This is a genomic window from Burkholderia sp. MS455 (assembly GCF_016899445.1).
Lineage (GTDB): Bacteria > Pseudomonadota > Gammaproteobacteria > Burkholderiales > Burkholderiaceae > Burkholderia > Burkholderia pyrrocinia_C.
Genome location: NZ_CP041777.1, coordinates 113,594 through 171,264, shown reverse-complemented (window position 1 = coordinate 171,264; position 57,671 = coordinate 113,594). Strand labels below are relative to the sequence as shown.

The window sequence follows — 57,671 nt, the reverse complement described above, 5'->3', positions numbered from 1 at the left end:
CGACGGATACGCGTCGTCGAGCGTCCGCCCGACCATGCGCGCGACGATGTCGTCGATGCTCACGTCGGCGAAATCGTCCGTCGATATCTGGCGCCCGTCGCGCAGCACGGTCACGCGATCGACGATCTGCGCCATTTCGTCGAGCCGGTGCGAGATGTACAGGATCGCCACGCCGTCGGCACGCAATTCCTCGATGATGCGAAAGAGCTGCACCGTTTCCGACTCCGTCAGCGACGACGTGGGCTCGTCCATGATCAGCACGCGCGCGTCGTGCGACAGCGCCTTCGCGATTTCGACCATCTGTTGCTGCGCGATCGACAGCACGCCGACCTTCGTCGTCGGTGCGACGTTCAGGCCGATCCGCGCGATGCAGCGTGCCGCATCCGCATTGAGCCGTTTCGTGTCGACGAACGGCCCGCGCCGCGGCTCGCGCGCGAGGTACAGGTTCTCCGCCACGCTCAGGTGCGGCACGAGATTGAGTTCCTGGTGGATGATCGCGATGCCGGCCGCCTGCGCTTCGGAGGCCGAACGAAACCGCACCGGCGCGCCGCGATAGTGAACGACGCCCTCGTCGGGCAGGTACTGACCGCTGATGATCTTCATCAGCGTGGACTTGCCCGCGCCGTTTTCGCCGCACACCGCATGCACCTCGCCGCGGCGCAGGTCGAGGCGAATCCCGTCGAGCGCGAGGACACCCGGGAAGCGCTTGCGAATCCCTTCCAGGCGCAGGATCTCCCGGTCCGCTTCGCGCGGTGCGGCCTGACCGGGCAGATTGCGAGGCATTGCCATTGCGTCTCCTAGGGAAGGGCCGACCTCGCTTTCGTCTGGTCAGTCCAATTTCGATAAATTACATCAATCCAGCCACTTTTGGTCAAGCCAATTTATATATCCACATCCGATCTTACCAATAGTGAAAACCCGCACATCCGCACGAACGGGCTGCCGTCCGGGGCGACACGACGAGCGTGATAGACTTTGCGACGCGCGCTTGCGCAGAGAGTGCATTGACCAAGATCCATCGGATGAAATCGACAGAACCCAAGCGGCTTTACCAATCGGTCGCGGCCCAGATCGTCGCGTTGATTCGCCAGGGCGAATTCGCGGTCGGCGAACGCCTGCCGCCCGAGCGCGAGCTGGCGCTGACGCTCGGCGTATCGCGTCCGTCGCTTCGCGAGGCGCTGATCGCGCTGGAAATCGGCGGCCAGATCGAGATCCGGATGGGCTCCGGCGTTTATGTACGCGACACGGCGGCCGACGGCGTCGGCACGATGGGCACGCTCGGCGACAGCCCGTCGGAACTGATGCAGGCACGCGCGGCCATCGAAGGCAGCGTCGCCGCGCTGGCCGCGGCGCGGATGACGGCCGCGATGCTCGATCGCCTGCGCCGCACGGTGCAGCGCATGAAGCGGCTCGCGGAGGCCGGCAAGTCGCCCGTCGAAGCCGACCGGCAGTTCCATATGCTGATCGCGGAAGCCGCCGGCAATTCGGTGCTCACCCGCTTCGTCGGCGAGCTGTTCGACAGCCGCCACGACCCGATCGCCGCGGCCATGCGCGGCCACGCGGAGAATCCTCAGACCTGGACCGCCGCCGTGCGGGAGCACGAGGACGTGCTCCACGCGCTGCAGGCCGGCGACCCGATCGCGGCCCAGACGGCCATCCGCGCACATCTTCGCGCGTCCGAAGCGCGATGGATCGACGGTGGCCTGAAATCGGACCCTGATTGACCGGCACACGGGCGCCTTTCGCGCGCCCTGCGCGGGCCGGTCCCGCTGCGCGAACGGCTGACCTGCACGAACCTCGCGCCCAGCGCCGCCCAGTACGCACGATCGTCGTCGCTCAGGCACGCCTGCGGATCGCATTGCCAGCCGACGATCGAGAACCACGGGCCCAGCACGTCGTCGAGCTTGCGGCGCACGCCGTCGGCCGTTTCGACGTCGGGCTGCGCGATCATCCCGCCGACCGCATCGCCCGGCGCCCCCGGCAGCACGACGCCCCGCGTATAGCTCGGCATCGGCTTGAAACGCATCCGCAGGATGTAGTCCTTCAGGCCCGGCGCATACCGCGCGAGCCCGAGGAAACGATCGATTCGATCCTCGTTTACCCGATTCATATCCGAATTTTCCGGGAAAACTTCTTGTCTCCCGGCTCGCCACGCCTCGCGTAGGTTTTACGAAATTCCCTCAATTCGGGATTCATCGACATGGATGGCCATACGAGCGCCGACGGCCGACGCCCCGTTGCCGGCCGCTTCGCATCCCGCTCGGCAACACCACCAACTTACGATTGCAAATGCCTCTCATTTGCATTAAATTCCGGCGCGAATGTACTGTTTCGAACACAGCCGTCGGCGCGAGGCCATCCGCCATGCCCGGACGCAGACCACATCAAAGGACGGGGTATGAGCAGGAAGAACTGGGCGGCCGCACCGATGGCCATCGTCGTCGGCACGGCCGGCCTGGGCGCCGCCGATGCGCAGGAGTTGTCGCTGCCCGCCATCGAGGTCTCGGGGCAGCGCACGACCGCGCCGTTTCGCGCGCCTGAATCGACGAGCGCGACGCGCACCGAGACGGACGTGATGGAAATCCCGTTCGCGGTCAGCAGCGTCGACGCGAAACTGGCCCAGACCGTCGCCGCCACGCGCGGCGAAGACCTGTACGACTGGGTCGCGGGCGTCGCACGGCAGAACAACTTCGGCGGGCTGTGGGACAACTACGCGGTGCGCGGGTTTGCCGGCGACGGCAACACGTCCGGCACCGACTACCTCGTCAACGGCTTCTCGTGGAACCGCGGGATGAGCGTGCCGCGCGACACTGCCAACCTCGAGCGCATGGAAGTGCTCAAGGGGCCCGCGTCCGCGCTGTACGGCCGCGGCGATCCGGGCGGGCTCATCAGCTACACCACGAAGCAGCCGCAGTTCGCGCGCTCGAACACCATCGGCGTGTCGGCCGGCAGCTACGGCGCGTTGCGCGAGACGCTCGATTCGACCGGGCCCGTCACGAAATCGCTCGCGTACCGCTTCGTCGCGATGAACGAGAACAACGGCAGCTTCCGCGATACGGTATCGAGCAAACGCTACCTGTTCGCGCCGTCGTTCACGTGGGACATCGGCGCGGACACGACGCTCCACTACGAGTTCGAAAGCGTGCGCCAGCGCGCGCCGCTCGATCGCGGCGTGGTCGCGGTCAACGGGCAGCTCGGCGCGATTCCGGCATCGCGCTTCCTCGGCGAGCCGCGCGACGGCGACTACGACGTGCGCAACACGGGCCACCAGTTCACGCTCGAGCATCGCGTCGATGCGAACTGGTCGATCAATGCCGGCTTCGCGCAGCGCGACACCGACCTGTCCGGACGATCTTCCGAAGCGTTCGCGCTGCAGCCGGACGGGCGCACGCTGTGGCGCCGCTACCGGCAAGTCGCGTTTCACTCGAACGACCTGCAAGGCCGCATCGAAACGACCGGCAAGTTCCGCACCGGCGGCATCGGCCACACGCTCGTGATGGGCGTCGATGCGTATCGCTTCAACTACGACCAGTTCGTCGCGCGCTCGACGCCGAGCGCCGCCGCGCCGTATGCGATCGACATCTTCGATCCGGTCTACGGCCAGCCGGCACCCGCGCTGCGCACCGCGACCAACCTGCTCGAGCGCGACGACGGGCAAGGTGTCTACGCGCAGGACACGCTGGCGTTCGGGCCGCACTGGAAAATCCTCGCCGGGCTGCGCTGGGATCGCTTCCACCAGTCGGTCGAGAACCGCCTGAAGGGCGTGACGAGCAGCCAGCTGCAGACCGCGTTGAGTCCGCGCCTCGGCGTCGTGTACGAAATGAGCCCCGCGCTGTCGCTGTATGCGAACACCGCATATTCGTTCCGGCCGAACAACGGCGCCGACGCCAACGGCCGCGCGTTCGACCCGGAGAAGGGGCACGGCTACGAAGCCGGCGCGAAATGGGCCGGCACGCGCTGGCTCGCGACGGTCGCGGCGTTCTACGTCAACAAGCGCAACGTGCTGACCGCCGATCCGGCCAACGCCGGCTTCTCGCGCGCGGCCGGCGAGGTGCGTAGCCGCGGCGTCGAATTCGAATGGAACGGCGACCTGGGCCACGGCTTGCGCGGCATCGTCAACCTTGCGTACGTCGATGCCGAGGTCACGCGCGATGCCGTGCTGACGCCCGGTGCGCGCCTCGTCGACATTCCGAAGCTGAGCGGCAGCGCGCTGCTCATGTACGAAACCGCGCTGCCGTTCGCGGACAAGGCCGGCATCGGCACGGGCTTGATCTATGTCGGGCGCCGCGCCGGCAACACCGCGAACACGCAGGACGGCTTCGAGCTGCCGGCCTATGCGACCGTGCAGCTGAACGGCTATGTGCAGGTCGACAAGCACCTGCGCGCGTCGGTCGTGCTGAACAACCTGTTCAATCGCACCACCTACGTCAGCTCGTACAACAGCCTGTGGGTCACGCCGGGCGCGCCGCGCAGCCTGTTCGCGTCGCTCTCCTACTCGTTTTAGTCGAAGCGGTCGCCTGGCGTGCGTCGCGCGTCAGGCGCCGAGTGCAGGCATGCGCGAGCCGTGCAGCACGAGATTCGCCGGGTTCGCGATCGGCAGCACGAAGCTCGCCGCATTGGCCACGAACACGCAGATGTACAGCAGCGGCATCGGGTCGGCCTTCGCGCGGCGTGCACACGCGACGAAGGCCGGATAACCGAACTGCCGCTCGGGGACGCCGCCCAGCGCGGAACAGAGCACCACCCCGGCCCCTGCCCGTTACATTCGGGAAAGGCGGATGAAAGACCGAAACAATAGACTGCCATCGCATGCATTCGCACCGATCGCGTCAGGCCGCCGCCGCGCATTCCGCTTACGCATCGCAAAACAATCATTACCACCGAGGGCCTCATGCGCCATCTGTCGATCCGACCGCTATTTGCAGCGTTGTTCACCGTGGCCGCGCTTTTCGGCGCCACGCCACCTTCGCGCGCATGCGAGGTACCTACCCCCGTGCGGACGATCGATCCACCCGGCTACTACGACGACGCCGCCGGCTATGCGCGCGCCGTGAAGCCCATGCGCGATTTCGTGTCGAAGCTCAACACGGCCGCGAGCCACGGCGACTGGTCGTGCGCATTGACGCTTCTCGACAGCTGGGCGCGATCGGACGCGCTGATGGGCCATATCTCCGGTTATCAGGGCTATTACGAGCGCTCGTGGGCCGGCACGGATTTCGCAATGGTGATCCTGCGCGTGCCGCGCGGCTTGCGCGAAGCGAACCGCGCGCAATTCGACGCGATCGATCCGTGGCTCGAACGCATCGCGATCGCCACCCGCGATGCGGAAGCGATCAACCACCTGCACAACAATCTCGTGTACTGGGCGGGGCTCGACCTGATCGCGATCGGCACCGTCACCGGCAATGCGAGCCTGATCGATTCGGGCCTGCTGCGGGTCCGCGAAGGAATTCGCGACATCGGCCCGGACGGTTCGCTCGCGCGCGAAGTCAAGCGCGGCGACCGCGCGCTCCACTATCACACCTTTGCGCTGCTGCCGCTCGTGTTCGCGGCGGAACTCGTGCAACGGCGCAATATCGACCTCTACCGCGAAAACGACGGCGCGATCGGCCGCCTCGCAAATCTCGTGATCGACGCGGTGGACAATCCCGCGAGCTTCACGAAAATCACGCCGGTCAAGCAGGACCTGTTCCCGTGGACGTTCCGTGACGAACTGAGCTGGGTCGAGCCGTACTACGCGCGCTTCGGCGATCGCCGCCTGCCCGCAATCATCGCGCCGCGCCGCCCGTTCGACGAATGGCGGCTTGGCGGCGACGTGACGGCGGCGTGGGGCGTGCCGCTGCCGTAGGTCCCGGGCGCTCTCGCAGAGCGCGCCCCCGGCGCGACGCCGGGCGTGTCGTGCCCCTGATCGCACCTGCTCTCCCGGCATTGACCCGGCTGGTCGGGGTGCACGGTGCACGAGCGCCGTCATAACCAGACGGTAAACCGCGTTCCCGCCGCGAGACTGCTCACCGTCAACCGCCAGTTGTGCGCCGACGCAATTTCCTTGCATATCGCCAACCCAAGGCCCGCGCCGTCGTGCCTGGTATCGGGCGCGCGCCAGAATCGCTTGAACAGAAACGGAAGATGATCCTTCGGGATGCCGCGGCCTTCGTCGCGAACCTCGATCGAGGCGTCGTCGATCGTCAACGACACGATGCTGTTGGCGGGCGACGCATGGATCGCGTTTTCGACGATATTCTTGAGCAGGATGAACAGTGCGCCCTTGTCCGCCCAGATCGGCGGCGATGCGCGACGCTCCTCGATCCGCAGCGTCACCTGCTTTCCATCTGCCTGACGGGCCAGATACTCGACGACATCCTGCATGACATCGATGGTGCGGACTTCGCCGAAATCGAAATTCTGCGCCTCGCTGACTTCGGCAAGATGCAGTAGCTGCCGAACCTGTCTCGACATCAGATCGATTTCGCGAAACAGCAGGTCTTTTCCTGTGATCTCCGGCTGCAACTCGATCTGGCCGCGGATCAACGTCAGCGGCGTTCGAAGTTCATGCGCGGCAGCCGCAAGAAATTCCTGCTGGACCCTGAAACCGTTCTCCAGCCGTTCAAGCGCGTCGTTGAATGCGTTGATCAACGGCTTGATCTCGCTCGGAACGCCACTGGCCGAAAGGCGCGTCTTGAGCCGGTGCGGCGTTATCCGCGCGGCCGCCCCGGACGCATCTCGCAACGGCTTGAGCACCCGATAGATCGTAAGCGGCAGCACCAGGCCGGAAATAATGAATATAACGAAGAAAATGACCTTGACCGTGGCCGGAATCGACTTGACTTTCGAACCGACCAGCGCGTTCAGGAAACGTTCGCTGGTTGCGGTCTGCACATAGAACACGGAGCGCCCCCGCAGAACCCGCCGCGTCGCGACGAAGAACAGCTTTCCGTCGATATTCAGGTAAGCTATCTTTCCGACGGCTGCAGCCGGATCGTCTATCGGCCATTGACCGGCTGTCTTTGCTCCGATCGACGCAAGCAGGACTCGGCCTTGCCCATCCAGCACACGGTATTTGAGTTCCGCGGGCACGAGATCGAACCCGCCCCCTTCGTCACGATCGGGAAGATCGACGGAATAGGGGCGATCGGCATCGTTGAACCTGAGTCCATTGATTACCCTGTCGACGTTCTCCGTCAGCTCGTGGTAACCCAGCGTCTGCTCCGGATAGCGGTCGAATACGTAGATAACCAGACCGGCGATCGCCGTCAGGCTGATTGCAAGGGCAACGACCGTCGTCGCCCACAGTCGCGCCGACAGACTTCGAATCCAGTGATTGAGCATGACGTCCCCATATTGGAACGGGTGTGGAATGCCGTAGCCGAGCGAAGCGCCGCTCACCGAGCATCTTTGTCGGATGCGCCGCCGGGCGAAGCGATCCGGCCAATCCTTCCGCTCACACGCACGAGCCTGCCACTCGCGTCCGGGCAGAGCGCACCCTCGTGCACGTATCGTCCTCGTCACCCCTCACGCATCGCGTCTCGTCCCACCCCAAGACGCCTCCGGCGAGCGTGCTCGAGTGCGGAACGCTCCGCTACCGTTGCGGCGGCCCGGAGACTTCCTCGACGGCGAATCCCACGCCGCGAAGGTTCGTCAGGCGTGTCCTTGTGTCGATCGACGCCAGTTTTTTACGCAACCGGTGCACGGTCACTTCCAGTGCATTCGGTGTGACGGCTTCGGCAAGCCCCCAGGCGGCATGCTCGAGCGCCGCATGCCGCACCGTTCGGCCGGCCGCTTCGATCAGGCAAAGCATGATCTGCAGTTCAGCGGGCGCAAGCTGAACCGACCGCGCGCCGCAGCGCATCTCACGTTGCAGCGGATCCACTGCAATGTCCGCGAATGACGCGACAAGCGCGGTCAGCGCCGCTGGCCGACGCATCAGCGTGCGCACCCGCGCAACCAGCTCGCTCATTTCAAACGGCTTGGTCACGTAGTCGTCCGCGCCGCTTTCGAGCCCGTCGACACGATCGTGCAAAGCATCGCGCGCCGTCAGCATGAGGCATGGCGTCATCCGACCGGCCGCGCGCAACGCGCGCAGAAAGGACAGCCCGTCGCCGTCCGGAAGGCTACGATCGATGATCAACACCGCGTAGTCGAGCTGGCGCACGCCGTAGGTCGCTCCGGAGATGTTGCGAAACTGATCGGCTTCGATGCCCACTCGCATGAGGGCCTGGCTCACCATGTCGGCAAGGCGTGCATGGTCCTCGACAATCGCAACTCGCGACATGACGTTGCACTCACTTGAATTGGTACAGGTAGCCGACCCGGATCTCCGGGATGAACCGCTTGCCGACAAGAGGACTATCCGTGAGACCGCTGCCAAGATGCGACACGCCAACGTCCAACAGGAGGCGTTGATGCTTCGCGAAGTTGTAGTCGACACGCGTTCCCAACGAAGTCTTCCAGGTTGCCGTGCCGGTGTACGCCGGACGTCCGGGGCGCACCTCGGCGGGGCGCACGCCGTAATAGTAATCGACGTATTTGCCGCTCAACCAGTCCACGCCCACATGCGGAGCGATCGAGAAATCTCCGACATCAAAAGACTTGCTGTAGTCCAGGCTCGCACGCTGCCCCTTGTTTCCGCCCGCCAGATAGTCTCCCGAAAGCGTGCCGAATGCGGTATGTAAAGCAAGCGCGGGACCGTACCAGAATGCACCATGTCGGTCTTCCATGCCATTCAGGATTGGCGCATCGGACTGCTTGTAACCATCGCCGAGCGAAAACTTTCCGCGCAGCGCAACGCTTATACCACTCCAGTTCCCGATCTTCACGTCGATCGCGGTACCGAAAACATGTACCCACTTATCGTCGAAGTAGACCAGCGGGAGCGGCTCGACTTTCGAGCCGTATCCCTTGTATGGCGATTCCCCGATGCCGACGCCCGCACCAAGACCCCAGTGGGTCACGTTCGCCGCATTGTTCAGGATCGCAAGACCGGAACGCTGCGCATCGATATGGTCGGCGTCGCCTTCTTCCGCCCACGCCGGCCCGGAAATGAGCGCGAACCATGCAGCAGTCAGCAATATACGGCGAACAGGCAACGGATTTTTTATCACGATCGATCCCAGGAAGTCGGTGGACAAAGCGGAACCGACTTTATGGGAACCCGACTTACCGGTTACTTACCGTTCAAAAGTTCACTGCGTTGCAGCGCGCGCAGCGTCGATGATGCGATGGCCGCCGAGGCCAGTCGGGCCTACGATTTGTCGCCCTCCGACATCGAGCCCGACGGCACGCACCTTGCTAATCACGACGGCATCCACCGGCCCCCCCGGACATCGACGTGACGAGCAAATCAGGTGAAATTCACATCGGCATTTCAGGCTGGCGCTACGGCGGCTGGCGCGGCACCTTCTATCCGAAAGGGCTGAAGCAGGCCGCCGAGCTGCAGTACGCATCGAACCGGATGCAGACCATCGAAATCAACGGTACGCACTACAGCCTGCAATCGCTCGACAGCTGGCAGCACTGGTACGACGAAACGCCGCCGGATTTCACGTTCAGCGTGAAGGGTTCACGCTACCTGACCCACATGCTGCGCTTTCGCGGCGAAACGGCGACGGTCGCATGCGCGAACTTTTTCGCGCAGGGGCTCCTGGCGCTGAGGGACAAGCTCGGGCCGATCCTCTGGCAGTTTCCGCCGTCGCTGCGGTTCGACCCCGAGCACATGGAGCACTTCCTGGGCCTGCTGCCGACCGATACGGCAGCCGCGCTCGCTCTCGCGCAACAGCACGATCGCAAGGTCAGGACGCCGTATCTTCGGATCGACCGCAAGCGCAAGCTGCGTCACGCAGTCGAAGTGCGTCACGCGAGCTTCGTGGATCCGGCGTTCGTGAAGCTGCTGCGCCGCCACGGCGTGGCGCTCGTCGTGTCGGATTCGACCGAGCCATGGCCGCAGTTCGAAGACCTGAGCGCGGGCTTCGTCTACATGCGGCTGCACGGTACCGAAACGAAGTATTCCGGCGAATACTCCGATGCGGCACTCGAACACTGGGCGCGCAGAATCGAGTCGTGGAGCCGCGGCGAACAGCCCGCCGATGCCCGTCTCGCCGCACCGGAGCTGCCTGCGCCGTGCGCGCGAACACGCGACGTGTATTGCTACTTCGACAACGACGCAAAAACGAACGCACCGTTCGACGCCCGGCGTTTGATGGAACGCCTCGGTCTGCGTGCGCACGAAGCGGCGGCCGGATAAAACGGCATGCCGCACGGCAGCAGTCTGCACGATGTAACCGAACCGCAAGGAGAGGAACGATGACCCTGCTTATCTACCTGGTCGGATGGATCATTTTCATCGGCGGCGTGGCATGGGGACTGGTGACGCTGCACGTGTCCCAGCACATCGTCGAGATCGTCGCCGTCATTCTGTTCGGCATCGCGGTGATCACGGGCGCGACGCGCGCCCGCAACCGCGACCGGACGTAGCGCGCGCCGCGTCACCGCCGGTTCGACCGCGACACCACGTCGATCCACACCGCCAGCACCAGCACCGCGCCCTTGACGATCATCTGCCAGTACGCGTCGACGTCCAGCATCGACATGCCGTTGTCGAGGCTCGCCATCACGAGCGCGCCGATCAGCGCGCCGTAGACGGTGCCCGACCCGCCGCGCATCGACGTGCCGCCGATGAAGCATGCGGCGATCGCGTCGAGTTCGCCCATCGAGCCCGCGGACGGCGAGCCGGCCGCGAGCCGCGCGGTGTTGACGATGCCCGCGAACGCGCACATCAGCCCCATCAGCGCGAAGATCGCGAGCTTCACGCGATCGGTATCGACGCCCGACAGCCGCGTCGCCTCGAGATTCGAGCCGACCGCGTAGATGCGCCGGCCGAACACGGTCTGCGTCGCGATCCACGAGAAGATGCCGAGCAGCGCGAGCAGCAGCAGCACCGGCACCGGAATGCCGCCGTAGCGGTCGAGCGTCGCGACGAACGCGAGCAGCACCGCGCCCGCGCCCGCGATCTTCACGACGTCCTGCCACAGCGGCGCGACCGCAAGCCGGTAGCGGCGCCGCGTGCCGCGCTGCCGCACGACCAGCAGCACGACGAGCGCGAACAGCAGCAGCGCGAGGCCGTCCCCCGCCACGCGCGGCAGATAGCCCTGCCCGAGGAACACGAAGCCCTCCGACACGGGCGCGATCGTCGAGCCGCCTGTCACGCCAAGCAGGATCCCGCGAAACGCGAGCATCCCGCCCAGCCCGACGATGAACGACGGCACGCGCCGGTAGGTCGACCACCAGCCGTTGAAGAGCCCGATCAGCACGCCGAGCGCGAGCACGGCCGGCACCGTCGCGGCGACCGGCCAGTGGCGGTTCACGTCGAGGATCGCCGCGACGCCGCCGAGCAGCCCGAGCAGCGAACCGACCGACAGGTCGATCTCGCCCGCGATGATCACGAACACCATCCCGCACGCGAGCATGCCGGTGATCGACATCTGCCGCAGCAGGTTCGACACGTTGCGCGGCGTGACGAACGCGCCGTCGGTCAGCACCGAGAAGAACGCCCAGATCGCGACGACCGCGAACAGCAGCGCGAGGATCTTGTAGCGCACGAAGACCTGGCGAAGCGGACGGCCAGTTGAACGGCCGCGCGCGTCGGCGTCCGGCGCCGCCGGAGTAGAGGAGGAAAGTTCGGAATTCATGTCGCACTCGCTGCAATGGGTTCGGTCGGACGCCGCGCGGGCTTCAGCGCGGCGCCGAGGATCTGTTCCTGCGTGAGGCCTTCGTTGACGAAATCGCCGCGCAGCTCGCCTTCGCCGATCACCAGCACGCGGTCGGCGAGCCCGAGCACCTCGGGCATTTCCGACGACACGACGATCAGCGCGACGCCGCGCTTCGCGAGCGCGAACACGAGCCGGTAGATCTCGGCCTTCGCGCCCACGTCGACGCCGCGCGTCGGCTCGTCGAGGATCAGCACCTGTGGGTCGGCGAGCAGCATCTTCGCGAGCACGGCCTTCTGCTGGTTGCCGCCGGACAGGCTCGAGATCGGCAGGAACGGATGCGCGGCGCGCACCGACAGCCGCTGCATCTCGGTGCGGATCGCGTCCAGCTCCGCGGCCGCATCGATCCGCCCGCGCGCCGCGAAGCGCCGCAGCACCGCCAGCGTGATGTTGTGGCCGACGCCGAGCTGCGGCACGATGCCGTGGCGCTTGCGATCCTCGGGCACCATCGCGATGCCGGCGCGGATCGCGTCGGCAGGCGAGCGGATCGCGAGCGGCCGGCCGTTCATCAGCACGGTCGCCGTGCACGCGCCCGGATACGCGCCGAAGATCGCCTGCATCAGCTCGGTGCGGCCCGCGCCGACGAGCCCGGCGACGCCGAGAATCTCGCCGCGCCGCACGCTGAACGACACGTCGTCGACCCGCTTGCGGCGCGTGTTCGTCACGTCGCGACAGGTCACGTGGCGCGCTTCCAGCACGACGTCGCCGATTTCGTGCGGCTCGCGCGGATACAGGTCGCGGATTTCGCGGCCGACCATCATCGAAATGATCCGGTCGGTCGTCAGCGTGCGCATCGGCTCGGTCGCGACATGGCGGCCGTCGCGGATCACGGACACCGTGTCGCACACGGCCTCGACCTCGTCGAGCTTGTGCGAGATATACACGCACGCGACGCCGCGGCGCTTCAGGTCGCGCACGATGTCGAGCAGGATGCGCGTTTCGGAAGCGCTCAGCGACGACGAAGGCTCGTCGAGGATCAGCAGCTTCGCGCGCTTGTTCAGCGCCTTCGCGATCTCGATCAGCTGCTGGTGTCCGCCGCCGTAGTTCATCACCGGCTGCGCGACGTTGATCGAGTCGATCCGCAACTCGCGCAGCAGTTCCTCGGCACGCTGGACCATCGCCGCGTAGTGCATGCGGCCGCCCGGCAGCGTGATCTCGTTGCCGAGGAAGATGTTCTCGGCCACCGACAGTTCGGGCACGAGCATCAGTTCCTGGTGGATGATCACGATGCCCGCGCGCTCGGTGTCGCGCACGCCGGACGCGACGAGCGGCGCGCCTTCCCAGCGGATCTCGCCGTCCCACGTGCCGTGCGGATAAACACCCGAGAGCACCTTCATCAGCGTCGATTTGCCCGCGCCGTTCTCGCCGCACAGCCCCACGCACTCGCCCGGCCGCACCGTCAGGTCGATGCCGTCGAGCGCCTTCACGCCGTCGAAATCCTTGACGATGCCGCGCATCGTCAGCAAGGGTTCGGTCATTCGCTCATGCCTCGCAGTATGCGCGCGGACGCACCGGTGGGCCGTCCGCGCGCCGCGCCGTTACTGGCTCGCCAGCTGCGCCTGGGTATAGAAGCCGTCCTTCACGACGATGTCGACGTTGCGCTTGGTCAGCAGCGTCGGCTGCAGCAGCACCGTGTCGACCTTCTTCTTGCCGTTGTCGTATTGCGCGTTGAACGCGGGCTTCGCGCCCTTCGCGAGATCCACCGCGAGCTTCGCCGCTTCGCTCGCGATCAGCTTGAGCGGCTTGTAGACGGTCATCGTCTGCGTGCCGGCGATCACGCGCTTGACCGCCGCGAGGTCCGCATCCTGCCCGGACACCGGCACCTTGCCGGCCAGATGCTGCGCGGCGAGCGCTTGGATCGCGCCGCCCGCGGTGCCGTCGTTCGACGCGACGATCGCGTCGATCTTGTTGTTGTTCGCGGTCAGCGCATCCTCGACGATCCGCAGCGCGGTCGACGCGCTCCACTCGGGCACCCATTGTTGGCCGACGACCTTGATGTCGCCGCGATCGATCGCCGGCTTCAGCACCTTCAGCTGTCCTTCGCGCAGCATCTTCGCGTTGTTGTCGGTCGGCGCGCCGCCGAGCAGGAAATAGTTGCCCTTCGGCTTCGCGTCGTAGACGCCCTGCGCCTGCAGCTCGCCCACCTTCTGGTTGTCGAACGAGATGTATGCATCGACGTCGGCGTCGAGAATCAGCCGGTCGTACGACACCACCTTGATGCCCGCCTTGCGCGCTTCGGCGACGACGTTGCCGAGCGTCTTCGAATTGAACGGCACGATCACGATCACATCCACGCCGCGCGAGATCAGGTTCTCGATCTGCGAGATCTGCCGCGCCTCGCTCGCGTCCGCGGACTGCACGGACACCTTCGCGCCGAGCTGCGTGGCGGCGGCCACGAAATAGTCGCGGTCGCGCGACCAGCGCTCGACGCGCAGGTCGTCGATGCAGAAGCCGATTTCCGGCTTGTCCTTGCTCGCATGCGCGAGCGGTGCGCCAAGCGTGAGAGCCGCCAACGTGGCGGCGCCTGCCAGCGCACTCAATACGGTACGACGCGTTACGGATTTCATGTCTCCAACTCCTCTCTTTATTGGACAACCCCACGAACGCCGGGCGGCCGCCGAAGCACGCTGCCCTTTGTCTGGCCACTACACGGCGCGACGTTATGCGGTATGACCCGCGCCTGCCGAAAACACCGGTTCGAGCGCGCGATACAGCGCGCGAAACGTCGGCCGCCGCGCGTCGCGATACCACGCGTGGCGCGCCATGTCGGGCTCGCGCACGGCCACCACCGGCGGCTGCGGGCACACCGCGTCGAGCGGCGCATCCGGTTCGAGCGCGAGATGCGCGAGCCGCGCGGCGCCGAGCGCCGGGCCGACTTCGCCGCCCGCGCGCAACGTCAGCGCGCGGCCGCTCAGGTCGGCGAGCATCTGCGTCCAATACGCGCTTCGCGAGCCGCCGCCGATCACCGTGATGCCGTCGGGCGCGAGCCCAGCCGCATGCAGCGCGTCGATCCCGTCGAGCAGCGCGAAGCCGACGCCCTCGAGCGTCGCGTTCGCGAGATCCGCGCGCTGCGAGTCGGGCGTCAGCCCGTAGAACACGCCCTTCGCATTCACGTCGTTGTGCGGCGTGCGCTCGCCGCTCAGATAAGGCAGGAACCACGGGCGGTCCGTGCGCGCGTTCGTCTCGGCGTCGGCGAGCAGCGCGGCAACGCCGTCGTAGCCGGCCAGCTGCGCGGTGAAATCGATGCAGCCGGCCGCATTCAGCATCACCGACATCAGGTGCCAGGTATGCGGCAATGCATGACAGAAGCTGTGGACCGCCGATTCGGGATTCGCGCGGAACCCGTCCGATACCGCGAAATAAACGCCCGACGTTCCGAGCGACAGCAGCGCATCGCCGGGCCGCACGATGCCGACGCCCACCGCGCCGGCCGCGTTGTCGCCGCCGCCCGCGACGACCGGGATCTCGCGCAGCCCCAGCGTGCGCGCGACGGCCGGCAGCAGCGTGCCGGTGATGCGGTTGCCCTCGAACACGGCGGGCATCTGGTCGCGCGACAGCCCGCACGCGGCGAGCAGCGTGTCGTCGTAATCGCGCTTGGCGACATCGAGCCACAGCGTGCCGGCGGCATCCGACGGATCGGTCGCGAACACGCCGGTCAGCCGGTAGCGCAGATAATCCTTCGGCAGCAGAACGTGCGCGATCCGCGCGAACACGTCCGGCTCGTGCCGGCGCACCCACAGCAGCTTCGGCGCGGTGAAGCCCGGCATCGCGAGATTGCCGGCGACGGCGCGCAGCGCGGGCGCGAGCCGCTCGAGCTCCGCGCATTCGGCATCCGCGCGGCCGTCGTTCCACAGGATCGCGGGGCGCAGCACGTCGCCGTGCGCATCGAGCAGCGTCGCGCCATGCATCTGCCCGGTCAGGCCAAGCGCGCCGATGTCGTGCGGATCGATGCCGGCCGCACGCGCGTCGGCGACGAGCGCCGCCAGCGCGCCGCATGCCCCATCCCACCAGTCGAGCGGCGCCTGTTCGGACCAGCGCGGCCGCGGCCGGCTCACCGACAGCGGCCGGCTCGCGCTGGCCCGCACCGCACCGTCGCGGTCGAGCAGCACGGCCTTCACGCCCGACGTGCCAAGATCGAGTCCGATGTACATGACGTCAGCGCAGCCCGTAGATCGCCTGGTTCACGATGTTCTCGAGCCGTTCCTGCGCGCCGCTCGCATGCCGCGGGTTCACGCCGCGCGCGAGCGCGTCGGCGGCGAGCGACTCCAGCGTGTAGCCGCCCGACAGGATCTCGCGGCCGAACGCGCTGTCCCACTGCGCGTAGCGCTGCCGGCGCAGCGCGTCGAGCCGGTCGTTGCCGACCAGCACGGCCGCGCGCTCGAGCGCGAGCGCGAGCACGTCGATCGCGCCGACATGGCCGTAGAACAGGTCTTCCGGATCGACGCTCTGGCGCCGCACCTTCGCGTCGAAGTTCATGCCGCCGGTGGTAAAGCCGCCGTGGCGCAGGATCTCGTAGAACGCGAGCGTCAGCTCCTCGACGCTGTTCGGGAACTGGTCGGTGTCCCAGCCGTTCTGCGGATCGCCGCGATTCGCGTCGACGCTGCCGAACACGCCGAGCGCAAATGCGTTCGCGATCTCGTGATGGAACGAATGGCCGGCGAGCGTCGCATGGTTTGCCTCGATATTCACGCGGATTTCATTCTGCAATCCGTATTGCGTGAGGAAACCGTGCACCGTCGCGACATCGTAGTCGTACTGGTGCTTCGTCGGCTCCTGCGGCTTGGGCTCGATCAGCAGCGCTCCTTTGAAGCCAATCCGGTGCTTGTGCTCGACGACCATCGACAGGAAGCGGGCGAACTGCTCGCGCTCGCGCACGAGATCGGTATTGAGCAGCGTCTCGTACCCTTCACGGCCGCCCCACAGCACGTAGTTCTCGCCGCCGAGCCGATGCGTCGCGTCGAGCGCATGGCGCACCTGGGTGGCCGCCCACGCGAACACGTCGGGGTTCGGGTTGGTCGCCGCGCCCGCCGCGAAGCGCGGATGCGAGAACAGGTTCGCGGTGCCCCACAGCAGCCGGACGCCCGTCGCCTGCTGACGCTCGCCCAGGTAGTCGGTCATCCGCGCGAAGTTCTCGACGTACGCGTGCAGGCTGTCGCCCTCCGGCGACACGTCGGTGTCGTGGAACGTATAGAACGGCGTGCCAAGCTTCGTGAAGAACTCGAACGCCGCATCCGCCTTCTGGCGCGCCCGTTCGAGCGGGTCGCCCGGCTGCTGCCACGGCCGCCGGAACGCGCCCTGGCCGAAGATGTCGTGGCCTGGCCACACGAACGTGTGCCAGTAGCACACCGCGATCCGCAAGTGCTCCTCGAGCGTCTTGCCGAGCACCAGCTTCGTGCGGTCGTAATACCGGTATGCAAGCGGGTTGTCCGACTGCGGACCTTCGTAGCGAATCGCGGGAATATGTTCGAAATACGACATGGCGTCTCCGTCCGGTTTCTTGTTGCAGTGCGGCGCGCATCGCGACGGCGTGCGGGCCGAATTCGATCTGGCTGGATCGTGCCCGCGCGCCCCCTCGCCCGCAATTGCGAAATTGCGCAGCACGCTTAACGTTTCTTGCCAGCGCGCTGCGCACGGCACGCATTCCGTCCTACAATCGCCGGACACCAGACAGATCAGACAGCCGCGCGGCGTTGCCCGCGCGCCCGGAGACAACGGCGCGACGCCCCGCACGGCGCGCGCTTCGAGACCGAGATGAACCGCGCCCCTTCCACCCAGACGCCGCACCGCATCGCGCTGCTGTTCAACGCCAACAAGGTCTACGACCGCGAGATCATCAGCGGCATCGGCCAGTACCTGCGCTCGACGCGCGTGGTATGGGACCTGTTCCTCGAAGACGATTTCCGCTGCCGGCTCGCCGGCATCGAGCGCTTCGACGGCGACGGCATCATCGCGGATTTCGACGATCCGGCCGTCGCCGACGCGCTTGCCGGCTCGCCGCTGCCGATCGTCGCGCTCGGCTCGTCGTACGAGGATCCGGCGCAGTATCCGGACGGCGTGCCGTATATCGCGACCGACAACGCGAAGCTCGTGTCGCTCGCATACACGCACCTGATCGGCGCCGGGCTGCCGCACTTCGCGATGTACAGCCTGCCCGTCGCGCAGCAGAACCGCTGGGCGCAGCAGCGCGAGCTCGCGTTCGACGGCCTCGCGCGCGCGGACGGCGTCGACGCGCCGATCTACCGCGGGCTGTCGACCAGCGCGTCGGGCTGGAACCACGCGATCGAGCAGCTGATCGGCTGGCTGCACGCACTGCCGAAACCCGTCGGCGTGATCGCGGTGACCGACGCGCGCGCGCGGCACCTGCTGCAGGCGTGCCTGATCGCCGGCCTCGCGGTGCCGGAACAGGTCGCGATCATCGGCATCGACAACGATCCGCTCACGCGCACGCTCACGCGGATTCCACTGTCGTCGGTCATCCAGGGCACCGAGGAAATGGGCCGCACGGCCGCGCATCTGCTGCACCAGATGCTGGGCGGCGCGCGTTTTCCCGACCGGCGGATTCTCGTGCCGCCCGTCGGGATCAACGTGCTCGATTCGACGCGCCACGAGCCGCTCGCGAGCCCGCACGTGATGCGCGCCCGCCACTTCATTCGCCAGTACGCGTGCCAGGGCATCAAGACCGAGCAGGTCGCCGACTACGTCGGTGTGTCGCGCTCGCTGCTCGAAGAGCACTTCCGGCGCGAACTGCAGCGCACCGTGCACCAGGAAATCCTGCGCCACAAGCTCGAAGCGGCGCAGGCGCTGCTCGCCGGCAGGCAGGCGTCGAGCGCCGAGGTCGCGATCCGCTGCGGGTTCACGTCGCTCCAGTACATGTACGCGGTGTTCCGGCGCGAGCTGGGCTGCACGCCGCGCGAATACCAGGAACGCGCGATCGCCGCGCACTGAAGCCCGCCGTTCACATCGAATCATCCTATGCACATCGATACCGATTCCCCCCATCTGACGCCCGGCGTCGCACGCGTGCCTTCCGAGCCGTGGGGCACGCTGCCCGACGGCGACACGGTGCGACGCTATACGCTGCGCAACACGCATGGCATGCGCGTCGTCGTCAGCGACCTCGGCGCGACCGTCGTGTCGTGGCTCGCGCCCGATCGCACCGGACGCTTCGCCGATATCGTGCTCGCGCACGACACGCCCGCGGAATATGTCGAATCGGGCGCCTACCTCGGCGCGACGGTCGGCCGCTGGGCGAACCGGATCGCCGGCGCGCGCTTCACGCTCGACGGCGTCGACTACCTGCTCGATCGCAACGAGAACGGCAATCTGCTGCACGGCGGCGCGAGCGGCTTTCACCGCCAGCGCTGGGAAGTCGTCGACGACTGCGGCGGGCTGACGCTGCGACTCGATTCACCGGAAGGCGACGCGGGTTTTCCGGGCAACGTGAGCGTGCAGGTTCGCTACGCGCTCGACGACGACGGCACGCTGACGATCGACTACACCGGCGTCACCGACGCGCCCACGCCGCTCAACCTCACGAATCACAGCTATTTCAACCTCATCGGCCGCGCGGGCAGCGACGTGCGCGGCCACGTGCTGAGCATCGACGCCGACGCGTTCCTCGAGGTCGACGACGCGCTGATCCCGACCGGCACCGCCGACGTGACCGGCACGGCTTTCGATTTCCGGCACAGCGCGCCACTCGGCGCGCGCCTCGACTGGCCGCATGCGCAGCTTGCAAGGGCGCGCGGCTTCGATCACTGCTTCGTGCTGCGCGACGGCGCGCGCGCGGTCAGGCCCGTCGCCGGCATCTACGATCCCGAAAGCGGCCGCGAGCTGGTCGTGTCGACCGATCAGCGCGGCCTCCAGCTTTATACCGGCAACTATCTGGACGGCGTGCGCGTGAGGGGCGGCACGCGGTGCGCGCAACACGCCGCGCTGTGCGTCGAAGCCGGCGGTTTTCCGGACCAGGTCAACATGGCCGACCTGCACGACGACGTCATCCTTCATCCGGGCGCCGTCTATCGTCAGACCACTCTGTACCGGGTAGCCGTTCGCGCGTAACGCGCGCGCCGGCCGCCTTCGACAACAAGCACCGGCGGCCAGGCATCAACCACGTCGCGCGTGCCGCTACCCCGTTGCCCGTCACCGCACGGCGCGCGCCGTGCGCTCCACGACACGCACTACACGCGCCGCATCATCGACACCAGCGCCGCGTCCTCTCCGGGCTCGGCCGGCCGCGCGTGCGCGGAGTCGCGCTTCGGCTGCTGCGCGCCGAGTCCCGTTCCGCCCGTGCGCCGCCGCGTTGCGTGCCGCTCGATAACCCGCTGCAGCACACAGAACACGCACAGCAGCGCGCCGATCACGATCCGCGTCCACCACGAACTCAACGTGCCGTCGAACGTGATCAGCACCTGGATCGTGCCGAGGATGCCGACGCCGAACACCGAGCCGATCACGTAACCCACGCCGCCCGTGAGCAGCGTGCCGCCGATCACCGTCGCGGCGATCGCGTCGAGCTCCATCCCCTGCGCCTGCAGCCCGTAGCCCGACAGCACGTAGAGCGTGAACACCACGCCGCCGAGTGACGAACACAGCCCGCTCAGCGCATAGACGCCGATCTTCGTACGCGCGACCGGCAGCCCCATCAGCAGCGCCGAACGCTCGTTGCCGCCGATCGCATATACATTGCGGCCGAAACGCGTGAAATGCGCAACGTAGATCGCGACGGCCAGCGTCGCGAGCGCGATCAGCGCGCCCGCGCTCAGCGTGCCGCCGCCGACCGGCACGCTGATGCCCGCGATCGCATGAAACGTCGGCTCGTTGATCGTGATCGACTGCGTCGTGATCAGGAAGCACGCGCCGCGCGCGAGAAACATCCCGGCCAGCGTGACGATGAACGGCTGCAGCCGGAAATAGTGGATCAGCGCACCCATTGCCGCGCCGTACAGCGCGCCGAACGCGAGCACCAGCGGCACGATCACCCATACGGGCCAGTGCAGCCGCTCGGCGCCGACCGCGCAGAAGATCGTTGTCAGCGCAACGACCGAACCGACCGACAGGTCGATGCCGCCCGACACGATCACGAACGTCATGCCGATCGCGACGATCAGCAGGAACGCGTTGTCGACGAGCAGGCCGGTCAGCACCTGCATCGAGAAGAATCCCGTGTACATTACGGATCCGAAGCCGAACAGCGCGGCGAACAGCACGATCGTCACGACGATCGGCAGCGTGCGCGGGTCGGCGAGCCGGCCAAGGAATCGGGTCATCGGGGCGTGGCTCCAGAGGTGGCGCGCGAACGCGCGGAAGGCAGCAGCCGCGACGCGTGCCGGACCACGAGCGCGCGCGCCGCGTCCGACTGGATCAGCGTCACGACGATCACGACGACCGCCTTGACGACCAGCGTCGCCTCCGGCGGCACGCCGATCGAATAGGTCGTGTAGGTCAGCGTCTGGATGATCAGCGCGCCGAGCACCGAGCCGGCGAGGCTGAAGCGGCCGCCGAGCAGCGACGTGCCGCCGAGCGTCACCGCGAGGATCGCGTCGAGTTCGAGCAGCAGCCCCGCGTTGTTGCCGTCGGCGCTGCGCACGTTGGAACTCGCGAGGATGCCCGCGACCGCCGACATCACGCCGGAGCACAGGTACACGCCGAACACGACCGCGCCCGAGCGCAGCCCGACGAGCCGCGTCGCAACCGGGTTCACGCCGATCGCGCGGATGAACAGCCCGAGCGCCGTGCGGTTCACCAGCAGCGCGGTCGCGGCGATCGTCGCGAGCGCGATCCACACCGAACATGGCACGGTCGCCAGATAACCGCCGCCGAGCGCGAGGTAGCCGGGCGCGCCGATCGGAATGATCTGGCCGCCCGTCAGCAGTTGCGCGATGCCGCGGCCGGCCACCATCAGGATCAGCGTCGCGATGATCGGCTGCATCCCGACGAACGCGACGAGCAGGCCGTTCCACGCGCCCGCGAGCAGCCCGACGCCGAGCGCGGCGGCCAGCGCCGTGCCGACCCGCGACGGATCGGCTTCGAGCACGATCGCCGCGGCCGCGCCGGCAATCGCGACGATCGCGCCGACGGAGATGTCGATCCCGCGCGTCGCGATCACGAGCGTCATGCCGAGCGACACGATCACGAGCGGCGCCGCCCGGTTCAGGATGTCGATCGGCGCGCCGAACAGGTGGCCGTCGAGCAGCGCGATCGACAGGAAGCCCGGACGATGCGCAACGTCGAGCGCGAACAGCAGCGCAAGCGTCAGCACCGGCCACGCAAGCGGATGACGAAACAGCGTGCGCACACGCATCATGACTGGTCTCCCGCGATCAGCCGGTAAACCTGCTCCTCCGACGCGTCGGCGCCGGTCAGTTCGGCGACCTTGCGCCGGTCGCGCAGCACCGCGATCCGGTGGCTCACGCGCACGACCTCGCCGATCTCCGACGAGATGAACAGGATCGCGAGCCCGGTCGCGCACAGCGCGAGCACGCGCTCCATGATGTCGAACTTCGCGGCGACGTCGATGCCGCGCGTCGGCTCGTCGAGAATCAGCAGCTTCGGGTCCGTCGCGAGCCAGCGCGCGAGCAGCACCTTCTGCTGGTTGCCGCCCGACAGCAGCCCGATCGGCTGCTCCGCGTCGCGCGCCTTGATGCCGAGCCGCGCGATGTACGACTCGGCGATCTCGCGCTGGCGCGCGCGTCCGATCAGCCGCCACCAGCCGCGCCGCGCCTGCAGCGCGAGGATGATGTTCTCGCGGATCGACAGCGCGGCGACGATGCCCTCCTTCTTGCGGTCTTCCGGGCAATACGCGATCCCGTGCCGGACCGCATCATGCGGCGACGCAAGCCGCTTGCGCGCGCCGTCGATCTCGATCGCGCCGGTGTCGGTGCGCTCCGCGGCGAACGCGAGCTGCGCGGTTTCGGTGCGCCCCGAGCCGAGCAGCCCGGCCAGCCCGACGATTTCGCCGGGCCGTACGTCGAGATCGAGCGGGCTCATCATCCCGCGCCGGCCGACTTGCCGCATCGACAGGAACGGCGCGGCCGTGCCGGCCGCGCGCTCGACCGCGGCGGCGCCCGCCTGCAGCGTGTCGGACATTCGTTCGCGGCCGGTCATCTTCGCGACCAGCACGTCGACCGGCAGGTCGCGCGCCAGGTACTCGCCTTCGCGCTCGCCGTTGCGCATCACGGTGATCCGGTCGGACACCGCATAGGTCTGCTCGAGGAAATGCGTGACGAACAGGATCGCGATGCCCGACGCCTTCAGCCGGCGCAGCACGTCGAACAGCCGCGCGACCTCGCCGTCGTCGAGGCTCGACGTCGGCTCGTCGAGTATCAGCACGCGCGCATCGACCGACACGGCACGCGCGATCGCGACCATCTGCTGCACCGCGATCGGATACGCGTCGAGCGAGCGCGTGACGTCGAGCGACAGGTCGAGTTCGGCCAGCGCGGCGCGCGCCCGTACATGGATCGTGTTCCAGTCGATCGCGCCGCGCCGCATCGGCTGCCGGCCCGCGAAGATGTTCTCGGCGACCGACAGGTTCGCGCACAGGTTCACTTCCTGATACAGCGTCTGGATCCCGGCCGCCTCGGCCTCGCGCGGCGCGGCGAAGCGCACCGGCTCGCCGCCGACGCGAATCTCGCCCGCGTCGTGCGCATGCACGCCGGTGAGCACGTTGATCAGCGTCGACTTGCCCGCGCCGTTCTGGCCCATCAGTGCGTGGATCTCGCCCGGAAACAGCCGGAAACTCACGCGCTGCAGCGCGCTGACGCCCGGAAACGCCTTGTCGATGCCGGTCATCTCGACCACCGGCGGATGCGTCATGAACCCTCCCTCGGAGCGGTTGCCGGACGACGGCGTGCCACGCCGCCGCCCGCACGGACATCAATATTTGCGGGTCGGCAGCACCTGCGCCGCGACGCTCATCGGGAACACCGTCTCGTTCGTCACGATTCGCTTGGGCAGCGGCTTGCCGGCGACGACGTCCTTCACCGCGCTCATCAGCTGCGGGCCGAGCAGCGGGCTGCATTCGACGTCGACGTTGATCTTGCCGGCGATCATCGCCTGGAAGCCGCCCTTCGTCGCATCGAACGACACGACGCTCACGTCCTTGCCGGGCTTGATCCCGGCCTCTTCCATCGCCTGGATCGCGCCGAGCGCCATGTCATCGTTGTGCGCGTAGACGACGTTGATCTGCTTGCCGTAGGTCTTCGCGAACGCTTCCATCACCTGCTTGCCGCCGGCGAGCGTGAAGTCGCCGCTCTGCGACGCGATCACCTTGAATTTCGGATTGCTTTTGATCACTTCGAGCAGCCCGGCGCGACGATCGTTGGCCGGCGCCGAGCCGACCGTGCCCTGCAGCTCGACGATGTTGATCGGGCCCGCGTCGTTCTTGTAGCGCTCTTCCATCCAGTGGCCCGCGCGCCGCCCTTCCTCAAGGAAGTCCGAGCCGATCATCGTCACGTACAGCGACGGATCCTTCACGTCGACCGCGCGGTCGGTCAGGATCACCGGGATATGCGCGGCCTTCGCTTCGGTCAGCACGGGCTCCCAGCCCGATTCGACGACCGGCGAGAACGCGATCACGTCGACCTTCTGCGCGATGAACGAGCGGATCGCGCGGATCTGGTTCTCCTGCTTCTGCTGCGCGTCCGAGAATTTCAGGTTGATGCCGGCGTCCTTTGCCGCGCCCTTCACCGACACCGTGTTCGCGGTGCGCCACGCGCTTTCCGCGCCGACCTGCGAGAACCCGAGCGTGATCGGTTTTTGCTGCGCGAACGCGCCGGGCGCGAGTACCGTCGCCGCGGCGACGATCGCACCGGCCGCCAGCTTCCTGATGAATGTCATGGTCCGTCTCCGATGATGTCGTTGTATGCCGCGGCGCTGTTCTGTTTCTGCGTGGCGCGCGCGGTTCAGGGCTGTGCCGGGCAGCGTGTCCGGCCGGCCCGGCCCGGTATGCATGCCCCGGATCAGTCTAGGAACAAGTCCGATAACCTTCCAATGAAATCTTGGATTGAAGCGATATCGGAATCGGCATACGTATAAACACCTAAGCGCGCGGGGGCGCCTGGAGCGGCAGCGGACGACGCGCCGCCCCCGAAACCGGGAACCAGGACGGCCATCGCCGCGGCGCTCGACGAGACTCAGTTCCGGCGGGCCACCGCCTTCCTGTCGGTCTCGCCGCTCGAATTCGACGCGACGCCGGCGGCATGCGCCCGCGTCGGATTCAACCCGCGCAGCACGCTGGCGCGCCCGCCGTCGTCATCGGACAGTTGCGGCTGCCCGCGCGCAAACGCCGGCGCGATCGCCGCCGCGAGCAGCGCGGCGATCGCCAGTCGGGAAAGGAACTTCATCACCCGACTCCCGGCTTACTGCGCGCTGACGGTCGGCACGGACGCCGACGCGGTCGCGACGCCCGGCTCGCCGTGCGCGATTGCGTAAAGCTCGCGATTGCGCGCGATCGTCCGCGTGCTCGGCGGATAGTCCCAGTTCGACGTAGGCACGGTGCCGTCGCGCTGCGCCTGGACCAGATCGGCGATCACGTCGGCGCGCGTCAGGCCCGACGACGACGTCTGTGCGAAAGCGGCGACCGGCGTGCCGATTGCGAGTGCGAGCAGCGCGGCGGCTGCGATCAGTCTGCGATTCATGATGAAACTCCCGAGAACGGTTCGATGAGGACGCATCGTCGATGCGCCGCCGGCGGGACCGCGGATGCGTTTTCGCCGCCTGACACGTTCATTCTGGTGATCGCGGCCGGCGCGACGCTGACCGCCGGATGACAATTTCGAAATCTGCGGCGCGGCACGCAGATAACAGCTTCGTAATCTTCGAGTCAGGGTCGGGTCAATGCGGCATCGTCAGACTGCATGCTCGTCGCATCGAATGCGGCACCCCTGCCCTGCTTCGAGGAAAACATCATGTGGATCGTCCGGCTGGCGTTACGCAGGCCCTATACGTTCGTCGTGCTCGCGCTGCTGATCTTCATCGCGGGACCGCTCGCGCTCCTGCGCACGCCGACCGACATCTTTCCGAACATCGACATCCCGGTCGTCAGCATCGTCTGGTCGTACAACGGCTTCTCCGCCGAGGACATGGCCAAGCGCATCACGTCGAACTACGAGCGCGCGCTCACGTCCGACGTCGACGACATCGAGCACATCGAGTCGCAGTCGCTGAACGGCGTGTCGGTCGTGAAGATCTTCTTCCACCCCGGCGCGGACATCAATCGCGCGATCGCGGAAGCCGCGAGCAATTCGGCGTCGATCCTGCGGATCCTGCCGCCCGGCACGCTGCCGCCGAACATCATCACGTACAACGCGTCGACGGTGCCGATCCTGCAGCTCGGGCTGTCGAGCGACACGCTCGCCGAGCAGCAGCTCTACGACCTCGGCAACAGCTTCATCCGCACGCAGCTCGCGACCGTGCAGGGCGCGGCCGTGCCGCTGCCGTTCGGCGGCAAGATCCGCCAGATCGTCGTCGATCTCGATACGCGCGCGCTGCAGGCGAAGGGGCTCGCACCGATCGACGTCGTGAACGCGATCAACGCGCAGAACCTGATCCTGCCCGGCGGCACCGCGAAAATCGGCACGCGCGAATACAACGTGCAGATGAACGGCAGCACGCAGACGGTCGCCGCGCTGAACAACCTGCCGGTGAAGACGATCGGCGGCAGCGTCGTCTATGTGCGCGACGTCGCGCACGTTCGCGACGGCTACGCGCCGCAGACCAACATCGTGCGCGCCGACGGCAAGCGCGCGGCGCTGCTGACCGTCGAGAAAACCGGCAGCGCGTCGACGCTGACGATCATCGACCAGGTCAAGACGATGCTGCCGAAGATCGCGGCCGGCCTGCCGAAGGCGCTGCACATCTCCGCGCTCGGCGATCAGTCGGTGTTCGTGAAAGCGGCGATCCAGGGCGTCGTGCGCGAGGCGCTGATCGCCGCGTGCCTCACCGCGCTGATGATCCTGCTGTTCCTCGGCAGCTGGCGCGCGACGCTGATCATCGCGGTATCGATTCCGCTCGCGGTGCTCACGTCGCTGCTTGCGCTCGCCGCGCTCGGCCAGACGATCAACATCATGACGCTCGGCGGGCTCGCGCTCGCGGTCGGGATTCTCGTCGACGATGCCACCGTCGCGATCGAGAACATCACGCATCACCTCGAACGCGGCGCGCCGCTCGAAGACGCGATCCTGACCGGCGCAGGCGAGATCGCGGTGCCGACCTTCGTGTCGACGCTGTCGATCTGCATCGTGTTCGTGCCGATGTTCCTGCTCACGGGCGTCGCGCGCTACCTGTTCGTGCCGATGGCCGAGGCGGTGATCTTCGCGATGGTCGCGTCGTATTTCTTCTCGCGCACGCTGGTGCCGACGCTCGCGATGGCGCTGATGCGCGCGAAGGGGCAAGGCCGGCCGCCGCGCGGCGTGTTCGCTCGGATCGCACGCTTCCAGGCCGCGTTCGAACATCGCTTCGAGGCGGTCCGGCTGCGCTATCGAGCGCTGCTGTCGGCGGCGATCGCGCGCCGCCGCCGCTTCGCGGCCGCATTCCTGCTCGCATGCGTCGCATCGACCGCGCTGTTCGCGTTCGCCGGGCAGGATTTCTTCCCGTCGGTCGACACCGGCGAGATCCGCCTGCACCTGCGCGCGCCGACCGGCACGCGGATCGAGGAAACCGCGCGCCTGACCGACGAAGTGGAAGCGCGCATCCACGACGTGATTCCCGCGAACGACATCGCGAGCGTGCTCGACAACATCGGCGTGCCGGTGAGCGGCATCAACCTCACGTACGACTCGTCCGACCCGATCGGCACCGAGGATGCCGACGTGATGATCACGCTGAAGCCGAACCACGCGCCGACCGCCGCCTACGTCGCGAAGCTGCGCAACCTGCTCGCGCAGTCGTTCCCCGGCGTGACGTTCGCGTTCCTGCCGGCCGACATCGTCAGCCAGATCCTCAACTTCGGGCTGCCCGCGCCGATCGACATTCAGATCGTCGGCAACAAGCTCGACCAGAACCGCGCGGTCGCGAACGCGCTGCTCGCGAAGCTGCGCGGCGTGCGCGGCCTCGTCGACGCGCGCATCCAGCAGCCCGGCGACGAGCCGGCCATCAACGTGAACGTGGACCGCACGAAGGCGATCCAGGCCGGCCTCGAACAGCGCGACGTCGCGCAGAACCTGCTGATCGCGCTGTCCGGCAGCTCGCAGACGACGCCGAACTTCTGGCTCGACCCGCGCAACGGCGTCAGCTATCCGCTGCTGGTGCAGACGCCGCAGTATTCGGTCGATTCGCTGCAGGCACTCGCGAATGTGCCGCTGCCCGCGGGCACCGCACGTTCGCCGCAGACGCCGGCCGGCGGCCCGGCGGCCGGCGCGCCCGCGCAGAACCTGCTCGGCTCGCTCGGCAGCTTCTCGCGCGCGACGCAGCAGGCGGTCGTCTCGCACTACAACGTGCAGCCGGTGCTCGACATCTTCGCGTCGGTGCAGGGGCGCGATCTCGGCGGCGTCACGGCCGACGTGACGAAGCTCGTCGACGACGCGCGCGCGCAGTTGCCGCCCGGTTCGTCGATCGTGCTGCGCGGCCAGGTGCAGGCGATGCACGAGTCGTTTGCCGGGCTGCTCGGCGGCCTCGCGCTGGCGGTCTCGCTCGTCTACCTGCTGATGGTCGTCAACTTCCAGTCGTGGCTCGACCCGCTCGCGATCGTCGGCGGCCTGCCCGCGTCGCTCGCCGGCATCGCATGGATGCTGTTCGTCACGCGCACGACACTGTCGGTGCCCGCGCTGACCGGCACGATCCTGTGCATCGGCATCGCGACCGCGAACAGCATCCTCGTCGTCAACGCGGCACGTGAGCTGATGGCGGACGGCGCGCCGCCGTGGCAGGCCGCGCTCGATGCGGGTTTCAGCCGCTTCCGCCCGGTCGTGATGACCGCGCTCGCGATGCTGATCGGCATGCTGCCGATGGCGCTGGGCCTCGGCGACGGCGGCGAACAGAACGCGCCGCTCGGCCGCGCGGTAATCGGCGGGCTGGCGTTCGGCACGCTGTCGACGCTGCTGTTCGTGCCCGTCGTGTTCGGCTTCATCCATGCATGGCTCGCCCGGCGCCGCGATGCGGCCGCCGCACGCCGCGCGCAGGAAACCCCGGCATTGCGCTGATCGCGACTTCACCTCGACTCCCTTCGACTTGCCCGACCCAGAACCCATCATGAACGATTCGATCGAACCTCTCGCCCCGCCGCCGGCCGCCGAAGCGGACACGGCACCGTCAACTGCGCGCGACACGGCGCCCGACACCTCGCCGCCCCGCCGCGGCCGCAAGCTGGCCGTCCCGCTCGTCGCGATCGCGGCGGCCGCCGCGCTGCTGGCCGCCGGCATCGTGCCGCGCATCGACGCGCGCGCAGCGCAGCGCGTACAGGTCGCCGCGCAGCAGGCACTGCCGGTGTCGGTGATCCTGCCGGGCGCGGCGCCCACCGACCAGACGCTGACGCTGCCGGGCTCGGTGATGCCGTACGCGGAAGCATCGATCTATGCGCGCACGAGCGGCTATATCGCGCACTGGAGCACCGACATCGGCGCACACGTGAAAGCCGGGCAAACGCTCGCGCAGATCACGGCACCCGACCTCGACGCGCAGTTGCGGCAGGCGCGCGCCGACGCGGCGACCGCGCAGGCGAACTACGACTACGCGAAATCGACCGCGCAGCGCTGGCAGGACATGCTGAAGACGCAATCGGTGTCACAGCAGGACACCGACACGAAGGTCGCCGACATGAACGCGAAGCGCGCGATGCTGGCCTCCGCGCAGGCGAACGTCGCGCACCTGACCGAGCTGGTGTCGTACGAATCGGTCGCGGCGCCGTTCGACGGCGTGATCACCGCGCGCAACGTCGACGTCGGCACGCTCGTCACCGCGGGCGGCACGCCGGGCAGCCCCGGCCTGTCCGGCGAACTGTTCCATCTCGAACAGACCGGCACGCTGCGCGTGTTCGTCGACGTGCCGCAGGACAGCGCGGCAGGCGTGACGACCGGGACCGCCGTCTACCTGACCACGCAGCAATATCCGGGGCGGCGCTTCGCCGCGCGCGTCGCGCGCAGCGCGGGCGCGATCGATCCGGTCACGCGCACGCTGCGCGTCGAGATCGACGTCGACAACGGCGACGGCGCGCTGATGCCCGGCGCGTATGCGCAGGCGCACCTGCTCGTGCCGAGCGCGGCCCCGGCGTTCGAGCTGCCCGTCAGCGCGCTGCTGTTCCGGCCGAACGGCGTGACGGTCGCGACCGTTGCCGCGAACGGCACCACCGCGCTGAAGACCGTGCAGATCGGGCGCGATTTCGGCACGCGCGTCGAGATCGTGTCGGGGCTCGCCGCGAGCGATCGCGTGATCGACAACCCGGGCGATTCGATTGCCGCCGGCGAGGCCGTGAAGATCGTGTCGGCCGCGCCGGCGGTGCAAACGGGCCCGGCAACCGGCGCAGCGGCAGCGCCCGGCGCGGCTGCGTCGACGCCTGCCGCCGTCGCGGTGCCGGCTTCGATGCCGGCAGCAGCTTCAACGCCCGTTCGCGGCTGATCCGTTCACGAACACTCACGAGATACCCATCATGCGCTTCCTCCGTCCGCTTCCGTTCACCCGCCGCGTCGTCGCGCTCGGCGTCGCCGCCGCGTTGACCGCGTTGTCCGCGTGCTCGACATTGCCGCCCTATTCGCCGCCCGCCGTCGCCGTGCCCGCGCACTATGCGGGCGTACCGGCATCGGGCATACCGGCTTCGGGCGTACCGGCTGCGAACGCCCCCGCCGCCCAGCCGGGCTGGAACGTCGCGGCGCCGGCCGATGCCGCGCCGCGCGGCGCATGGTGGACCGTCTTCGACGATGCCGACCTGAACGCGCTCGAAGCGCGTGTCGACGTGTCGAACCAGACCGTGAAGAAAGCCGTCGCCGATCTCCAGCAGGCGCGCGCGATGGTCGACTACCAGCATGCGGGGTTCCTGCCGACCGTCACGGCCGGCGTTGCGCAGAGCCGCGCGCGCCTGTCGCAGAACAAGCTCGGCTCGTCGCTCGCCGGCAAGACGACGCCCGACTATCAGGCCGGCGTGGCCGCGAGCTGGGAACCCGACCTGTTCGGCCGCGTGCGCGATGCGGTGACGGGCGCGCAGGCGAACGCCGACGCGAGCGCGGCCGACCTGCAGGCCGTGAAGCTGTCGGTCACGGCCACGCTCGCGACCGACTATTTCGCGCTGCGCTCGCTCGATACGCAAAAGCAGTTGCTCGACGATACGGTGCGTGCGTATGCGGACGCGCTGAAGCTGCTGCAACAGCAGCTCGCGGCCGGCGCGATCGACGCGTCGGCCGTCGCGCAGGCCGCGACGCAACTCGAATCGACCCGCACGCAGGACACCGACATCGATGCGTCGCGTGCGCAGCTCCAGCACGCGATCGCGACGCTGGTCGGCGAAAGCGCGTCGACGTTCGCGCTGCCGCCGCGCGTGCAATCGTTCGCCGTGCCGGCGATCCCGGCCGGCGTGCCGTCGCAACTGCTCGAACGGCGGCCCGACATCGCGGCGGCGGAGCGTCGCGTCGCGGCGGCGAACGCACAGATCGGCGAAGCGCGTGCCGCGTTCTTTCCCGATCTCGTACTGTCGGCGAGCGCGGGGCTCGAAAGCGGGTTCTTTGCGCCGTGGCTCACCGCACCGAGCCTGTTCTGGTCGCTCGGCTCGCAGCTCGCCGGCACGCTGTTCGACGGCGGCCGCCGCAGCGCGTCGCTGCGCGGCGCGCATGCGCAATACGACAGTACGGTCGCCGATTACCGGCAAACCGTGCTGGTTGCGTTCCAGCAGGTCGAGGATCAGTTGTCCACGCTCGATGCGCTCGCGTCGGAGGCTGGCAGCCAGCAGCGCGCGACTGATGCGGCCGACCTGTCGCTGCGGCTGACGACCAACCGCTTCAACGCGGGTGCCGTCAGCTACCTCGATGTCGTGACCGCACAGACGATCGCGCTGACGAACCGGCGTCTGTCGGACCAGATCGCCGCGCGCCGGATGGAGGCGGCGGTCGGGTTGCTGACCGCGCTGGGCGGAGGCTGGCATGCCGGTGCGGATGCGGGTGCGGACGCAACCGCCGCCGCGCACACGGCCGCTACGCCGTCGGCGTCTTGATGAACGTCAGGATGAACCGCGTGCCGGCCGCATCGCTCTCGACACGTGCGGTGCCGCCGTGCAGTTCCATCACCGAACGCACGATCGCGAGGCCGAGCCCGGCCGTGCCGCCCGGCACGCCGCCGCTGCGCGCCGGGTCGCCGCGCACGAAGCGGTCGAAGATGCGCGGCAGCAGCGCGGGATCGATCGGTTCGCCCGGGTTCGAGACGACCACGTATACCGCGTCCGCCGTTTCGTCGACGCGCAGCACGATCACGCCGCCCGCCGGCGTATAGCGCAGCGCGTTCGCGAGCAGGTTGCTGACCGCGCGACGGAACAGCTCGAGATCGGCGGTCAGCCGACCGTGCCCGTCGACGTGCAGCGTCGAACCGGCTTCGTCGGCGAGCCCTTCGAAATAGCCGGCGATGCGCTCCAGTTCGTCGTGCACGTCGAAGGCACGCTGCCGCGTGACGAAGCCGGGATGCTCGGCGCGCGCGAGAAACAGCACGTTCTCGATCATCCGCGCGAGACGGTCGTATTCCTCGAGATTCGATTCGAGCAGCGCCTGGTATTCGCCGGCGGAACGCGGCCGCGCCAATGCCACCTCGGTCGCGCCGCGCATGTTGTTCAGCGGCGTGCGCAGGTCGTGCGCGAGATCCGCGCTGAATTGCGACAGGTGCCCGAACGCCTGCTGCAGACGGCCGAGCATCGCATTCTGCGCGTCGACCAGCGCCGTCAGCTCGCGCGGCGCGCGCGATGCATCGAGCCGCGTATCGAGCTTGTCGACGGTGATCCGGCCCGTGTTCTCGACGATCTCGCGCAGCGGCGCGAGCGCCTTGCGGATCAGCCAGTAGCTGAGCAGCATCGCGAACAGCGCGCCCAGGCCGCCGGCGATCTTCAGCTTGTCGCGGTAGCCGTCGAGCAGTTCGACGCGATCGCTCATGTTGCGCGCGATCGCGATCCGGATCTTCGTGCGGTCGCGCAACGCGGCCTCGGCGACGACGCCGCGCACGGGCGTGCCGCCGTCGGCGGTCCACGTCGCGATCCGGTCGGCGGTAATCCGTTCGTTCGCGGGCACCGGCGTCGCGTGCGGCGGAAACAGTTCGGCATCGGGCAGCACCGGCAGCGCGGGCGACGATGCGCCGGCTGCCGTCCCGGGCAGATCCCCGAGCGCGGTCCGCTCGACGTTGTGGCGCGCGAGTATGCCGCCCTGCCCGTCGACGACGGCCAGCGACAGCGCCTCGTTGCCGAGCACCTGGCTCGTCAGCCGGTCCGCATGCGCGCGCACCGCGTCGAGCGAATCGAGTTCGCCCGCCAGCCGGCGCGTATGCCGCGCGGCGAGCACGATGTCGAAGTCGTCCTGCGTGCTCACCTGCCGCTCGAGGCCGGTGTACACGTATGTGCCGACAAGCGCGAATACGGCAAGCAGGGTCGCGCCGAACCCGAGCGCGAGCGTCGCGCCAAGCGAGCGGCCGAGCGTCATGCGGCTTCCTTCGGTTCGAGCACGTAACCGACGCCGCGCACCGTATGAATCAGCTTGACCGCGAACTCGTCGTCGATCTTCGCGCGCAGCCGGCGAATCGCGACCTCGACGACGTTGGTATCGCTGTCGAAATTCATGTCCCACACGTACGACGCGATCTGCGTGCGGCTCAGCACTTCGCCCTGCCTGCGCGCGAGCAACTGCAGCAGCGAGAATTCGCGCGGCGTCAGGTCGATCCGCACCGTGCCGCGCTTCACGCGGCGGCGCACGACGTCGATCTCCAGGTCGCCCACCGAAATGCGCTCCGTCTCGCGCGGCGGCCCGCGGCGCGCGAGCGTGCGGATCCGCGCGAGCAGCTCGACGAACGCGAACGGCTTCACGAGGTAGTCGTCCGCGCCGAGTTCGAGGCCGTGCACGCGGTCCTGCACGTCGTCGCGCGCGGTCAGGAACAGCACGGGCGTCGCGTGCGTGTCGCGCAGCCGCTTGAGCACGCTCCAGCCGTCGAGCACGGGCAGCATCACGTCGAGCACGATCACGTCGTAGCTCTCTTCCTGCGCGAGTGTCAGGCCCTCGCCGCCGTCCTTCGCGAGATCGACGCTGAAGCCCGATTCCTCGAGCCCTTTCTTCAAGTACGCGCCGGTCTTCGGTTCGTCTTCGACTATCAGGATGCGCATATTCGACTCCGTCGCATTCGGTGGTGACATGCGCCGATGTTACCGGGAAACGGCGCGGGCGAACGGCAGCGCGCAAGCGCGCCACGCCCGGATGACGAAACCGTAATCGGCGGGTCAGGGTGGTGACGGCCGCGGCGGCCAGAATTCGAAGCGTGGGCCTATCCCCACTCGCCCGTTCACTCATCCATCCAGGAGCCGTCATGAAACTCGTCGCCGCTTTCGTCGTTGCCACGCTGAGCCTGCCGTTCGGCACGCAGGCCTTCGCCCAGTCCACGCAGGCGCCGCTCACGCGCGCCGAAGTCCGCCAGCAACTGATCGATGCCGAAGCCGACGGCCTGCTGCCGTCGAACCGGAACGACTATCCGCCGTCGCACGCGGAGATCGCGCGAAATCGCCAGATTTACGCGATCCAGCATCACGACGCGACGCCGATCGCGACGGCTTCGGCCGGAAATTGATCGCGGCACGTCACCGGCATCCGGCCGACAGCCGGATGTCGGGCCGGCCCACGATGCACTTGCACCCGACGCCAAGGCCCGCGCACTGGCCCGTTTCTTCATCGCCAGGCCATCCGAAGACCAACTGGCGCGCGCCGGTCGAACGATCGCGCCAGGCACGCTGCGGGTTCGTGCACGGCCCGCTCGCCCCTTCGATATCGATGCGCCAACCGCTGCCACGGCGCGTTTCGCTGCGCCATGTCGTACGCGGCCCGGTAGCGAAGCCCGCTCGCAAACGCCCGATCCGGCACCACACGCAGCGCTCGAACCCGTGTCGTTTACGACCGAATTGCGGGCGCATGACCGATAGCCGGTTGCGCCCGATTCTCTAAACTGGTTCGCACAACACGCCTGCCCGGTGTCGCCCGCTGCGCGCGTCATCCCACCGACATCGAGGCCCCCCTAGACATCCGCCTTCGCTGTCCATCGGCCCGCACTACTTCGTCGCATGTCCGCCCGGCTGACCGCCAAGGCAATTCCAGGAGAGTTCATTGAGCCAGTCGCAAGCGCACCCCGCGAAAGCCCGGTCTTCGCGCAAGTCCGTCAAGCTGGACGACATCACGATCGTCGACCCTGCCGTCCTCAAGCGCGCGGTGGGCGCAATGGCGTTCGGCAATGCGATGGAATGGTTCGACTTCGGCGTGTACAGCTATATCGCCGTCACGCTCGGCAAGGTGTTCTTCCCGTCCAGCAGCCCGTCCGCGCAGTTGCTCGCGACCTTCGGCACGTTCGCGGCCGCATTCCTCGTGCGCCCGCTCGGCGGCATGGTGTTCGGCCCGCTCGGCGACCGCATCGGCCGCCAGCGCGTGCTCGCCGCGACGATGATCATGATGGCCGCCGGCACCTTCGCGATCGGCCTGATTCCCAGCTACGCGTCGATCGGCATCATGGCGCCCGTGCTGCTGCTCGTCGCCCGCCTCGTGCAGGGCTTCTCGACCGGCGGCGAATACGGCGGCGCGGCCACCTTCATCGCCGAATTCTCGACCGACAAGCGCCGCGGCTTCATGGGCAGCTTCCTCGAATTCGGCACGCTGATCGGCTATACGCTCGGCGCGGCGACGGTCGCGCTGCTGACCGCGACGCTGTCGCAGGACGCGCTGCTGTCGTGGGGCTGGCGCGTGCCGTTCTTCATCGCCGGGCCGCTCGGCCTCGTGGGCCTCTACGTCCGGCTGAAGCTCGAGGAAACGCCCGCATTCAAGAAGGAAGCCGAAGCACGCGAGGCGGACGAACGCGCGCGACCGAAGCAAGGCTTCGCGACGCTGCTCGCCGAACAATGGAAGCCGCTGCTGCAATGCGTCGGCCTCGTGCTGATCTTCAACGTGACCGACTACATGGCGCTGTCGTATCTGCCGAGCTACCTGTCGGCGACGCTGCACTTGCGCGAATCGCACAGCCTGTTCATGGTGCTGTTGGTGATGGTGCTGATGATGCCGATGACGCTGTATGCGGGGCATCTGTCGGACAAGGTCGGCCGCAAGCCGGTGATGATGGCCGGCTGCGTGGGCCTGCTCGTGCTGTCGGTGCCGACGCTGATGCTGATCCGCACCGGCGGCATGCTGCCCGTGTTCGGCGGGATGCTGATCTACGGCACGTTGCTGTCGACGTTCACGGGCGTGATGCCGTCGGCGCTGCCGGCGCTGTTCCCGACGCGGATCCGCTACGGCGCGCTCGCGATCGGCTTCAACGTGTCGGTATCGCTGTTCGGCGGCACGACGCCGCTCGTCACCGCGTGGCTGGTCGATCGCACCGGCGACCTGATGATGCCCGCGTACTACCTAATGGGCGCGTCGTTCATCGGCATCGTGTCGGTGCTCGCGCTGCGCGAGACTGCGCGCCAGCCGCTGCCCGGTTCCGGGCCGTGCGTGTCGAGCCGTGCGGAAGCGCTGAGCCTCGTTCGCGGCGGTGCCGAACAAGCCCGCGTGCCAGGCAGGAAATTCACGCCGGTCAGCGAGCGCGCGTGACGCGGTTCGGCGTGATGCGGCGCCGCGCGGCAGGTGCCGCCGGCGTCGCCCGCGCGTGCGTACGTCAGTTCGACGACAACCGCTGCCCTTCGAGCCAGTCGAGCAGCGCGCGCGTGACGAACGCGGGATTTTCCAGATTCGAGATGTGGCCGGCATCCGGCACCAGCGCATGCGCGCAGCCGATCACGCTCGCCATCTTCACGGTTTCCGACGGCGGGCGCGCCATGTCGCCCGCGCCGCACATCAGCAGCGTGCGCTCGGCGTCCAGGCCGGCGAGCGCCGGCAGCGTGTCGGGCCGGCCGAAGATCAACCGGCCGAGCGGGACGATCGATTGCCGCAGCCGGTCGGCGGGCAGGTTCGCCAGCGCGTCGCGAAACGCGGTCGGCACCGGGTCCGCCGGATTGACGTCCGGCCGGAAGAACAGCGGCACGATCGCATCGAGCAGCGGCGGCGCGATGCGGCCCGCGGCGGCGATCGCATCGAGCATGCCGAAGTAGCGCAGGCGCGTCGCATCGGGCTCGGCCTCCAACGACGCATCCATCAGCACGAGCGAGCGGACGCGCTGCGGTTCGCGCAACGCGAGCCGCGCGCCCCACATACCGCCGACGCTGAGGCCGACGACCGCACATTGTTCGATCTCCAGCGCGTCGAGCAGCGCGCTCGCGTGCGCGGCGAGATCGTCGAGCGTCTGGGTTCCCTCCGGCAATGCGCCCGATGCGCCATGCCCCCACAGGTCCGGCACGATCACGCGATACTTGCGCGACAGCGCGTCGATCTGCGGCGCCCACATCGCCGCGTCCCACAGATAGCTGTGCCCGAGCAGTACCGGAAATCCGGTGCCGTGGTCCTGGTAATGCAGGGTACTGCCATGAATGGTGTGTGCGGGCATGTCGTCTCCGGATGTCAACACGATCGGCAGCGGCCCGGAAGCGGGCGCCGCGGTCTGCGGCGTGCTGCGACGAACGCAAAGCGGCGCATCATCGCACAGGTAGCGGACGTGCGTGTGACGAGCCGCATATCGTGCAGCGACGAAAACGCCGCGCCGTATGCCGCCAGTCAGTTCGTCCCGTCGTACGTGACGATCTCCACCCAGTTCGCGCCCTTGCCGACCGGGTATTTGCCGATTTCGTCGAGGCGGCCCGTGCCGCGGTCGATCCGGTAGACGGCAAGCGTCGGCGACAGTTGCCCGGCCGCGAGCAGATAGTTGCCCGACGGGTCGATGCCGAAGCCGCGCGGCTGCTTCTCGGTGGCGAACGTGCCGATCCGCGCGAGCGTGCCCGACGCGGCGTCGACGCGATATGCGGCGAGCGTGCTCGACGTGCGCTCCGACGCATACAGGAATCGCCCGTCCGGCGTCAGGTGCAGGTCCGCGCCCCACGGCTTGTCGCCATGGAAATCCGGCGGCAGGATCGATACGGCCTGGATCGGCCGCACATCCGCGCCGCCGCGCGACAGCGCGAGCACGTGCAGCTTGCCGTCGAGTTCGTCGATCAGGTATGCAAAGCGCCCGTTCGACGAAAACACGAAATGGCGCGGGCCGGATTTCTCCGGCAGCCGGTACGCCGGCGTCGCGACGTCGGTCAGCGTCCCCGTCGACGCATCGAACGGCAGCCGCAGCCACGCATCGGCACCGAGCACCGACGCGAACGCGTGGCGGCCGTCCGGCGATTGACGGATCGCGTGCGCCATCGGGCCGGTCTTCACCGTCTGCTGCACGTCGGCCGCGACGCCGTTCGCGTCGATCCGGTTCACTGCGAGCAGGTTGCCGCCATACGACGCCGAAAACAGATAGCGGCCCGACGCATCCGTCGAGACATAAGCCATGCTGTCGGCGAGCGGCGCGCGGCCGAGCTCGATCAGCCGTCCGTCGAGCGGGTTGATCGCGAAGCTGATGACGCGGTACGGCGTCGAGCGCAGCGCCGCATAGAGGCGATGATGATCGGGCGACAGCGCCATCGGCATCACGGTGCCGCCGACCGGTACGGTTTCGATCGCGGTCAGCGCGCCGTTCGACGTGTCGATGCCGAACACCGAGATGTCGCGGCTGTCGCCGTTCGATACGTACGCATACGTCGCCGCGTGCGCGAGCGACGCGACCATCCCGAATGCGGCCGTGGCAACGGCGCGCCGGAGTGTTTTCGTGTTCATGAGTCTTCAGGTGAAGGAAAGCGAACGACACATGCAACTGCGGCGCCGGACAACCTCGGTCGTCCGGCGCCGCGACGAGTGAAGACAAGCGCAACGCGCGATCAGAACACCGCGTGCCCGCTGATGACGCTCGGCAGCCAGGTCGAGAAGAACGGCATGTACGTGACGATGTTGATCGCACTGAAGATCGCGAGGTAGTACGGCCACGCCATCTTCGTGGTCTCGCCGATCGATACGTTGCCGATCGCGCAGCCGACGAACTGCACCGAGCCGATCGGCGGATGCACGAGGCCGAGCGAGCAGTTCAGCAGCAGCATGATCCCGAACTGCACCGGCCCGACGCCGCACGCCATCGCGATCGGCAGGAACAGCGGCGTCGTGATCAGGATGTGCGCGGCCATGTCGACGAACGTGCCGAGGAACACCTGGATGATGTTGATGTACAGCAGCATCAGCCAGGGCGCTGCGGTCGACTGCTTCAGCAGCCCTTCGATCGCATCCGGGATCTCCAGGTACGACATCTGGAAGCGCAGCATGTTGGACACCGCGATCAGCAGCAGCACGACACCCGTCGTACGCGCCGCATGCGACAGCGCGCGGCGCAGCTTCTCGACCGTCAGCGTGCGGTAGACGATCGCGGTCAGCACGAGCGAGTACACGACGGCGATCGCGGCCGCTTCGGTCGCGGTTGCAATCCCCTTCGCGACGCACACGAGGATGATCGCGATCACCATCAGCCCGGGCACCGCGCCGACGAAGCTGCGCAGCACCGCATACCAGCCGGGAAACGCGGGCAGCGCGGACGAGCCGTCCGCACGGCGCGGATAGCCGTGACGCACGGCCTGCCAGTACGCGGCCGCGAGCACGAAGCCCATCACCCACAGCACGGGCAGCAGCCCCGAGAACAGCAGGTCGCCGATCGACACGCCGCTCACCGGCTGGCCGTGCAGCATCCCCGTGATCCCCTGCGCGGCGAACGCATAGATGATCATGTTGGTCGACGTCGGCATCAGCGCGCCCGCGAGCGACGCATGCGTCGTCACGTTGACCGCGTACGCGGCGCTGTAGCCTTCGCGCTTCATCAGCGGAATCACCACGCCGCCCATCGCCGACGTATCGGCGGTCGGCGAGCCCGACACGCCGCCGAACAGCGTGCACGCGACGACGTTCGCCATCCCGAGGCCGCCGCGGAAATGGCCGACGGTCGCCTGCGCGAAGCGCAGGATCCGGTCCGCGATGCCGCCGTGCAGCATCAGCTCGCCCGAGAAGATGAAGAACGGCACCGCGAGGAACGAGAACGCATTCATCCCCGAGATCATCGCCTGCATCGCGGTCGCGATCGGCAAGCCTTCCACCATATAGGTCAGCACGCAGGCTATCCCGAGCGCGAACGACACGGGCACGCCGAGCACGAGGAAAATCAGAAAACTGACGGACAGGATCGCGAGTTCCATGGCGTTATTGTCCCGACGAAGAACGACGAAGCGCGAGCAGGTGCTCGAGCGAGAAAAGGATGATCGCGACCGCCGCGGGCATCGTGATCAGGTAGCGCACGCCTTCGGGCAGCCCGATGATCGGAATGCGGTCGCCCATCGTCTCGGCGGCCATGCTGCCGCAGCCGACCATGATCGCGATCGCGAACGCGATCAGGCTCAGGTGCTGGATCGCGACGACCGCGGTGCGCGCGTTCGGCGGCAGCCGGCGCACGAGCGAATCGAGGCCGATATGGCCGCCGTCGCGCACCTTCATCGCCGCGCCGAACATCGCGATCACGATCACCAGCAGCAGCGCGATCGGCTCGACGAAATCCGGCGCGTTCTCGAACACGTAGCGCATCACCACCGCGTAGAACACCAGCATCGTCAGCACCGCGAGACAGGCCGACGCGATCACGGCCAGCACGCGGAACAGCACGTCGTTCACGCAGCGCAGGAGCGGCGCGGCATGCGGCCGCGCCGGCGCCGCGCCGTCCGGGGCGGCGGCCGGCGAACTAGCGGCCGCCGCGCTGTTCAGGGAAGTGCGACGCGTCACTTGGTCGCCTCGATCTCGTCGACGATCTGCTTCATCTGCGGCGTCTTTTCATACTTCGTCCACAGCGGCTGCATCGCCTTCACGAACGCCGCGCGGTCGATCTGCGCGGCCGGCAGGATCTTCGCGCCGCCCTTCGCCACCGCCTGCTGCGCGGACGCCTCGCGCGCGGTCCACAGCTTCTGGTAGTACGGCACCGAATCGGCCGCCGCCTTCCTGATCGCCGCCTGCTCCTGCGGCGACAGCGTGTCCCAGACCTTCTTCGAGAACACCAGCACTTCAGGCGTCATCGCGTGCTGCGTCTCCGAATAGTCGGGCGCCACTTCGTAGTGCTTCGTTTCCTCGTACGACGGCAGGTTGTTTTCCGCCGCGTCGACGAGGCCCGTCTTCAGGCCCGTGTATACCTCGGCGAACGGCATCGGCGTCGGCGTGCCGCCCATCGCCCTGATCTCGTCGACCATCAGGTCGGACGGTTGCACGCGCACCTTCAGCCCCTTCATGTCGGCCGGCGTGCGCACCGGGCGCTTCGCGTAGATCGAGCGCGCGCCGCTCTCGTAGAACGTCAGCGCGATCATCCCCTTCGCGGTGAACGCATCGAGGATCTTCTGGCCGGCCGGGCCGTACATCGCCTTGCGGAAATGATCGACGTCGCGGAACAGGAACGGGAATGACGGGATCAGCGATTCCGGCACGATCTCGTTGAACGACGCGCCGTTCACGCGCGCCATGTCGATCGCGCCGATCCGGACCTGGTCGACCGTGTCCTTTTCGGAACCGAGCGCGCTGTTGCCGAACACCTTGATCGAATCCTTGCCGCCCGTCTGCTTCGACAGTTCGTCGCCCATGAACTTCACCGCCATGTTGGTCGGGAAGTTGTCGCCGTGCACGTCCGCCGAGCGGAACACGCGCGCCTGCGCGGACATCGCGAAGCCGGCCAGCAGCGCGACGGCCAGTGCGGTACGGGAACCGGTGCATCGATGCTTCATGGTGAGTCTCCTTGATGGTCGTTCGTTGTTGTGCGGCGATCCGTCGGCATGCGCGTTCGGCGGCGATGCGCTCTCCCCGAGCCGCAGAGTCATACGTCGTATGATGTGTTGACGCGAATGTACGTCGGTTAATCGTTTAACTCACTTGGTGCATACCCCTATAATCACTACCGCCGGGGTTTTCGGCAGAAGTCGTGGAATCGCGTTCTCTGTTCTGGCGGTTTTCAGCGAAACGTTTTCCGGAAATGGATCCGCGTTTGAGTCAGCTGCCCGCGTGGCTGGTTTCCCGACGCCGGAAAGCAAGCTTTCGCTTCGGTTGCTTTCGTTATAGGATGACTGACCACGACGCAAGCACGCCCGCGTGCGGCCAAGAGCACGTGCCGGCACACGCATCGTGTGCGGCGGAACGACGAAGGTTCGGGAGGAATCCGTGCAAGCGCGGGCGCTTGCCGCGCCGTCACGTCTGCATGACCAGCGACGTCAGTTGCGCCGCGCGTGCCACATCCGTCTTCGCGTAGATCGATTTGATCTGCGCGCGGACCGTGCCGATCGACACGCCGCGCAGCGCCGCGCATTCCTGCGGCGACAGCCCGTCGCAGCACAGCAGCACGGCGAGATCGGCTTCGGCCGACGACAGCCCGTAGAACACGCGCAGCCGCTGCGCGCGGGCCGCCGGCGAACGCAGGTCGGCGGCCGTCATCAGTGCCGCGACGCCGGGCCGTTCACGCAGGAGGCGCGACTGTTCGGGAATCGGCATCAGCGCGAGCGACAACGGTTCGCCCGTCGCACGGCGCAGCAGCAACCCGCCGCACGCGAACGCGTGCCGCCATTGCGCATCGTCGACGCAGCCTTCCGGCGCGAAGCGCCCGTTCACGATCCGCATTGCCGGTTCCGCCGCGATCAGTTGATCGGCCGCGAGATTCGTATAAAGCAGTTCGCGATGCGCGCCGAGCAGGAACACCGGTACCGGAATCGCATCGAGCGCCGATTCCGCAGCGGCCACGCGTGCCTCGAGTTCCCCGATGCGCGCCTGGATCCGCAGCGCGCGGCTGATATGCGTACCCATGATTTCGATCGTGCGGCGCTGATCGCCGGATAGCCCTTGCGATTCGGGGCCGCTCTGTACGCTGAGGAATGCGCCGGCCCCCGCTTCGCGATGGATATACAGGCCCGAGATGCTGCCGAGCCCATACGGACGCAGGAATTCCTGATAGAACACGCCGTGTGTGCGCTGTCGCGGGGACAGGTGCTTGACGTCCTCGAACCAGCGGCCCGCCGGCCAGTTGCCGGCGACCGGCACGACCGGGTCATACCGGTAGAACTCGGTGTTGTAGGTGTGATAACACGCGGCGACCCACGACGCGTCGTCGCCGGCCGCCTGCTCGATCGCCGGCACCCTCGCCGCGTCGTCGAACGACAGCAGCGTGGCCATGCGCACGCCGACCGTCGATCGCAGCCCGTCCAGCGCCGTTTCCCATCGCTGATCGCCCAGTGCCGCAGCGTAGATGTCATCGATCCATGCCAATGGAATCAATCCGTTCCGTTGCATCTGGCTACCCCGCGCCGTGCGTTTTTGTCGAACGTCTTGCGCGAATCTTACTCAACCAGCGGCATTGTTCAAATTACCGGTGCGCATTTGATTCGGAATACCACGCTTGTTACCGCTTATCGTCAGACGTAATGGCCATTCTCAACAAGCTTTCGGTTCCTTTCCGCACAAATGACGGACCCTGGCACTCGACGACGCCGATCGGGATTGCAGCGCGCATTCCGCGGAATTCATCACGACGCCGGCTATTCATCAGGATCGGCGTATGTCATGATGCAGCGCATGAAGATCCGAAACGCGACGACCCACCTGCACCATCACCACGGACGCCCTTTGTTGCGCCGTGGATCGTTTCGCATCTAGCACTTGAATCGGGGCTTTCCCGATCAAGACGACAACCAAGGCGCCTCTGGCGCCTTTTTTGTTTTTTGTCGCCTTAAAAACCTGCTGCGCCGATCAATCGATAACGTACGGAGTGTTTCCAATGCAACGACCGTGGAAAGAAGTGTCCCTGTCGGATTTGCCGCTCAGGGAGGATCTCAGGTTGCAGCACGCTTATGGGGCGCCGCAACTCGACGTGCCGGTCTGCCTGAACGTCAACGAGAATCCGTATCCACCGTCGCCATCGCTCGTCGAGCGCATCGCGACTGCCGTGGCCGACGCGGCGCGACAGGCGAACCGCTATCCCGACCGCGACTTTGCCGAGCTGCGAGCGCATCTGGCCGCTTATCTGGCGCACGATACAGGCGTGACGATCGACGCATCGAGCGTCTGGGCAGCCAACGGTTCGAATGAAGTGATCCAGCAGATTCTTCAGGCGTTTGGCGGCCCGGGGCGAGCGGCGCTGGCCTTTACGCCCGCGTATCAGATGTACGACGAATACTGCCGCACGACCTTCACGCGCCTGCATACGTTGCCGCGTACCGAGGATTTCGCGCTGGATCTGCATCAGGCGATCGACAGCATCCGCGAGCATCGACCGAGCGTGATTCTGCTGACGTCGCCGAACAACCCGACCGGGACCGCGCTTCCCGTCGACGATATCCGCGCCATTCTCGACACCGCGCCGGGCGTGGTGGTCGTCGACGAAGCGTATGCGGAGTTCCGGCGCCAAGGCGTCCGCAGCGCGGTGACGCTGCTGCCCGACCATCCGCGGCTCGTCGTTACCCGCACGCTGAGCAAGGCGTTCAAGTTCGCGGGCGGCCGCGTCGGGTATTGCGCATGCGCGCCTGCGATCGTCGAAGCGCTGAAGCTGGTTCGGCTGCCCTATCACCTGTCCGCCTTTACGCAGGCGGCCGCCTGCGCGGCGCTGGTCGCGCGTGACGAGATGCTGTCGCAGGTCGACGCGATCAAGGCCGAGCGCGACGCAATCGTTTGCTGGCTGCGCAGCCAGGGTTTCACCGTGGCCGATTCGGACGCCAACTTCGTGATGTTCGGCAAGTTTGCCGATCGCCACCGGATCTGGAGCGGGCTCCTGCGCCACGGCGTCCTGATTCGCGAGTCCGGCCCGCCGGAATACCTGCGCGTGTCCATCGGCACCGCGGCGGAGATGGCCGCGTTTCGCACGGCGTTGCTTGCGGTGATGGCGAACGAACAGGCAGCGGACCATGCGGTCGATGGCGCGATGGAGAGCGACGTTTGATGATCGCGCCCGTTCGGGTGCGCCGTGCCGGCCACGTCGCCCGTCGCGGCGGCCGGCGCGTGTCGGTGCGTGTCGGTGCAATGACCAACGATGCGCTTACTTCATCGCCACGTATCGCGATTCCATCTCGTCGATTTTCGCGAGCACCGTTTCGCTGAGCTTTCTGAGGTGACGCGGCACGTCGGGCGTCGACAGCAGTTCCTCGATCCGCCCTCGCCAGTAACTCGGGTGCCTCACGCGTGCGGCGCCCGACATCGACACGTCGTCAGCGATCGTCTCGCTGTCCAGGAGAGCCACCATTCTCTGGATGTGAGAAAGCTCTCGTTCTACATAGTCTCGTGCCAGCATATTGATTGAAATTCCCCGAAATGCGACATCAGGCCTTCCGTCATCAACGCGCCATCGTGCGGCGATGCAGTGAGGCATGATGCACCGCACACGTTGCCCGTCAGCGTACGCCCAGCCTGTGTCAGTCGACTGCGTGGGCATTGCCGGCGTTCGACACGGAATGGCAACCCTGTCCGTGCGTTCCGGTTACATCCATCCCCGATGCCCTGCTGCCAATCGTAGGCGGACTGCCCGGCACCGGCATCCCCAAAAGTGGGGATGCCGGCCGAAATCGGGGAAGTGGCGGTTTCAGGAAATGACGGGAAGCGGAATGGCCGGCGAGCACGCGGCTGCCCGCCGGCGCTGCTGCGCGATAGCGCCCGACTCGAACGGCCTGCCGCCGGTGCGCTGTTGTCGGGCGAGTCGGAAACGGGGATTTTCAGCGTGTACGAACGGATCTCGGTGCGGGATCAACGGCGGAGCGCAATCGGATGCGGGACCGCGTGCACGGGCCCGGACGGCCCTCTTCCACCGCTTCGTCGCGCTGCCAGTTCCGCTGGCGAAGCATCGGGGCTGTCCGGGTTGAACCGCGTCATGCAGTTCAGGTCGAGTGCACGTATCTGCTCGGTCATGAAGTCGACGAAAATTCGAATGCGCGTCGGAAGATGTTGTCGGCTGAGATAGCAGATATAGTGCCCGCGATCGTCGGGCACATGCTTCGCCAGCGCGACAACGAGCTCGTTCGATGCGATATGGTCACGGATCTGATAACCCGCCATCTGCGCAATGCCCGATCCACTCAGAACCGCACGCAATACCAGATCCGTGTCGTTGAACGTGAGGCGGGACGTCGGCAGGTACTTTTGCACGCGGCCGTCGACATTGAATTCCCATTCGAATATGCGACCGCTGGCAAGACGGAAATTGATGCACTCGTGCCGGGCCAGATCCTCCAGATGCTGCGGAAGGCCATGCCTGGCCACATACGACGGCGCCGCGCACAGAGCCATCTGCATCGGAATCAGTTGCCGGGCAATGATGCTGGAGTCCTCGATGCGTCCGTTGCGAAACGACACGTCGATCCGTTCCGCGACCAGGTCGATCGGCCGGTCGTCGAGCAGCAGATCGATGACGATGTCCGGGTAAGCGTTCGCAAACGTTTCCAGCAGCGGCGCAACGACTTTCCTGCCGAATCCCACCGCCGAACTGATACGAATGAGGCCGCGCGGCGGTCCCTCCCGCAGTTCCAGCATGTCGTTCATGGCTTCCACGATCTGCGCAACGCCCTGGTGGCAGTTCTCGAAGAATCGCTGGCCTTCGCAAGTCAGTTCGGTCATGCGCGTGGTCCGCTGGAACAGCCGCGTACTCAACTGCGCCTCCAGCTTCTGGACGTTCCGGCTCACGGCCGGCCGGCCGACGCCGAGACGTTCGGCGGCCTTGGTAAAGCTCCCCTCGCTCGCCACCGCGACGAACGCAAGGATGCCCGCATAGCTTGCACCGAAGCTCGCTGACAAAGCGTCGGCGCGGCCTGGCAAGTCACGACGAACGCCGTGCTCCGACGTATCCGATTGATTCATTTCCGCTGCCCCCAGACATCCCGCTCATCCCGATTGCACGTCGCACGCATACGCCTGCGAACCGCCCTCCTTGCGAAACGCGAATCAGCCTCTTGCGAGCCACTGGTCGAGACCGATGCGACCGAGTAGCGCATTCCCGAGCGGTACCAGCGATTTTTCCTCGACGCGGCCGCCGTAGTAGCGAGCGTCGCGATCGGTCACCACGGCGCGCGTGTCGCCGACCGATTTCAGATAGCGTGCGACGATCTCCGCGAACGGCGCGCGGTCCGGGCCCGCGATCTCGACCGTGCCGTTCAGCGGCCCGGCAAGCGCGATCTGTGCGAGGAGCGCCGAGACGTCTTCCGCGGCGATCGGCTGAAACAGCCCGTCGCCGATGCGCACCGTACCGCCTTCCGTGCCGAAATCCGCAATACCGCCGATGAACTCCATGAATTGCGTGGCGCGCACGATCGTGTACGGCACGCCCGCTGCTTCGATCGCCTGTTCCTGCGCGACCTTGGCCGCGAAATAGCCGTTCTCCGGCATCCGGTCGCAGCCGACGATCGACAGCGCGACGTGATGGCGCACGCCTGCGGCCACTTCAGCCTTGCCGAGATTACGCGCCGAAGTACGGAAGAAGTCCAGCACCGCCTGCGGTTCCCAAGACGGTGCATTCGCCACGTCCACGACGACGTCCGCATCGGTCAGCGCGTCGGTCAGGCCTTCGCCCGTGATGGTATTGACGCCGGTGCGCGGCGATGCGGCAAGTGCCTCATGGCCCGCTTCGCCGAGCAGCGTGACGACACGCGAGCCGATCAGGCCCGAACCGCCGATGACAACGATCTTCATCGCAAAATCTCCTGACGAAAGGATTTCATTTGAATGCGCGGGGCGCGTGACGGGCGCCGCCTCGCCTCCGACGAAGAAGGTCATACCCGTCACATCGCATGGCGCAATTGTGGAAGAATCATGTCCTATCGATAAGAGCCAAGAATCGTCGATCCAACTAGTCCATGCCGTGTCCGTTCCCGCGATCCACAAGGCCATGATGTCCGCGTCGACGCCCGCCCTGACCATCGAAATCGACCGGCACCATCAGTTGCCGATCTATCTGCAGATTTGCGAGCGGTTCAGAACCGCGATCGCCGCGGGCCATCTGCGTCCCGGCGATCGCGTGCCCGCGCTGCGCAGCCTGGCGACGCAGTTGAACACCGCGCGCGGCACCGTCGAACAGGCTTACACGATCCTGGTCGACGAGGGTTATCTGCAAATGCGCGGCGCGGCAGGCACGTTCGTATCGCCGTCCCTGCCGATGTCGCTGACGGGTTCGCTGCCCGCGCGTGCCGTCGAACCGGCACAGTGCGCCTCAGACGCCGGTTCGCACCCGGCGTCGGACATGCCGCTCGGCAATCAAGCTCCGCCGCGCCGGCAGCCGATCGCCGTCGCGATGAGCGGCGAGCCGCGTCCGTTGCAGCCCGGGCTCCCGGCGCTCGACGCATTTCCGCGCAAGGTATGGCACCGGCTCGTGTCGCTGCGCGCGCGCAGCAGCGACCGCGCGCTGCTCGGCTACCCGAATCCGCTTGGTTACCGGCCGCTGCGCGAGCACATCGCCACCTATCTGACCCTGTCGCGCGGCGTCACCTGCGCGCCGGAACAGGTGTTCGTCACCGGCGGCTACCGCGCGACGCTGGAACTCGTGCTGCGCAGCCTCGCGCGCCCGGACGACCGGGTATGGTTCGAGGATCCCGGCTATCTGCTCGCACGCGGCTTTCTGTCCGAGACCGGTGTCCAGCTGGTGCCGGTGCCGGTGGACGCCGAAGGGATCGACGTCGAGCGCGGCATGCAACTGGACGCACGTGCGCGCTTCGCGCTGGTGACGCCGTCGCATCAGAGCCCGCTCGGGCATACGCTGTCGCTTGCCCGGCGCATCGCCCTGCTGGATTGGGCCGAAAAAGCGTCGGGCTGGATCGTCGAGGACGACTACGACAGCGAGTTTCGCTATCTGGGCCGCCCGCTGCCGGCGTTGAAGAGTCTCGACCGCCGGGATCACGTGATCTATTGCAGCACGTTCAGCAAGGCGATGTATCCCGGTTTGCGGCTTGCGTACGCGGTCGTGCCCGAGCGCGCCGTGGAGCGCGTCGAACGGGTCGCGGGCAGCATGAACGCCGGCTCGCCGACGCTCCTGCAGGCGGCCGTGGCGGATTTCATCGAACAGGGGCACTTTGCCCGCCATCTGAAGCGGATGCGCACGCTGTATGGCGAGCGACGCACGCTGATCGTGCACGCGTTGCAGCAGGCGTTCGGCGAGCGCCTGATCGTCGAATTGCCAGCCGGCGGCATCCAGTTCGCGGTGCGGTTCCCCGAGGGGTCCGACGGCCCGGTCGACGACGTCGCCGTTGCCGCGCGCGCCCGCGACGCGGGGCTCGCGATCTTGCCGCTGTCCATCTGGTATGCGAACAGCCGCACGCGGCAAACGCCGCGCGGCCTCATCATCGGATTCGCGAACATCGCCGATGCCGGCGAAGCGCGTCGCCTCGCACAAACGCTGCGCGCGTGCGTGGATCGCTGAAGCCCGGCACGCGGCAGTCGCACTCGGCGGTACGAGCCCGCACCCGCGTTTTGCCGGGGCTGGCGAACGGGATCGGCGCAATGGCCATCATGAAGCCCCCGGCGACAGCCAGACGCTGTCGGTCCGGATTGGTGTCGAACGGGAAACATCATGTCTCCGTCGGCAGCCATACCGCCGCCGCCCGTACTCCTTTAGCATGGGGGCGGCTTTGTCCCGCGGACTAACCGGGAATCGGGCTGCACCACGAGATTGCCGCATTCCTTACATGACCGTTCGTTCCATGCCATTTCCCGAAGACGATGTCTGCCCGGGCAGTGCGGCCCGCCCGCGCAAGACGCTTCGACGAATCGATCAACCGGGATCGGAATGCGCGTCTTTGAACTCGAGAATGCATCATGCACGACAAGAAGCTGCAAGCCCCCCCGCTTTCCCTCCTCGACCGGTATCGGGGCCGGGATTTCCATCCCCTCTATACGACGACCGTCACGGTTTCCGGCGGCGAGACGGGGCACGGCCGCGCATCCGGCGTGGCGCGCTCGGATGACGGGAATCTTGCCGTGGATCTGCGGCTTCCCGCCGAGTTCGGCGGCCCCGGCAACGGCACCAATCCCGAACAACTGTTCGCGGCGGCCTTTGCCGCGTGCTTCCATGGGGCCCTGAACCTGATCGAGAAGCGCGCCGCAATGGAGATCGCCGACACGGTCGTGGAGGTGCAAGTGTCGTTCGGCCGCGATCCGATGGATGGCGGCTATGCACTGGTCATCGATGTGCGGGTCCGGATGCCAGGTGTAGATCGAAGCACGGCGGAAGAGATGGTTCGAACTGCGGAACGCTTGTGCCCGTATGCGAAGATGGCCAGACAGGGGTCGGTCAATATCGTGACCGTCGTCGACTGACTCGCCGCCCGCCTGAGTGGCTGCGCATATCGCAGCTGCTCAGGCGGCGCGAACGGGTCAATCGAACGACGCTTGCGGGTTACCCGCAGCCAACGCTTCGGCACGATTCGGCGCCGGCGGGTAGATCCACTGCGTGTTGATCACCTGTTTGCGCACCTTTCCTTCCGCGTGCGTCAGCTTGATCTGACGATCCCAGCCTTCCGAGTAAACCGCGCCCCATTCGCCAAGGTCGAGGCAGGTCGCATAGAACGGCTGTCGGTATTCCAGCGTGGCCAACCCGATCAGATCCGCGGCGACGTTGTGCCCGCCGAATTGTCCCATCACGATCGCGTGTTGACAGGACATCAATGCGTAGTGCCCGTCATCGTCGCTCCGGGCGCGCGCCACATCTCCCGCCACGAACACGTGCGGGGCTTCCGCCATGCGAAGATCGGGCGTGACCTCGACGCGCCCGAGGGGGTCAAGATGCGACGAGACTTGCGCCGTCAGTGAACTCGCACGCATCCCGCCGGCCCAGATCACGGTCATCGCTTCGACATGGGTGCCCGACTCGGTGCGAACGCCGTCTGCCCCGACTGACACGACGCGCGATCCGAGTACGGTCTCGATGCCCAGCGAGTCGAAGGCTTCCGATACGTACGGCCGAGGATTGGGGCCGAGATCGGGACCAATATCGTCCTGCGCTCCGATCACGACGACACGACTCGCAACGTCGGCGCCAAACCACTCGCGCAAGCGCTTCGGCAATTCCGTGGCGACCTCGATACCCGTAAAGCCGCAGCCGACAACGGCGACCGTATTGCGTGCCGGAGACTCCGGCAGCTTCGCCAGCGCTGCGAAATGCGCATCGAGCGCTACCGCGTCGTCAATACGATCGACCGAGAACGCATGTTCTGCCAACCCCGGAACCGGCGGTCTGCTCAACGAGCTGCCACTGGTCAGCAGCAACCTGTCATACGCCAGCAAACGCTTTTGTCCATCGGCAAGGGCAACGCTGAGCGTCTTCTCGCGGACGGAAATCTCCTCGACACTGCCCTCGACGAAATTCACGCCGACAGCATCGAGCAGCGGCAGCAGCGGTGCGGCCATCCGTTGCGGCTCGCTTTCGTACAGCCGCGGCCGGATCTGCAATTCGGGTTTCGGGGAGATCAACGTGATTTCCACGTCACCGCTTCCCACACCGGCCTTGTCAAGCACGCGAGCCGCACCCAGTGCACCCCACACTCCGGCGAAGCCGGCACCCACGATCAAGATATTCTGCGACATGATTTTTGCCTTCGGTTGGAAAACTGCAAGATCCACGACAGGCACCGATCTCGATGCAACGGGTGCCTGCTTCGTTACTCGGCGATTCTTCACGAGCGCCGCACGAAGTCATCGTAGGTCGGCGCGGTTTGGCCCGGTAGACCTGCGATCGGGCTCATGGTGTTGCCTCTTCGGCACCAATCAATCCTGCTCCGCCGAATCAAGCGTCGGGCATCATGCGTAACGGAAGATCTTCCGCCCATACGTCACGAAGACCGAATGCGCAGCGCCCGGGAAGCGGCCCTGCCGTGGTCAGACGGAGCGGGGATTCGCGCGACCGCGCACCTTGTCGGCAACCCGTTTTCATCGTCACCTTCAATATCCCGAGGCACAAAAATGCATCTTGGAAAATCGTATAAGTTCTCCGAGTTCCTGATCTGGACTCGCTGGAAAATTTACGAACTTCTTATTTTCGGCTCCGTACCGGTTGTGCTTTACAAGTTCTTCTCCTTCACATGGTTATCCGTACCCTTACGATCGTGGTGCTGCTCGGAACTGCAACGTCGTTCATCGTCGGCTTCAAGAACGTTCAAACGTACAACAGGGCAATGGATGCCCTGGACATCTGGACCGACATACTGAGCAAAAGCCGCCGCTGGGGCCAGCTCACGCGGGATCTGGTCGAAGATGAAGCGATTGCCCGGAAATTGGTGTACCGGCACCTGGCCTGGCTGACCGCGCTGCGATACGACCTGCGTCGACCGCTTGTCTGGGAAAGCACGAACAAACGCTACAACGCCGAATATCGCCGGTTCTATCGTGTTCCGGAGTGGGAAAAGGACCTCGGCAAGTTATTGCCGGAATATCTGTCTCCGTCCGAAACAGCGCAGGCGCTTTCTTCCGCCTCGATCCCGACATGCGTGCTGAACCTGCAAGGGAGATCGATCAGGATGCTTCACCGGGCGGGACACCTGAATTCAAGCTTCTATATGGAGCTTCAAAAGCTTGTCGGTGAATTCGTCGATCTCCAGTCGAAATCGGAACGCTTCAAGAACTTTCCCTATCCACGCCAGTATGCGACGGTCAGCTCGCTGTTCGTGAGATTCTTCTGCTTCTCCTTCCCATTCGGACTGCTTCACGAATTCGACAGACTGAACGACGGCGTGAGCGGCTTCATGCACGGCAACATGGTGTGGCTGGTCGTGCCATGCAGCGTCGCGGTATCGTGGATGTACACATCGCTCGAACAGGTTGGGGAAAGCACGGAAAATCCGTTCGAGGGCGGCGCAAACGACGTTCCCATCTCGACGATGTGCAGCTCGATCGAGCGCGATCTGAAAAATATTCTCGGAGAACATGCCGGCGATCCGTCGAGCCAGACGGTCATCGCGTTATAGGGAATCCGGTGTATTCAGGCCGGCATGTCTCATCGTTGTGCATCTGCCCTCCTGTCGTTGATTGTTGTCGCCGAGACAACACGGTGAGGTTCTTTTCGGGGCTACTGCCGCAACACGACATCGCCTACGCTTGGTCCTGACGGTGGCCGCTCACGCTGCCCGATGCGATCCGGGAAACGACGCGACACCGTAAGAGAGAAACGTGCAAACGCGCGCGGCAAGTCCTCATTGCCTTGCGCGATCGCTCGTCATTCGCCGCGGCAGAAAAAGCCGTGGCGACGGGTGTTACGCAGCACCTCACCAAGCGAGGAACGATCCGTGACTGAAGAAGATATCCGCAACAACGCCTTTGCGATGCCCGTGCACAACCCGGCGTATCCGCGTCCGCCCTTCCGCTTCATCAACCGGGAGTACTTCATCATCTCGTACGAAACGGACATGGACGCACTGCGATCCATCGTTCCGGTACCCCTGACGGTCGACAACGCAATCGTCCATTACGAGTTCATCCGCATGCCCGATTCGTCGGGATTCGGCGACTACACGGAAAGCGGCCAGGTGCTCTCCGTGCTCGACGAGGACGGCAATCGCGCCAACTTCACGCACGCGATGTATCTGGACGACGAAGGCCCGATCGCAGCCGGACGCGAAATCTGGGGTTTTCCCAAGAAGCTGGCTTCGCCGAAGCTCTGCATCGACGGCAAGGACACCCTGCTCGGCACGCTCGACTACGGCACGCAGCGCATCGCCACCGGAACGATGGGTTACAAGTATCGCGCCCTCGACACGGCGGCCAAACGCCGCAAGCTCGCCGATACGCCCAACTATCTGCTCAAGGTCGTTCCGCACGTCGATGGCTCGGCTCGCATCTGCGAACTCGTGCGCTTCTTCCTGCGCGATGTCGACGTGATCGGCGCCTGGGAGGGGCCTGCAGCGCTCGAACTGCATCCCCACGCACTCGCATCGGTCGCCGATCTGCCGATTCGAAAGGTGATCGGCGCACGTCACGTCATTGCGAATCTCACGCTCGATATCGGCGAAGTGGCTTATGACTATCTCGCCCCTGCCGAGTCGTTGAAACTCGCGGTCAACCAGTAACCTCCCGGAGGACGTATGTCAATGAACGACAAGGTTGCACTCGTGACAGGTGCGGCTAGCGGTATTGGTGAAGTGTGCGCGCGCAAGCTCGCGAAAGACGGCGCAGCGGTGGTAATTGCGGATCTGAATCTCGCGAACGCTAAAAAGGTCGCCGACGATATCGTTGCCGACGGAGGGAAAGCGCTTGCGATCGCGATGGACGTAACCAGCGAGGAAGCGGTCGATGCGGGTGTAGCCGAAACGGTGGACCGGCTGGGCGGCATCGATGTGCTCGTGTCGAATGCCGGCATCCAGATCGTCAACCGGATCGAGGACTACGCATTTTCCGACTGGAAGAAAATGCTCGCCATTCACCTCGACGGTGCATTCCTGACGACCAGGGCCGCGATCCGGCACATGTACGCGTCGAACAAGGGCGGCTCGGTGATCTACATGGGCTCGGTGCATTCGCACGAGGCCTCGCAGCTCAAGTCGGCTTACGTGACCGCGAAACACGGATTGCTCGGTCTCGCGCGGGTTGTCGCGAAAGAAGGCGGGCCGCGTAACGTGCGCGCCAATGTCGTGTGCCCGGGCTTCGTCCGAACCCCGCTGGTCGACAAGCAGATCCCCGAACAGGCGAAGGCGCTGGGAATCTCCGAACAGCAGGTCGTGAAGGACGTGATGCTGAAGGAGACGGTCGACGGCGAATTCACGTCGCTGGCCGATGTCGCGAACACCGTTGCCTTCCTCGCCGGTGTCGAATCGAACGCGCTCACCGGACAATCGATCGTCGTCAGCCACGGCTGGTTCATGCAGTAAGGAGAAAACCATGTATTCGAGCCAGCGTAACCAGCTGAAGCAACCCCATCGCATCGATCTCCCCGCATACGACGAAATCGGGCTCGTGCTGCAGGGCGGTGGCGCACTCGGCTCATACCAGGCCGGCGTATACGAAGGCATGGCCGAAGTCGGCGTGGAGCCGACGAGAATATCCGGGGTATCGATCGGTGCGCTGAATACGGCGATCATCGCCGGCAATGCGCCCGCGGATCGAGCGGACGCGTTACGCGGCTTCTGGAACACCATCAGTCAGCCGGCCGATGCGCTCTCGCACATTGGTGCGTTCATGCCGGCGTGGCCCGGACTTGAAGACATCGGTCGCAAGTGGTCCAGCGCATGGGCCGCAACGCGCACGCTGATGGAAGGTCAGAGCGGGTTCTTCTCTCCGCGCATGCATGTGCCTTTCGCTGGGATCGGCCGGAAGCGCCCCGACCAGGTCAGCCACTACGACACGTCGGCGTTGCGTGAAACGCTTTTACGGTACGCAAACTTCGATCGCATCAACGACGGGAACATTCGCGTATCCGTTGGCGCCGTCAACGTGCGAACGGGCAATCTCGTCTATTTCGACAATACGAAAATGCATCTGGCACCGGAGCATTTCATCGCCTCCGGTGCGCTGCCGCCGGGTTTTCCGGCCGTCGAGATCGAAGGCGAGTTCTATTGGGACGGGGGGCTGGTTTCCAACACGCCGCTCACCGAGATCATCCGGGAAAGCCAGCACAAGGACACGCTCGTTTTCCAGATCGACCTGTGGAGCTCGCGAGGCAAGCTGCCGGGCGATTTCCTCGATGTCAGCGAGCGCACCAAGGACATTCAATATTCGAGCCGCACGCGAGCCATCACCGCGTTCATGTCGCAGAACCAGAAGCATGCGCAGATGATCAAGGCGCTGCTCGAACACATACCAGAAGACGTGCGGCTTGCGCACCCTCTGTTGCAGGAGGCGCAGAAAACGGCGGACGGCAGCGCGGTGAATGTCGTGCACCTGATCTACAAGAACAAGTCGTTCGAGGGGCACTACAAGGACTACGAATTCAGCAAGGAGACGATGCGCGAGCATTGGGCGAGCGGTCTCGAGGATATTCGCCGTTCGTTCGGACACCCCGAGTGGTTCGAGATTCCGAGCCGCGAGATCGGCTTCGTCACACGCGACGTGCACCGCTATCGACAGGATGCCAATGAAACTGCCGGGCCCGGCAAGGACGTGCTTTCGTCAGCAAGACACGAGCCGGAAAAAGAGCCGTCCGCCGCCAGGTAGCGCATATAGGCTTCTTCCCCCGGTCATTCCGTTCGGGCTGGTCGAGCATAGCCGCGGCAAAGACGGAGAACTGCGGCGCACGGTGCCGCGCCGCCGTGTTTTCCACCGTGCGAGCGAACGGTGCTTTCCCGGGCCGGACGTCTGCCGATGTGCGGTCCGGCTGTCTCCGTTGCCGACTCGATATGTCGGACCGTTTCGATGACGGCAAGTCCGGAGGCAGCGTCGGACACCGCAGTCTGCGGCAGCGCAATGAACGACCTTCGAGACCGGTACGTGCAAGCCACAAGGAGAGCATCATGATTTCGCATGAACTGATCGCACGGTATGGCACGTTGGTCGTATTCCTGAACGTGCTTGGATCTTCGCTGGGCCTGCCTTTGCCTGCCATACCGACGTTGATCACGGTGGGAGCGGGCATTGCGCTCGTCACGCACGTTGCGTCGGCAGCGTTGCTGCATTTCGCTGCGATACTGGGCGCCGCCGTGATGGGCGGCGTGCTCGGCGACCTGGTCTGGTTTCAGGGCGGCAAGCGGTACGGCAAGCGCACGCTTCATACCGTTTGCAAATTGTCGCAGTCGCGTGAAACGTGCGTGCGGACGACGGAGCGCTTTTTTGGGCGCTGGGGTGTCCGCGTGCTGGTCGTTGCACGGTTCGTACCTGGCCTGTCGCTCGTTGCCGTTCCGCTGTGCGGCGCGATGACCGTCAGGCTGCGCCACTTCGTCCTGCACGATTGCGCCGGCGTTGCGCTTTGGGCATCGGTCGGCCTGGCCATCGGCGCCATATTCGCTTCGCAGGTCGACGTGATCTTTTCCCTTGTCGCCCGTCTCGGCTGGCATGCGCTTATCGTCGTCGGCGTTGCACCGCTGCTGTATGTCGCGTATCGCTACTGCCGGCGATTTACGCTGGCCAATGCGCTCGGGAAGGCGCGGATCAGCGCGGGGGAGTTGCATGCGTTGCTCGCGAACAATCCGCGGCCGGTCGTGATCGATGTCCGCTCCACCGAACGACGCATGCGCGATCCGTTCGTCATTCCAGGCGCCGTGATTGCCGATGAACGCAAGCCCCGGCAGATCATGGAACGCTATGGGGCGAACCGGACGCTCGTCATCCATTGCGCGTGCCCGCACGAAGTGTCTGCGGCGTCGGTGGCCAGGCAGTTGCGACTGTCCGGCGTCAAGCTTGCATTGCCGCTCACTGGCGGGATCGATGCATGGCGTGTCGAAGGTTTCGACGTCGAGCCGATCATGGCGATGAATGACGCGGCAATCGGCGGAGCAGAGCGAACGCTTTTCACGCATTGATGGCAGTCGCGTCCACAACGTGCCCGAGTATCCGGGTACGGTGCGACTCCACTCCATCAGGTTGGCGCGCCGCAACGCAGCGGACAGCGCCTCCACCGCCTCGCGCAGCACGTTTCCGTAGACGGCGGCCATCATCCCTGCCTTTCCGGTTTCAAGCATCTTCCTGATCGAATCCATGTTCCCACCGATTGCACGACGGCGACGACAACTCTGCCGGGAGTCGGGTGGCGGCTCCTGGGACGACACCGAGCAAACAGCGAGCAGATAGCGGCCGGTCCGGCAAAGGACCGGCCTGCGCACACGCTGATATCCTGATTGCAGCATCGCTCATATCCAGCGCGCGCACGATACCGTACGACAGG

At 66.4% G+C, this 57,671-nt stretch carries 46 protein-coding genes and 3 pseudogenes (1 of these 49 cut by a window edge); 20 read left to right on the top strand and 29 right to left on the bottom strand.

The window, feature by feature from the left end; genetic code table 11:
• Positions 1-789, bottom strand: the 5' portion of a protein-coding gene (locus FPJ27_RS00750; RefSeq protein ID WP_204421056.1) for a sugar ABC transporter ATP-binding protein. The gene continues 756 nt to the left of window position 1, outside the view; the window shows 789 of its 1,545 coding nt (coding positions 1-789); the start codon lies at positions 787-789; its stop codon lies off the left edge, out of view.
• A 233-nt stretch (positions 790-1,022) separates the two neighbouring features.
• On the opposite strand from FPJ27_RS00750, the gene FPJ27_RS00745 reads away from it, so the two are divergent.
• Positions 1,023-1,724, top strand: a complete 702-nt coding sequence (locus FPJ27_RS00745) for a FadR/GntR family transcriptional regulator (RefSeq protein WP_072440568.1) — start codon at positions 1,023-1,025, stop codon at positions 1,722-1,724.
• A gap of 38 nt (positions 1,725-1,762) precedes the next feature.
• Here FPJ27_RS00745 and FPJ27_RS36890 read toward each other — a convergent pair.
• A pseudogene (locus FPJ27_RS36890) lies at positions 1,763-2,083 on the bottom strand (3-(3-hydroxyphenyl)propionate hydroxylase); the annotation flags it as partial.
• 315 nt (positions 2,084-2,398) lie between these two features.
• On the opposite strand from FPJ27_RS36890, the gene FPJ27_RS00735 reads away from it, so the two are divergent.
• Positions 2,399-4,504 (top strand): TonB-dependent receptor, encoded by a 2,106-nt coding sequence (locus FPJ27_RS00735; RefSeq protein WP_204421054.1) that lies wholly within the window; start codon positions 2,399-2,401, stop codon positions 4,502-4,504.
• A 36-nt stretch (positions 4,505-4,540) separates the two neighbouring features.
• On the opposite strand, the pseudogene FPJ27_RS00730 reads toward FPJ27_RS00735, so the two are convergent.
• Positions 4,541-4,693: pseudogene (locus tag FPJ27_RS00730) on the bottom strand (arsenic transporter); the annotation flags it as partial.
• Positions 4,694-4,891: 198 nt separating this feature from the next.
• On the opposite strand from FPJ27_RS00730, the gene FPJ27_RS00725 reads away from it, so the two are divergent.
• Positions 4,892-5,848 carry a mannuronate-specific alginate lyase gene (locus FPJ27_RS00725; RefSeq protein ID WP_072440562.1) on the top strand — a complete coding sequence of 319 codons (957 nt, stop codon included), beginning with the start codon at positions 4,892-4,894 and terminating at the stop codon, positions 5,846-5,848.
• Between the two features lie 119 nt (positions 5,849-5,967).
• Here the strand turns inward: FPJ27_RS00725 and FPJ27_RS00720 are convergent, their stop codons facing one another.
• The 3 genes from FPJ27_RS00720 to FPJ27_RS00710 form a co-directional block, all read right to left on the bottom strand.
• Positions 5,968-7,383 (bottom strand): ATP-binding protein, encoded by a 1,416-nt coding sequence (locus FPJ27_RS00720; protein WP_343300094.1) that lies wholly within the window; start codon positions 7,381-7,383, stop codon positions 5,968-5,970.
• 193 nt (positions 7,384-7,576) lie between these two features.
• A complete protein-coding gene (locus tag FPJ27_RS00715) occupies positions 7,577-8,269 on the bottom strand; it encodes a response regulator transcription factor (RefSeq protein ID WP_204421053.1) in 693 nt (230 codons plus the stop codon).
• Positions 8,270-8,279: 10 nt separating this feature from the next.
• Entirely contained in the window at positions 8,280-9,125 is an 846-nt protein-coding gene (locus tag FPJ27_RS00710) for a MipA/OmpV family protein (RefSeq protein ID WP_239483155.1), read from the bottom strand.
• A gap of 200 nt (positions 9,126-9,325) precedes the next feature.
• On the opposite strand from FPJ27_RS00710, the gene FPJ27_RS00705 reads away from it, so the two are divergent.
• On the top strand, positions 9,326-10,237 hold the full coding sequence (locus FPJ27_RS00705; protein WP_204421052.1) for a DUF72 domain-containing protein: 912 nt from the start codon (positions 9,326-9,328) through the stop codon (positions 10,235-10,237).
• A 59-nt stretch (positions 10,238-10,296) separates the two neighbouring features.
• The gene (locus FPJ27_RS00700; protein ID WP_175963431.1) at positions 10,297-10,467 is read left to right on the top strand and encodes a hypothetical protein; all 171 of its coding nucleotides are present in this window, start codon (positions 10,297-10,299) and stop codon (positions 10,465-10,467) included.
• Between the two features lie 11 nt (positions 10,468-10,478).
• Here FPJ27_RS00700 and FPJ27_RS00695 read toward each other — a convergent pair whose 3' ends face one another.
• From FPJ27_RS00695 to xylA, 5 genes are all read right to left on the bottom strand, one after another.
• The gene (locus tag FPJ27_RS00695; RefSeq protein WP_204421051.1) at positions 10,479-11,681 is read right to left on the bottom strand and encodes a sugar ABC transporter permease; all 1,203 of its coding nucleotides are present in this window, start codon (positions 11,679-11,681) and stop codon (positions 10,479-10,481) included.
• A complete protein-coding gene (gene xylG, locus FPJ27_RS00690) occupies positions 11,678-13,237 on the bottom strand; it encodes a D-xylose ABC transporter ATP-binding protein (RefSeq protein ID WP_204421050.1) in 1,560 nt (519 codons plus the stop codon). Before xylG ends, FPJ27_RS00695 begins: the two co-directional genes overlap by 4 nt.
• A 60-nt stretch (positions 13,238-13,297) precedes the next feature.
• The gene (gene xylF / locus FPJ27_RS00685; protein ID WP_072440550.1) at positions 13,298-14,326 is read right to left on the bottom strand and encodes a D-xylose ABC transporter substrate-binding protein; all 1,029 of its coding nucleotides are present in this window, start codon (positions 14,324-14,326) and stop codon (positions 13,298-13,300) included.
• Positions 14,327-14,419: 93 nt separating this feature from the next.
• Positions 14,420-15,910 carry a xylulokinase gene (gene xylB, locus FPJ27_RS00680; protein ID WP_204421049.1) on the bottom strand — a complete coding sequence of 497 codons (1,491 nt, stop codon included), beginning with the start codon at positions 15,908-15,910 and terminating at the stop codon, positions 14,420-14,422.
• A 4-nt stretch (positions 15,911-15,914) separates the two neighbouring features.
• The gene (xylA, locus tag FPJ27_RS00675; RefSeq protein ID WP_204421048.1) at positions 15,915-17,237 is read right to left on the bottom strand and encodes a xylose isomerase; all 1,323 of its coding nucleotides are present in this window, start codon (positions 17,235-17,237) and stop codon (positions 15,915-15,917) included.
• Between the two features lie 273 nt (positions 17,238-17,510).
• Here xylA and FPJ27_RS00670 point away from each other — a divergent pair, with 273 nt between their 5' ends.
• Positions 17,511-18,704, top strand: a complete 1,194-nt coding sequence (locus tag FPJ27_RS00670; RefSeq protein ID WP_204421047.1) for a DNA-binding transcriptional regulator — start codon at positions 17,511-17,513, stop codon at positions 18,702-18,704.
• Between the two features lie 27 nt (positions 18,705-18,731).
• Positions 18,732-19,820, top strand: a complete 1,089-nt coding sequence (locus FPJ27_RS00665) for an aldose epimerase family protein (RefSeq protein WP_204421046.1) — start codon at positions 18,732-18,734, stop codon at positions 19,818-19,820.
• Positions 19,821-19,939: 119 nt separating this feature from the next.
• Here the strand turns inward: FPJ27_RS00665 and yjfF are convergent, their stop codons facing one another.
• The 6 genes from yjfF to FPJ27_RS00635 form a co-directional block, all read right to left on the bottom strand.
• Positions 19,940-21,028: a galactofuranose ABC transporter, permease protein YjfF gene (yjfF, locus tag FPJ27_RS00660; protein WP_204421045.1), complete on the bottom strand. Its 1,089-nt coding sequence runs from the start codon at positions 21,026-21,028 to the stop codon at positions 19,940-19,942.
• A complete protein-coding gene (locus FPJ27_RS00655) occupies positions 21,025-22,065 on the bottom strand; it encodes an ABC transporter permease (protein ID WP_105393297.1) in 1,041 nt (346 codons plus the stop codon). The genes yjfF and FPJ27_RS00655 overlap by 4 nt, the downstream gene beginning before the upstream one ends.
• Positions 22,062-23,576 (bottom strand): sugar ABC transporter ATP-binding protein, encoded by a 1,515-nt coding sequence (locus tag FPJ27_RS00650; RefSeq protein ID WP_204421044.1) that lies wholly within the window; start codon positions 23,574-23,576, stop codon positions 22,062-22,064. Before FPJ27_RS00650 ends, FPJ27_RS00655 begins: the two co-directional genes overlap by 4 nt.
• Positions 23,577-23,636: 60 nt before the next feature.
• Entirely contained in the window at positions 23,637-24,599 is a 963-nt protein-coding gene (locus tag FPJ27_RS00645; RefSeq protein ID WP_034182440.1) for an ABC transporter substrate-binding protein, read from the bottom strand.
• A 296-nt stretch (positions 24,600-24,895) separates the two neighbouring features.
• Complete coding sequence (locus tag FPJ27_RS00640; RefSeq protein WP_204421264.1) at positions 24,896-25,105, bottom strand: hypothetical protein; 210 nt, start codon at positions 25,103-25,105, stop codon at positions 24,896-24,898.
• A gap of 15 nt (positions 25,106-25,120) precedes the next feature.
• Entirely contained in the window at positions 25,121-25,399 is a 279-nt protein-coding gene (locus tag FPJ27_RS00635) for a DUF4148 domain-containing protein (protein ID WP_072440532.1), read from the bottom strand.
• Positions 25,400-25,669: 270 nt separating this feature from the next.
• Here FPJ27_RS00635 and FPJ27_RS00630 point away from each other — a divergent pair, with 270 nt between their 5' ends.
• Genes FPJ27_RS00630 through FPJ27_RS00620 form a run of 3 tightly spaced genes read left to right on the top strand, consistent with a single transcriptional unit; the run spans position 25,670 to position 31,893 of the window.
• A complete protein-coding gene (locus tag FPJ27_RS00630) occupies positions 25,670-28,900 on the top strand; it encodes an efflux RND transporter permease subunit (protein WP_204421043.1) in 3,231 nt (1,076 codons plus the stop codon).
• A 49-nt stretch (positions 28,901-28,949) separates the two neighbouring features.
• A complete protein-coding gene (locus FPJ27_RS00625; protein ID WP_204421042.1) occupies positions 28,950-30,311 on the top strand; it encodes an efflux RND transporter periplasmic adaptor subunit in 1,362 nt (453 codons plus the stop codon).
• A 31-nt stretch (positions 30,312-30,342) separates the two neighbouring features.
• The gene (locus tag FPJ27_RS00620) at positions 30,343-31,893 is read left to right on the top strand and encodes an efflux transporter outer membrane subunit (RefSeq protein WP_204421041.1); all 1,551 of its coding nucleotides are present in this window, start codon (positions 30,343-30,345) and stop codon (positions 31,891-31,893) included.
• Here FPJ27_RS00620 and FPJ27_RS00615 read toward each other — a convergent pair.
• A complete protein-coding gene (locus tag FPJ27_RS00615; protein ID WP_204421040.1) occupies positions 31,874-33,355 on the bottom strand; it encodes a heavy metal sensor histidine kinase in 1,482 nt (493 codons plus the stop codon). The genes FPJ27_RS00620 and FPJ27_RS00615 overlap by 20 nt on opposite strands.
• On the bottom strand, positions 33,352-34,029 hold the full coding sequence (locus FPJ27_RS00610; protein WP_204421039.1) for a heavy metal response regulator transcription factor: 678 nt from the start codon (positions 34,027-34,029) through the stop codon (positions 33,352-33,354). Before FPJ27_RS00610 ends, FPJ27_RS00615 begins: the two co-directional genes overlap by 4 nt.
• Before the next feature lie 200 nt (positions 34,030-34,229).
• Here FPJ27_RS00610 and FPJ27_RS00605 point away from each other — a divergent pair, with 200 nt between their 5' ends.
• Together FPJ27_RS00605 and proP are read left to right on the top strand one after the other, a co-directional pair.
• Positions 34,230-34,487 (top strand): DUF4148 domain-containing protein, encoded by a 258-nt coding sequence (locus FPJ27_RS00605; RefSeq protein WP_204421038.1) that lies wholly within the window; start codon positions 34,230-34,232, stop codon positions 34,485-34,487.
• A gap of 530 nt (positions 34,488-35,017) precedes the next feature.
• On the top strand, positions 35,018-36,487 hold the full coding sequence (gene proP, locus FPJ27_RS00600) for a glycine betaine/L-proline transporter ProP (RefSeq protein WP_204421037.1): 1,470 nt from the start codon (positions 35,018-35,020) through the stop codon (positions 36,485-36,487).
• Between the two features lie 64 nt (positions 36,488-36,551).
• Here proP and FPJ27_RS00595 read toward each other — a convergent pair whose 3' ends face one another.
• The 6 genes from FPJ27_RS00595 to FPJ27_RS00570 form a co-directional block, all read right to left on the bottom strand.
• Positions 36,552-37,376 carry an alpha/beta fold hydrolase gene (locus FPJ27_RS00595; protein ID WP_204421036.1) on the bottom strand — a complete coding sequence of 275 codons (825 nt, stop codon included), beginning with the start codon at positions 37,374-37,376 and terminating at the stop codon, positions 36,552-36,554.
• Positions 37,377-37,543: 167 nt separating this feature from the next.
• On the bottom strand, positions 37,544-38,635 hold the full coding sequence (locus tag FPJ27_RS00590) for a lactonase family protein (RefSeq protein WP_204421035.1): 1,092 nt from the start codon (positions 38,633-38,635) through the stop codon (positions 37,544-37,546).
• 101 nt (positions 38,636-38,736) lie between these two features.
• Positions 38,737-40,089, bottom strand: a complete 1,353-nt coding sequence (locus FPJ27_RS00585) for a TRAP transporter large permease (RefSeq protein ID WP_072440514.1) — start codon at positions 40,087-40,089, stop codon at positions 38,737-38,739.
• 4 nt (positions 40,090-40,093) lie between these two features.
• Positions 40,094-40,666: a TRAP transporter small permease gene (locus tag FPJ27_RS00580; RefSeq protein ID WP_204421034.1), complete on the bottom strand. Its 573-nt coding sequence runs from the start codon at positions 40,664-40,666 to the stop codon at positions 40,094-40,096.
• Positions 40,663-41,649, bottom strand: coding sequence for a TRAP transporter substrate-binding protein (locus tag FPJ27_RS00575; protein WP_204421033.1), 987 nt, complete (start codon positions 41,647-41,649; stop codon positions 40,663-40,665). The genes FPJ27_RS00580 and FPJ27_RS00575 overlap by 4 nt, the downstream gene beginning before the upstream one ends.
• Positions 41,650-42,106: 457 nt before the next feature.
• Positions 42,107-43,174 (bottom strand): helix-turn-helix transcriptional regulator, encoded by a 1,068-nt coding sequence (locus FPJ27_RS00570; RefSeq protein ID WP_239483154.1) that lies wholly within the window; start codon positions 43,172-43,174, stop codon positions 42,107-42,109.
• Between the two features lie 508 nt (positions 43,175-43,682).
• On the opposite strand from FPJ27_RS00570, the gene FPJ27_RS00565 reads away from it, so the two are divergent.
• The gene (locus FPJ27_RS00565; protein ID WP_204421031.1) at positions 43,683-44,840 is read left to right on the top strand and encodes a histidinol-phosphate transaminase; all 1,158 of its coding nucleotides are present in this window, start codon (positions 43,683-43,685) and stop codon (positions 44,838-44,840) included.
• Positions 44,841-44,936: 96 nt separating this feature from the next.
• On the opposite strand, the gene FPJ27_RS00560 is transcribed toward FPJ27_RS00565, so the two are convergent.
• From FPJ27_RS00560 to FPJ27_RS00550, 3 genes are all read right to left on the bottom strand, one after another.
• Complete coding sequence (locus tag FPJ27_RS00560) at positions 44,937-45,188, bottom strand: hypothetical protein (RefSeq protein WP_072440505.1); 252 nt, start codon at positions 45,186-45,188, stop codon at positions 44,937-44,939.
• Between the two features lie 449 nt (positions 45,189-45,637).
• Positions 45,638-46,744 carry a LysR family transcriptional regulator gene (locus FPJ27_RS00555; protein ID WP_239483153.1) on the bottom strand — a complete coding sequence of 369 codons (1,107 nt, stop codon included), beginning with the start codon at positions 46,742-46,744 and terminating at the stop codon, positions 45,638-45,640.
• A gap of 84 nt (positions 46,745-46,828) precedes the next feature.
• Positions 46,829-47,572: an SDR family oxidoreductase gene (locus tag FPJ27_RS00550; protein ID WP_204421230.1), complete on the bottom strand. Its 744-nt coding sequence runs from the start codon at positions 47,570-47,572 to the stop codon at positions 46,829-46,831.
• Between the two features lie 199 nt (positions 47,573-47,771).
• On the opposite strand from FPJ27_RS00550, the gene FPJ27_RS00545 reads away from it, so the two are divergent.
• Together FPJ27_RS00545 and FPJ27_RS00540 are read left to right on the top strand one after the other, a co-directional pair.
• Complete coding sequence (locus FPJ27_RS00545; RefSeq protein WP_204421229.1) at positions 47,772-49,292, top strand: PLP-dependent aminotransferase family protein; 1,521 nt, start codon at positions 47,772-47,774, stop codon at positions 49,290-49,292.
• A gap of 395 nt (positions 49,293-49,687) precedes the next feature.
• Entirely contained in the window at positions 49,688-50,188 is a 501-nt protein-coding gene (locus FPJ27_RS00540) for an Ohr family peroxiredoxin (protein ID WP_204421030.1), read from the top strand.
• 57 nt (positions 50,189-50,245) lie between these two features.
• On the opposite strand, the gene FPJ27_RS00535 is transcribed toward FPJ27_RS00540, so the two are convergent.
• Positions 50,246-51,454, bottom strand: a complete 1,209-nt coding sequence (locus tag FPJ27_RS00535; RefSeq protein ID WP_204421029.1) for an FAD-dependent oxidoreductase — start codon at positions 51,452-51,454, stop codon at positions 50,246-50,248.
• A gap of 375 nt (positions 51,455-51,829) precedes the next feature.
• Between FPJ27_RS00535 and FPJ27_RS00530 the strand changes: the two are divergent.
• The 5 genes and pseudogenes from FPJ27_RS00530 (at position 51,830) to FPJ27_RS00510 (ending at position 57,309) form a co-directional block, all read left to right on the top strand.
• Positions 51,830-52,830, top strand: a pseudogene (locus FPJ27_RS00530) (bestrophin family ion channel).
• A 318-nt stretch (positions 52,831-53,148) separates the two neighbouring features.
• On the top strand, positions 53,149-53,928 hold the full coding sequence (locus FPJ27_RS00525) for an acetoacetate decarboxylase (RefSeq protein WP_204421228.1): 780 nt from the start codon (positions 53,149-53,151) through the stop codon (positions 53,926-53,928).
• A 15-nt stretch (positions 53,929-53,943) separates the two neighbouring features.
• Entirely contained in the window at positions 53,944-54,726 is a 783-nt protein-coding gene (locus tag FPJ27_RS00520) for a 3-hydroxybutyrate dehydrogenase (RefSeq protein ID WP_204421028.1), read from the top strand.
• Between the two features lie 10 nt (positions 54,727-54,736).
• Positions 54,737-56,008, top strand: coding sequence for a patatin-like phospholipase family protein (locus FPJ27_RS00515; RefSeq protein ID WP_204421027.1), 1,272 nt, complete (start codon positions 54,737-54,739; stop codon positions 56,006-56,008).
• A 296-nt stretch (positions 56,009-56,304) separates the two neighbouring features.
• A complete protein-coding gene (locus FPJ27_RS00510) occupies positions 56,305-57,309 on the top strand; it encodes a VTT domain-containing protein (RefSeq protein ID WP_204421026.1) in 1,005 nt (334 codons plus the stop codon).
• Positions 57,310-57,671: the final 362 nt, after the last annotated feature.

Excerpts from the sequence above, each read along its gene's own strand:
- FPJ27_RS00590 (WP_204421035.1), bottom strand. The coding sequence starts at position 38,635 with ATGAACACGAAAACACTCCGGCGCGCCGTTGCCACGGCCGCATTCGGG.
- FPJ27_RS00645 (WP_034182440.1), bottom strand. The coding sequence starts at position 24,599 with ATGACATTCATCAGGAAGCTGGCGGCCGGTGCGATCGTCGCCGCGGCG.
- FPJ27_RS00700 (WP_175963431.1), top strand. The coding sequence starts at position 10,297 with ATGACCCTGCTTATCTACCTGGTCGGATGGATCATTTTCATCGGCGGC.
- FPJ27_RS00540 (WP_204421030.1), top strand. The coding sequence starts at position 49,688 with ATGCACGACAAGAAGCTGCAAGCCCCCCCGCTTTCCCTCCTCGACCGG.
- FPJ27_RS00520 (WP_204421028.1), top strand. The coding sequence starts at position 53,944 with ATGTCAATGAACGACAAGGTTGCACTCGTGACAGGTGCGGCTAGCGGT.
- FPJ27_RS00695 (WP_204421051.1), bottom strand. The coding sequence starts at position 11,681 with ATGAATTCCGAACTTTCCTCCTCTACTCCGGCGGCGCCGGACGCCGAC.
- FPJ27_RS00665 (WP_204421046.1), top strand. The coding sequence starts at position 18,732 with ATGCACATCGATACCGATTCCCCCCATCTGACGCCCGGCGTCGCACGC.
- FPJ27_RS00575 (WP_204421033.1), bottom strand. The coding sequence starts at position 41,649 with ATGAAGCATCGATGCACCGGTTCCCGTACCGCACTGGCCGTCGCGCTG.
- xylA (WP_204421048.1), bottom strand. The coding sequence starts at position 17,237 with ATGTCGTATTTCGAACATATTCCCGCGATTCGCTACGAAGGTCCGCAG.
- FPJ27_RS00655 (WP_105393297.1), bottom strand. The coding sequence starts at position 22,065 with ATGATGCGTGTGCGCACGCTGTTTCGTCATCCGCTTGCGTGGCCGGTG.
- FPJ27_RS00515 (WP_204421027.1), top strand. The coding sequence starts at position 54,737 with ATGTATTCGAGCCAGCGTAACCAGCTGAAGCAACCCCATCGCATCGAT.
- FPJ27_RS00545 (WP_204421229.1), top strand. The coding sequence starts at position 47,772 with ATGTCCGCGTCGACGCCCGCCCTGACCATCGAAATCGACCGGCACCAT.
- FPJ27_RS00640 (WP_204421264.1), bottom strand. The coding sequence starts at position 25,105 with ATGAAGTTCCTTTCCCGACTGGCGATCGCCGCGCTGCTCGCGGCGGCG.
- xylB (WP_204421049.1), bottom strand. The coding sequence starts at position 15,910 with ATGTACATCGGACTCGATCTTGGCACGTCGGGCGTGAAGGCCGTGCTG.
- FPJ27_RS00535 (WP_204421029.1), bottom strand. The coding sequence starts at position 51,454 with ATGTCGCAGAATATCTTGATCGTGGGTGCCGGCTTCGCCGGAGTGTGG.
- FPJ27_RS00735 (WP_204421054.1), top strand. The coding sequence starts at position 2,399 with ATGAGCAGGAAGAACTGGGCGGCCGCACCGATGGCCATCGTCGTCGGC.
- FPJ27_RS00630 (WP_204421043.1), top strand. The coding sequence starts at position 25,670 with ATGTGGATCGTCCGGCTGGCGTTACGCAGGCCCTATACGTTCGTCGTG.
- FPJ27_RS00550 (WP_204421230.1), bottom strand. The coding sequence starts at position 47,572 with ATGAAGATCGTTGTCATCGGCGGTTCGGGCCTGATCGGCTCGCGTGTC.
- FPJ27_RS00510 (WP_204421026.1), top strand. The coding sequence starts at position 56,305 with ATGATTTCGCATGAACTGATCGCACGGTATGGCACGTTGGTCGTATTC.
- FPJ27_RS00610 (WP_204421039.1), bottom strand. The coding sequence starts at position 34,029 with ATGCGCATCCTGATAGTCGAAGACGAACCGAAGACCGGCGCGTACTTG.
- FPJ27_RS00725 (WP_072440562.1), top strand. The coding sequence starts at position 4,892 with ATGCGCCATCTGTCGATCCGACCGCTATTTGCAGCGTTGTTCACCGTG.
- FPJ27_RS00650 (WP_204421044.1), bottom strand. The coding sequence starts at position 23,576 with ATGACGCATCCGCCGGTGGTCGAGATGACCGGCATCGACAAGGCGTTT.
- FPJ27_RS00615 (WP_204421040.1), bottom strand. The coding sequence starts at position 33,355 with ATGACGCTCGGCCGCTCGCTTGGCGCGACGCTCGCGCTCGGGTTCGGC.
- FPJ27_RS00565 (WP_204421031.1), top strand. The coding sequence starts at position 43,683 with ATGCAACGACCGTGGAAAGAAGTGTCCCTGTCGGATTTGCCGCTCAGG.
- FPJ27_RS00745 (WP_072440568.1), top strand. The coding sequence starts at position 1,023 with ATGAAATCGACAGAACCCAAGCGGCTTTACCAATCGGTCGCGGCCCAG.
- FPJ27_RS00635 (WP_072440532.1), bottom strand. The coding sequence starts at position 25,399 with ATGAATCGCAGACTGATCGCAGCCGCCGCGCTGCTCGCACTCGCAATC.
- xylG (WP_204421050.1), bottom strand. The coding sequence starts at position 13,237 with ATGACCGAACCCTTGCTGACGATGCGCGGCATCGTCAAGGATTTCGAC.
- xylF (WP_072440550.1), bottom strand. The coding sequence starts at position 14,326 with ATGAAATCCGTAACGCGTCGTACCGTATTGAGTGCGCTGGCAGGCGCC.
- yjfF (WP_204421045.1), bottom strand. The coding sequence starts at position 21,028 with ATGACCCGATTCCTTGGCCGGCTCGCCGACCCGCGCACGCTGCCGATC.
- FPJ27_RS00625 (WP_204421042.1), top strand. The coding sequence starts at position 28,950 with ATGAACGATTCGATCGAACCTCTCGCCCCGCCGCCGGCCGCCGAAGCG.
- FPJ27_RS00605 (WP_204421038.1), top strand. The coding sequence starts at position 34,230 with ATGAAACTCGTCGCCGCTTTCGTCGTTGCCACGCTGAGCCTGCCGTTC.
- FPJ27_RS00670 (WP_204421047.1), top strand. The coding sequence starts at position 17,511 with ATGAACCGCGCCCCTTCCACCCAGACGCCGCACCGCATCGCGCTGCTG.
- FPJ27_RS00585 (WP_072440514.1), bottom strand. The coding sequence starts at position 40,089 with ATGGAACTCGCGATCCTGTCCGTCAGTTTTCTGATTTTCCTCGTGCTC.
- FPJ27_RS00555 (WP_239483153.1), bottom strand. The coding sequence starts at position 46,744 with ATGAATCAATCGGATACGTCGGAGCACGGCGTTCGTCGTGACTTGCCA.
- FPJ27_RS00620 (WP_204421041.1), top strand. The coding sequence starts at position 30,343 with ATGCGCTTCCTCCGTCCGCTTCCGTTCACCCGCCGCGTCGTCGCGCTC.
- FPJ27_RS00595 (WP_204421036.1), bottom strand. The coding sequence starts at position 37,376 with ATGCCCGCACACACCATTCATGGCAGTACCCTGCATTACCAGGACCAC.
- FPJ27_RS00560 (WP_072440505.1), bottom strand. The coding sequence starts at position 45,188 with ATGCTGGCACGAGACTATGTAGAACGAGAGCTTTCTCACATCCAGAGA.
- FPJ27_RS00715 (WP_204421053.1), bottom strand. The coding sequence starts at position 8,269 with ATGTCGCGAGTTGCGATTGTCGAGGACCATGCACGCCTTGCCGACATG.